The sequence below is a fragment of the Streptomyces sp. NPDC017676 genome, assembly GCF_044329325.1.
In the GTDB taxonomy this organism is placed as follows: domain Bacteria; phylum Actinomycetota; class Actinomycetes; order Streptomycetales; family Streptomycetaceae; genus Streptomyces.
Window position 1 is genome coordinate 183,388 of sequence record NZ_JBIRJA010000018.1, and the last position, 57,671, is coordinate 241,058.

The 57,671-nt window shown below is 70.4% G+C and carries 46 protein-coding genes and 2 pseudogenes (1 of these 48 running past the window's edge); 30 read left to right on the forward strand and 18 right to left on the reverse strand.

The window, feature by feature from the left end; all coding sequences use genetic code 11:
* Nucleotides 1–72 precede the first annotated feature (72 nt).
* A complete protein-coding gene (locus ACH4LD_RS33525; protein ID WP_398057795.1) occupies nt 73–1,845 on the reverse strand; it encodes an MOSC domain-containing protein in 1,773 nt (590 codons plus the stop codon).
* Nucleotides 1,846–2,783: 938 nt separating this feature from the next.
* On the opposite strand from ACH4LD_RS33525, the gene ACH4LD_RS33530 reads away from it, so the two are divergent.
* From ACH4LD_RS33530 to ACH4LD_RS33560, 7 genes are all read left to right on the forward strand, one after another.
* Nucleotides 2,784–3,329 (forward strand): hypothetical protein, encoded by a 546-nt coding sequence (locus ACH4LD_RS33530; RefSeq protein ID WP_398057794.1) that lies wholly within the window; start codon nt 2,784–2,786, stop codon nt 3,327–3,329.
* Between the two features lie 1,473 nt (nt 3,330–4,802).
* Entirely contained in the window at nt 4,803–5,111 is a 309-nt protein-coding gene (locus ACH4LD_RS33535; RefSeq protein ID WP_398057792.1) for a hypothetical protein, read from the forward strand.
* A 512-nt stretch (nt 5,112–5,623) separates the two neighbouring features.
* The gene (locus tag ACH4LD_RS33540; protein WP_398057791.1) at nt 5,624–6,904 is read left to right on the forward strand and encodes an MFS transporter; all 1,281 of its coding nucleotides are present in this window, start codon (nt 5,624–5,626) and stop codon (nt 6,902–6,904) included.
* A 716-nt stretch (nt 6,905–7,620) separates the two neighbouring features.
* Entirely contained in the window at nt 7,621–7,848 is a 228-nt protein-coding gene (locus tag ACH4LD_RS33545; protein WP_398057790.1) for a hypothetical protein, read from the forward strand.
* Between the two features lie 289 nt (nt 7,849–8,137).
* Nucleotides 8,138–9,877, forward strand: coding sequence for a hypothetical protein (locus ACH4LD_RS33550; protein WP_398057789.1), 1,740 nt, complete (start codon nt 8,138–8,140; stop codon nt 9,875–9,877).
* Between the two features lie 166 nt (nt 9,878–10,043).
* Nucleotides 10,044–10,280, forward strand: coding sequence for a GNAT family N-acetyltransferase (locus ACH4LD_RS33555; RefSeq protein ID WP_398106204.1), 237 nt, complete (start codon nt 10,044–10,046; stop codon nt 10,278–10,280).
* 461 nt (nt 10,281–10,741) lie between these two features.
* A complete protein-coding gene (locus tag ACH4LD_RS33560) occupies nt 10,742–11,608 on the forward strand; it encodes a phosphotransferase enzyme family protein (protein ID WP_398057787.1) in 867 nt (288 codons plus the stop codon).
* Between the two features lie 24 nt (nt 11,609–11,632).
* On the opposite strand, the gene ACH4LD_RS33565 is transcribed toward ACH4LD_RS33560, so the two are convergent.
* A complete protein-coding gene (locus ACH4LD_RS33565; protein ID WP_398057786.1) occupies nt 11,633–12,139 on the reverse strand; it encodes a hypothetical protein in 507 nt (168 codons plus the stop codon).
* 1,805 nt (nt 12,140–13,944) lie between these two features.
* Between ACH4LD_RS33565 and ACH4LD_RS33570 the strand changes: the two genes are divergently transcribed.
* Nucleotides 13,945–14,313: a DUF4440 domain-containing protein gene (locus ACH4LD_RS33570; RefSeq protein WP_398057785.1), complete on the forward strand. Its 369-nt coding sequence runs from the start codon at nt 13,945–13,947 to the stop codon at nt 14,311–14,313.
* A gap of 450 nt (nt 14,314–14,763) precedes the next feature.
* Here the strand turns inward: ACH4LD_RS33570 and ACH4LD_RS33575 are convergent, their stop codons facing one another.
* The gene (locus ACH4LD_RS33575; protein WP_398057784.1) at nt 14,764–14,943 is read right to left on the reverse strand and encodes a hypothetical protein; all 180 of its coding nucleotides are present in this window, start codon (nt 14,941–14,943) and stop codon (nt 14,764–14,766) included.
* A gap of 272 nt (nt 14,944–15,215) precedes the next feature.
* Between ACH4LD_RS33575 and ACH4LD_RS33580 the strand changes: the two genes are divergently transcribed.
* The 8 genes and pseudogenes from ACH4LD_RS33580 to ACH4LD_RS33615 all read left to right on the forward strand — a co-directional run bounded on the left by ACH4LD_RS33580 (nt 15,216) and on the right by ACH4LD_RS33615 (nt 24,210).
* On the forward strand, nt 15,216–15,443 hold the full coding sequence (locus ACH4LD_RS33580; RefSeq protein WP_398057783.1) for a hypothetical protein: 228 nt from the start codon (nt 15,216–15,218) through the stop codon (nt 15,441–15,443).
* Nucleotides 15,444–15,543: 100 nt separating this feature from the next.
* Nucleotides 15,544–15,846: pseudogene (locus tag ACH4LD_RS33585) on the forward strand (esterase); the annotation flags it as partial.
* Between the two features lie 79 nt (nt 15,847–15,925).
* Nucleotides 15,926–16,060, forward strand: a complete 135-nt coding sequence (locus ACH4LD_RS33590; protein ID WP_398057782.1) for a hypothetical protein — start codon at nt 15,926–15,928, stop codon at nt 16,058–16,060.
* Nucleotides 16,061–16,585: 525 nt separating this feature from the next.
* Complete coding sequence (locus tag ACH4LD_RS33595; RefSeq protein WP_398057781.1) at nt 16,586–17,563, forward strand: phosphotransferase family protein; 978 nt, start codon at nt 16,586–16,588, stop codon at nt 17,561–17,563.
* Nucleotides 17,564–18,427: 864 nt separating this feature from the next.
* The gene (locus tag ACH4LD_RS33600) at nt 18,428–19,411 is read left to right on the forward strand and encodes an ABC transporter permease (RefSeq protein ID WP_398057780.1); all 984 of its coding nucleotides are present in this window, start codon (nt 18,428–18,430) and stop codon (nt 19,409–19,411) included.
* A gap of 22 nt (nt 19,412–19,433) precedes the next feature.
* Nucleotides 19,434–20,345: an ABC transporter permease gene (locus tag ACH4LD_RS33605; protein ID WP_398057924.1), complete on the forward strand. Its 912-nt coding sequence runs from the start codon at nt 19,434–19,436 to the stop codon at nt 20,343–20,345.
* On the forward strand, nt 20,342–22,438 hold the full coding sequence (locus ACH4LD_RS33610; protein ID WP_398057779.1) for a dipeptide ABC transporter ATP-binding protein: 2,097 nt from the start codon (nt 20,342–20,344) through the stop codon (nt 22,436–22,438). Before ACH4LD_RS33605 ends, ACH4LD_RS33610 begins: the two co-directional genes overlap by 4 nt.
* 77 nt (nt 22,439–22,515) lie before the next feature.
* Entirely contained in the window at nt 22,516–24,210 is a 1,695-nt protein-coding gene (locus ACH4LD_RS33615) for an ABC transporter family substrate-binding protein (protein ID WP_398057778.1), read from the forward strand.
* A 307-nt stretch (nt 24,211–24,517) separates the two neighbouring features.
* Here ACH4LD_RS33615 and ACH4LD_RS33620 read toward each other — a convergent pair whose 3' ends face one another.
* On the reverse strand, nt 24,518–25,030 hold the full coding sequence (locus tag ACH4LD_RS33620) for a hypothetical protein (RefSeq protein ID WP_398057777.1): 513 nt from the start codon (nt 25,028–25,030) through the stop codon (nt 24,518–24,520).
* A 746-nt stretch (nt 25,031–25,776) separates the two neighbouring features.
* Here ACH4LD_RS33620 and ACH4LD_RS33625 point away from each other — a divergent pair.
* Nucleotides 25,777–26,055 carry a GlsB/YeaQ/YmgE family stress response membrane protein gene (locus ACH4LD_RS33625; protein ID WP_398057776.1) on the forward strand — a complete coding sequence of 93 codons (279 nt, stop codon included), beginning with the start codon at nt 25,777–25,779 and terminating at the stop codon, nt 26,053–26,055.
* 258 nt (nt 26,056–26,313) lie between these two features.
* Entirely contained in the window at nt 26,314–26,850 is a 537-nt protein-coding gene (locus ACH4LD_RS33630; protein ID WP_398057775.1) for a cysteine hydrolase family protein, read from the forward strand.
* Between the two features lie 305 nt (nt 26,851–27,155).
* On the opposite strand, the gene ACH4LD_RS33635 is transcribed toward ACH4LD_RS33630, so the two are convergent.
* The 4 genes and pseudogenes from ACH4LD_RS33635 to ACH4LD_RS33650 all read right to left on the reverse strand — a co-directional run.
* Nucleotides 27,156–27,614, reverse strand: coding sequence for an RrF2 family transcriptional regulator (locus ACH4LD_RS33635; RefSeq protein ID WP_398057774.1), 459 nt, complete (start codon nt 27,612–27,614; stop codon nt 27,156–27,158).
* A 53-nt stretch (nt 27,615–27,667) separates the two neighbouring features.
* Nucleotides 27,668–28,891 (reverse strand): acyl-CoA dehydrogenase family protein, encoded by a 1,224-nt coding sequence (locus ACH4LD_RS33640; RefSeq protein WP_398057773.1) that lies wholly within the window; start codon nt 28,889–28,891, stop codon nt 27,668–27,670.
* Between the two features lie 1,020 nt (nt 28,892–29,911).
* On the reverse strand, nt 29,912–30,154 hold the full coding sequence (locus ACH4LD_RS33645; protein WP_398057923.1) for a hypothetical protein: 243 nt from the start codon (nt 30,152–30,154) through the stop codon (nt 29,912–29,914).
* A 123-nt stretch (nt 30,155–30,277) separates the two neighbouring features.
* Nucleotides 30,278–30,552, reverse strand: a pseudogene (locus tag ACH4LD_RS33650) (alkanesulfonate monooxygenase); the annotation flags it as partial.
* 1 nt (nt 30,553) lies between these two features.
* Between ACH4LD_RS33650 and ACH4LD_RS33655 the strand changes: the two are divergent.
* The 4 genes from ACH4LD_RS33655 to ACH4LD_RS33670 all read left to right on the forward strand — a co-directional run bounded on the left by ACH4LD_RS33655 (nt 30,554) and on the right by ACH4LD_RS33670 (nt 33,776).
* Nucleotides 30,554–30,820: a hypothetical protein gene (locus ACH4LD_RS33655; RefSeq protein ID WP_398057930.1), complete on the forward strand. Its 267-nt coding sequence runs from the start codon at nt 30,554–30,556 to the stop codon at nt 30,818–30,820.
* Between the two features lie 780 nt (nt 30,821–31,600).
* Nucleotides 31,601–32,665 carry a Rieske 2Fe-2S domain-containing protein gene (locus tag ACH4LD_RS33660; protein WP_398057772.1) on the forward strand — a complete coding sequence of 355 codons (1,065 nt, stop codon included), beginning with the start codon at nt 31,601–31,603 and terminating at the stop codon, nt 32,663–32,665.
* A complete protein-coding gene (locus tag ACH4LD_RS33665) occupies nt 32,662–32,844 on the forward strand; it encodes a hypothetical protein (protein WP_030647339.1) in 183 nt (60 codons plus the stop codon). Before ACH4LD_RS33660 ends, ACH4LD_RS33665 begins: the two co-directional genes overlap by 4 nt.
* Entirely contained in the window at nt 32,841–33,776 is a 936-nt protein-coding gene (locus ACH4LD_RS33670) for a PDR/VanB family oxidoreductase (protein ID WP_398057771.1), read from the forward strand. Before ACH4LD_RS33665 ends, ACH4LD_RS33670 begins: the two co-directional genes overlap by 4 nt.
* A 589-nt stretch (nt 33,777–34,365) precedes the next feature.
* Here ACH4LD_RS33670 and ACH4LD_RS33675 read toward each other — a convergent pair.
* Genes ACH4LD_RS33675 through ACH4LD_RS33690 form a run of 4 tightly spaced genes read right to left on the reverse strand, consistent with a single transcriptional unit; the run spans nt 34,366 to nt 38,145 of the window.
* Entirely contained in the window at nt 34,366–34,821 is a 456-nt protein-coding gene (locus ACH4LD_RS33675) for a MaoC family dehydratase (RefSeq protein ID WP_398057770.1), read from the reverse strand.
* Between the two features lie 13 nt (nt 34,822–34,834).
* Complete coding sequence (gene menE / locus ACH4LD_RS33680; protein ID WP_398057769.1) at nt 34,835–36,340, reverse strand: o-succinylbenzoate--CoA ligase; 1,506 nt, start codon at nt 36,338–36,340, stop codon at nt 34,835–34,837.
* Nucleotides 36,341–36,352: 12 nt separating this feature from the next.
* Nucleotides 36,353–37,228: an amidohydrolase family protein gene (locus tag ACH4LD_RS33685; RefSeq protein WP_398057768.1), complete on the reverse strand. Its 876-nt coding sequence runs from the start codon at nt 37,226–37,228 to the stop codon at nt 36,353–36,355.
* Nucleotides 37,228–38,145 carry an SDR family oxidoreductase gene (locus tag ACH4LD_RS33690; RefSeq protein ID WP_398057767.1) on the reverse strand — a complete coding sequence of 306 codons (918 nt, stop codon included), beginning with the start codon at nt 38,143–38,145 and terminating at the stop codon, nt 37,228–37,230. The genes ACH4LD_RS33685 and ACH4LD_RS33690 overlap by 1 nt, the downstream gene beginning before the upstream one ends.
* A gap of 239 nt (nt 38,146–38,384) precedes the next feature.
* Between ACH4LD_RS33690 and ACH4LD_RS33695 the strand changes: the two genes are divergently transcribed.
* The 3 genes from ACH4LD_RS33695 (at nt 38,385) to ACH4LD_RS33705 (ending at nt 41,122) form a co-directional block, all read left to right on the forward strand.
* Nucleotides 38,385–38,846, forward strand: a complete 462-nt coding sequence (locus tag ACH4LD_RS33695; RefSeq protein WP_398057922.1) for a MarR family winged helix-turn-helix transcriptional regulator — start codon at nt 38,385–38,387, stop codon at nt 38,844–38,846.
* 10 nt (nt 38,847–38,856) lie between these two features.
* On the forward strand, nt 38,857–39,633 hold the full coding sequence (locus ACH4LD_RS33700) for an IclR family transcriptional regulator (RefSeq protein WP_398057766.1): 777 nt from the start codon (nt 38,857–38,859) through the stop codon (nt 39,631–39,633).
* An 820-nt stretch (nt 39,634–40,453) separates the two neighbouring features.
* Nucleotides 40,454–41,122, forward strand: a complete 669-nt coding sequence (locus ACH4LD_RS33705; protein ID WP_398057765.1) for a hypothetical protein — start codon at nt 40,454–40,456, stop codon at nt 41,120–41,122.
* Between the two features lie 690 nt (nt 41,123–41,812).
* Here the strand turns inward: ACH4LD_RS33705 and ACH4LD_RS33710 are convergent.
* Nucleotides 41,813–43,147 (reverse strand): hypothetical protein, encoded by a 1,335-nt coding sequence (locus tag ACH4LD_RS33710; RefSeq protein ID WP_398057764.1) that lies wholly within the window; start codon nt 43,145–43,147, stop codon nt 41,813–41,815.
* Between the two features lie 445 nt (nt 43,148–43,592).
* On the opposite strand from ACH4LD_RS33710, the gene ACH4LD_RS33715 reads away from it, so the two are divergent.
* Complete coding sequence (locus ACH4LD_RS33715) at nt 43,593–44,243, forward strand: flavin reductase family protein (RefSeq protein WP_398057763.1); 651 nt, start codon at nt 43,593–43,595, stop codon at nt 44,241–44,243.
* 312 nt (nt 44,244–44,555) lie between these two features.
* Here ACH4LD_RS33715 and ACH4LD_RS33720 read toward each other — a convergent pair whose 3' ends face one another.
* Together ACH4LD_RS33720 and ACH4LD_RS33725 are read right to left on the reverse strand one after the other, a co-directional pair.
* Entirely contained in the window at nt 44,556–45,830 is a 1,275-nt protein-coding gene (locus ACH4LD_RS33720; RefSeq protein WP_398057762.1) for a glycoside hydrolase family 6 protein, read from the reverse strand.
* A gap of 140 nt (nt 45,831–45,970) precedes the next feature.
* Nucleotides 45,971–46,936, reverse strand: coding sequence for a glycoside hydrolase family 6 protein (locus ACH4LD_RS33725; RefSeq protein ID WP_398057761.1), 966 nt, complete (start codon nt 46,934–46,936; stop codon nt 45,971–45,973).
* Between the two features lie 223 nt (nt 46,937–47,159).
* On the opposite strand from ACH4LD_RS33725, the gene ACH4LD_RS33730 reads away from it, so the two are divergent.
* On the forward strand, nt 47,160–48,173 hold the full coding sequence (locus tag ACH4LD_RS33730) for a LacI family DNA-binding transcriptional regulator (RefSeq protein WP_398057760.1): 1,014 nt from the start codon (nt 47,160–47,162) through the stop codon (nt 48,171–48,173).
* Nucleotides 48,174–48,250: 77 nt separating this feature from the next.
* On the opposite strand, the gene ACH4LD_RS33735 is transcribed toward ACH4LD_RS33730, so the two are convergent.
* Nucleotides 48,251–49,861, reverse strand: coding sequence for a glycoside hydrolase 43 family protein (locus ACH4LD_RS33735; RefSeq protein WP_398057758.1), 1,611 nt, complete (start codon nt 49,859–49,861; stop codon nt 48,251–48,253).
* 367 nt (nt 49,862–50,228) lie between these two features.
* Between ACH4LD_RS33735 and ACH4LD_RS33740 the strand changes: the two genes are divergently transcribed.
* Nucleotides 50,229–51,875, forward strand: coding sequence for a glycoside hydrolase family 27 protein (locus ACH4LD_RS33740; RefSeq protein ID WP_398057757.1), 1,647 nt, complete (start codon nt 50,229–50,231; stop codon nt 51,873–51,875).
* A gap of 70 nt (nt 51,876–51,945) precedes the next feature.
* Here the strand turns inward: ACH4LD_RS33740 and ACH4LD_RS33745 are convergent, their stop codons facing one another.
* The gene (locus tag ACH4LD_RS33745) at nt 51,946–52,713 is read right to left on the reverse strand and encodes an alpha/beta hydrolase (RefSeq protein ID WP_398057755.1); all 768 of its coding nucleotides are present in this window, start codon (nt 52,711–52,713) and stop codon (nt 51,946–51,948) included.
* 534 nt (nt 52,714–53,247) lie between these two features.
* Nucleotides 53,248–54,153, reverse strand: a complete 906-nt coding sequence (locus ACH4LD_RS33750) for a hypothetical protein (RefSeq protein WP_398057754.1) — start codon at nt 54,151–54,153, stop codon at nt 53,248–53,250.
* A gap of 289 nt (nt 54,154–54,442) precedes the next feature.
* Here ACH4LD_RS33750 and ACH4LD_RS33755 point away from each other — a divergent pair, with 289 nt between their 5' ends.
* Entirely contained in the window at nt 54,443–56,413 is a 1,971-nt protein-coding gene (locus tag ACH4LD_RS33755) for a lamin tail domain-containing protein (protein ID WP_398057753.1), read from the forward strand.
* Nucleotides 56,414–57,165: 752 nt separating this feature from the next.
* Nucleotides 57,166–57,671 carry the beginning of a protein kinase gene (locus ACH4LD_RS33760; RefSeq protein ID WP_398057752.1) on the forward strand. The gene runs 1,558 nt beyond the window's last position, so 506 of the gene's 2,064 nt are visible here — the first part of the coding sequence; its start codon is at nt 57,166–57,168; its stop codon lies off the right edge, out of view.

The window sequence follows — 57,671 nt, forward strand, 5'->3', positions numbered from 1 at the left end:
GGGGCGCACCGGACGGCGCGGGTTCCGCGTCGCGGAATCGGCCGGACACTCCGCTGGGAAAGCGGGAACAGGTCAAAGGTCCAGGACGACGTCCTGAGCGGGTTTGGAGCAGCAGATGAGGATGTTTCCGTCACCCGGCGGCTCGACGGGATCGGGTGAGTAGTCGACGCTCCCCGACATCAGGGCGAGTTCGCATGTGTGGCACACCCCGGTACGGCACGACCACTGGACCGGGACGTCGCAGGCCTCGGCGAGTTCGAGCAGGGAGTTACGGGTGTCGTCCCACGCGACGGTCAGCCCACTGCGTGTGAACGAGACGGAAGGGCCGGTGCCGGCAGGGCCCGCGGGCTGGTGCGGCGCCCTGGCCGGCGGCGCGCCTTTGATGCCCGGAGTGATCGAGGGGCCGGAGCTGAAGTTCTCGGTGTGCACGCGTGATGCTTCCAGGCCGGCCTTGACCAGGGCGTCGGTGACCTCGTCCATGAAGGTCACCGGGCCGCAGATGTAGGCGTCGGCATCGGTGGGCAGGCCCAGGCCGAGAAGCCGCTCGCTCGTCAGGCGTCCCGTCTGCGCGTAGTCCTCGCCCTGCCGATCTTCGGCGTTCGGCCTGCTGTAGTAAACGATCGACCGTGCGTGGTCCAGGCTCTCCAGCAGGCCGCGGGCCTCCTGGGCGAAGGGATGCTCCGTGCCGTTACGGGCGCCGTGCAGCCACCACACCTGCCGTCGGGAGCGGGCGCTCGCCAGCGAATGCAGCATGGCCAGCACGGGCGTCACCCCTACCCCGGCGGACACGAGAACCACCGGACGGTCGCCGTCGGACAGGCAGAACGTGCCGCGGGGCGCGGCGATGTCCAGGCTGCCACCGGCGCGGGCGTGTGCGCGTAGATAGTTGCTCGCCACACCATGTGGCTCCACCTTCACGCTGATCCGGTACGTCCCCGTGCCGGGCCGGCCGGACAGCGAGTAGCTGCGAATCAGCGGTGGCCCGTCCTCCTCCGGCCGTATTCTCACGGTCAGGAACTGCCCTGGCAGGGCAGCCGGCAGGGCGGAGCCTTCGCCCGCGGCCAGGGACAGGCTGATCACGCTCTCGCTCTCGGGCCGGACGTCCGTGATCGTAAGGGGGCGGAAGCCGGTCCACGCAGGGGGCGGGGCGCTGGATGCCGCCGTGAGGCCGGCGCTGCCCGACGCCGAGCCCGGCCCCCGTTCCGCCTGCTCCAGGAGCGCGTGCATCGACCCCTGCCAGCCCGGACTGAGGGCGGGGATCCGCAGAGCCCGCTCCACCTGCTCGCGAGTGTGTCCGGGGAGGTAAAGGACCGAGTCGATCTCCTCGACGGTCATCGCTTCGGGGCCGGTGGAGACCTTGACGATCTCCTGCCCGGCGCTCACCTCCCCCTCCTCTATGACACGCAGGTAGAAGCCGGGCCGGTGATGGGCGACCAGCAGCGCCGCCATCTGCGGCTCTCCCAAGCGCAGGCCGACCCGGTAACACGTCACCCTGGGCTGTGAGACCTCGAAGAGGGCACCGCCGATGCGGTACCGGTCACCGATGCACACCTCGTTGTCGGGGAGCCCGTCCACGGTGAAGTTCTCACCGAAGATTCCGGGCGTCAGGTCGTCGCGTCCGAGTTTCCGCGACCAGAAGCGGTAGGACTCAAGCTGGTAGACCAGCACTGCCCGCATTTCCCCGCCGTGTCCGCCCAGATCGCCCTGACCGTCTCCGTCGATGTTCAGCCGCCGCACCATCCGCGGCCCGGACACGGGGTGTTTGTACACGCCCGTGTAGACGGTCCTGCCCTGCCAGGGCACGTCTGCCGGCATCCCTACGTTGACCGCGACCAAGGTCGCCACCGCTCACCCTCCTTGTCCGGGGTCCCGCTCCTGGCGCGCTACAGCTGAGGACGTGGCCGAGGAATCCATGGATGTAGCCGCTGATGGCGTCGAGACACGTCTCCAGGGCGAAGTGACCAGCCTGACCAGCCGACAGCAGATGGACTTCGGCGTCCGGCAGGTCACGGGAGGAGGTCCGAGCGCCGTCCCGTCCGAAGATCTCGTCGCTTTCGCCCCGGACCGCGAGCAGCGGCACCCTGCTGGTACGGAAGAAGCGAGATGGCGGAACATATGGGAACTGCCAGGAAACCCGAGCAGCGGCAAAACCACCGGCACTTCGCTCGGGCCCGCCTCGCGGTGGAACACCTGTGGGCCGGCGACCGTCGTCCGGTGGTACGCAGGGAGCATGCCGACCTCGCTTCCCGGGGATCCCACGTCTACGGTCTGCAGGGCGCTACGGCACGTTGCCCACGCTAGACCCGGCCTCGGGCAGCGGCCACTCCGGACCCCAGACGATCTGGAACGATGGGTCGAGAACGGCTGGGGTGTGGGATGGGGCCGTCCACGGAGCGTCGACGACAACAGAGTGCTGGATGCGGTCGGTGAGCAGTTCTGGGGCCGTGGCCACGCGGGCCACGCCGCCACGGCGCTGGGCGGTATGGTCGCCGCCACCGGCCTCGGCAAGGGCGGCCTGCACCTGCACCAGCTGCCTCACAGCAGTGGGTCGAGGGAGCTGCTGGGTGCCAGGCGCGGCGGGATCGGCGGCGGGGGCGCGAGCGCCGGCGCCGCGGGCCCGTGCCGCCGGCGACTCAGCCGCTTCGGAGGCAGCCGCTTGATTCACCGGCTGCCTCCTGTTCTTCGGTCTGCTCGGGCGAGGCACTGGTCTGGGTGGTGGAACTCGCCGGGGACTCGTACGTGCCATGGGGGCGGGCGGGCCTTCGCTGGGTGAGGCTGGAAGCGTGAGCATCCGTAGCGACCGGCCGGTGAGTACCGAGCAGATCCACGCGGCGCTGGCCGCTCTGGCGGCTGAGCCCGAGCCGGATCCGAAGAAGCGCCCCGAGGGGCCGCGGGAGAAGGAGCGCCTGCAGCTACTGGGGAGTCTGCTGGCGAAGACGGAACTGGAGATCACCGCTGCGACCCGTCTGACCGAGGAAGAGGAGATCGAGGACGTCCTTGAGACGTTGCTCGGTTGGGGGGAGCAGCTGGGAGGGAACCCCGACCTCGCGGTCAACGTCCTGACGAACCGGCTGCAGCGCACCGCGGTGCAGGTCTCCGAACCCGAGGCGGAGGAACTGCCCCCCGGCCGCGAGGCCGCCTTCGCCGCAGTCATGACAGCGGTGTACGCGCTCGGCGCCCAGCTGCACGCGGACCGTGGCGACGAGGAGGGGACGCGACATGCTCTGAGCGGGGCGGAGGAAGCTCTGATCGACATCCTGCAAGGCATGCATGACCTGCGCGTGGCCATCGGTGACGCGGCCGGGCCGGCGAGCGAAGGCAACGGCTGACGCGCTGGGAGCCTGGCGGGCGCCATCGGCCTCGCCGTGGCGCTCACCTCGGGATTACGTGTTGGTGCGTGATAGCGGGTGAGGCAGAGCTGTCGTTCAGGAGACGTGGTTCAACCGTTTGCGGTGCGGTCGGAGACGGGCCGGCGATGGGCCGGTAGGTGGCGGGCAGCCGGTCGTGTCGGTGGGTCCAGCGGGTCACTTCCATGTTTGTGGTCGGCGAGGGCGCGTTCGACGGTGATGCGGTCGGATGAGGGTCAGTGGCGGTCGCGTTCCCAGGGGGTGCGTGCACGGGTGGCAGTGCTGCTCTCTTGTTCGGCTCCTCGGACGTGCGATGGCCTGGCCCGGGTGGTCACGTCTCAGCTCGGCACTTTCCAAGTCGAGCCGGGTTCGCAGAGCGAACAGGCGCTACAACGTCTGGTCCGCTCCAAGGCAGCGCCGCGTCCGCCGACCGCAGAGGATGAGGGCCGAGCCAACGGCCCAGAAGCGCTCGACGCCGGCTCCTCCTGACCTCCTGATATGCCGGCCCCTCGCCCGCCAAAGGGTCCGCTGGGCCCCCAGCCGGCCCTGACGGAGGTGCTGTTGGAGGAGCCGGTCGCCGGTCTCGTCCCGCCATCGTTCGCCGATCGCCTCCAGCCAGGGCGCGCTCGACGATCCCTCCGGGTGGTCTGGCATCCCGGGAGACGCCATCGCCATCGCCGACGGCCGCGCGGGCGGTGCCGGTACGACTGCCGACGTCTCGCGCTCCACCGGCGACGCCATGCCGCCGGGTGCGCGGTGCACCCGGACCGACGGGGCGGGGCAGTACGGGCATCAGCGGGGCTCCCTGAAGGAGATGTCGGTCGCGTCCGGGGGGCATGCCTGTAGTGCCCCAGAGGGCGGCGCGGCTACGCCAGGCGACCGTTCCGCTGTCGCCGACGAGTTCGGTCGAGGCGCCGACCAGGTCGGAGACCATGACGGAGAAACGGCAGTCGACCTCCTGGCCGGACAGTGGCTTGCGCGCGGAAGGATTCCAGGGTGCACCAGTCCAGCAACGAGGTGATGCCGGCCAGTGAGGACGAACTGCCCGTGGCCGACGGGTCATGGCCGCGGCGCTGCCGCGCAGGGCGCCTCGGGCGTACGGCGCTGGGCCTGCCGCAGGACGCGCGCCCGATCCTGGCCGGCACCGGGCCGGAGCCGCCGGCGCAGATCGCACTGAGAGCAGCTGTGGGGCTGGTTTGCTGGGGGAGCTTGTACGAGGCGGCTGCGCCGGACGGTGTCTGACACATCCGCACCGCCGGACCGGCGGTGGTCGGCGGTCGGGAGGTACACCCGTCGTCCCGGCAAGCGGACCCGGACGCTGCCGCATGCCCCGCCCGGTGATTCAGGGGCCGGTGTCGCCCGTCCGGACGACACCGGGATGCAGTACCCGCCCACTTCCGTACGGTCGTTTGCAGGGCTGGAACACCCTCCGACCTGCCCATGAGGAGGCGCGTCATGCGTCACATCAGCTCGACGCTCACCATATTCGCGGCCGCCGGAATGCTCGCGCTCACCCTTCCCGGATCGGCGTTCGCCACGAACGGATTCCTCCGCATCGACGGAGTCGTCCACAACCACCCGCTCGGCTGCTACGAGGTCGCTCGGCTGTCCACCGTACTCAACTTCACGGACGTTCCCGTCCGCGTCCACAACGTTCCGGGGTGCCAAGGCAACGTCGTCCAGATCATTCCCCCGGGGCTGGCGACGCAGGTGCCCGGGACGCACAGCATTCTCGTCGCGGACCCGTTCAGTCCCCCGAGATGACTCGCACGGCGGTGCCCGGACGCCGATGCAGCGAGAACGGTGGAGCACCGCCGCGCACGACGCCGGCGATCAAGGCTTCCGGAGCGTCCCCCGCCGACGACGACCGCGTCCAGGATGCCGGCAGTGGGGGGGGAGACGGCCCGGACGACGAGAGCGTCGCAGGGCTGAACGTGCCGGCGGTCTTCGACGACGACTTGGCCAGTGAGGTGGCCCTCGTCAGGAGTCCTCTGCGCGGACTGCTGACTTTGCTGCGCGCGGAAGCGGGGCTTGCCCACCTCTCTGACCGGTCACAGCCCTCGTGCGGAGGGACGGGACCGTGCATGGTGGCCGCGAGTGGATCAGCATGAGGTAACTGATGCCAATCGCGGTGCCGAGACGGCGCAGGCAGCCTGGGTCCGCGCGATGCCGTGTGCCGCGACGTGCTCGACTGCTGCCTCCACCAAGTGAGTCGGGATGGAGGGTGCTCCAATTCACTCACTACGCTGAGCGCCTTCGCACCTCGGGAGGTTCGGTTGGTACGGCGGAGCACGCTCGGGCAGGACTTCCGGCGGTTGTGGGCCGCCTACGCGGTCAGCGCAGCGGGCAGTGCCGTCGGCATGGGGGCGTTGCCGCTGATCGCCCTCCTGGTGCTGGGATCCTCGGCGTTCCAGGTCTCTGTGCTCGCCGCGCTGTCCGCGGTGGCCAGTGCGGTGATCGCTCTGCCATTAGGTGTGCGTGTCGAGCACCAGTACAAGCGCCCGGTCATGATCACCGCAGATGTGGCCCGCTGCGTGTTGCTGGCGAGCATTCCGGTCGCCATGGCTTTCGACAGGCTCACCTTCACCCAGTTGTGTGTCGTCGGCATTCTCCAGACGGCAGCATCCGTCGCGTTCGACGCGGCGAGCGGGGCGCACATGAAGGCGCTGGTCCCGCCCGAGCACCGTCTTCGTGCGAACAGCCTGTTCGAGACGACCAACTGGATCAGCGTCAGCGCCGGCCCGCCTGTCGGCGGGCTTCTGATCGGGGCCCTGGGCGCGGCCGCCACAGTGGGGGTCGACGCCATGTCCTTCCTCGGATCGGCCCTGAGCATCCGTCGCATCCGGCAGCCTGAACCCGCGCCACCGCAACGCGCGCCCACCTCACACCTGGGCCGTGACATCGCTGCCGGATGGCAGTACCTCCTGAGGCACCCAGGGCTGCGGCCGTTGTTCTTCAACGCGCTGCTCTTCGGCGGATCCGTCATGATGGCCTCACCGTTGACGGCCGTGCTCATGCTGGATGATCTGGGCCTGGCGCCGTGGCAGTACGGACTTGCCCTGGGGCTGCCGTGCCTGGGCGGCGTGCTGGGCTCACGTTTGGCTCCGCTGCTCAGCCGGCGATCCGGACAGCGTCGCATTCTGCTGCTGGCCGGTGTTGCGCGCACGCTCTGGACGATCCTGCTGCCGCTGACGCCCTCCGGTGCCCTCGGCGTGTGCGCCATCGTGGCCGCCGACTTCGGCCTGCTCTTCTCCGCCGGGGTCTTCAACCCCTCGTTCACCACGTATCGCATGGCGGCCACACCGGACGCGTTCATGTCTCGCGTCAGCACCTCATGGTCCGTCGGCTCGAAGGCGTGCCAGGCCGCCTTCATGATCGCCGGCGGCCTCATCGCCGCCGCAGCAGGTGCACGCGGCGCGCTGTTCATCGCCGGCCTGCTGTGCATGGCGAGCGCGCTGCTCCTGCCATGGCGAGAGGAACGGATCTCCACCGGGCATGTTCCAGCGCCCACGACGGAAGTGGTTCCGTCCCCGGCCACGGACAGTCCGTCCGCGTAGCGGTTTCTCCGGCCTGCGAGACGCGACTTCGTCGGGAGTGGGAGATTGGTGCTCGGGACCACAGTCCGCGGGCCGGTAAGGCCAAGGCGGTGGTCCTGTCCTTGAGAATGATCAGTCCTGCTGGGCTTCGAACGAACGGGACGGCTACCGCACGGATCGAGCGGGGCCGCCCGTATGAGGAACTGACGCCCCCACTGCGATCAAGCTCCAACTGATCCCTGAGGCCCCCCGCAGCGGGCGAGATGCCGCTCGGTCACACCGGACCGCCGCGCGAAGGCCTGATATCAAGGAGGGCATGGGGCACGTTTCTGGTACCCCTCCTCGCGTCTCGGCCCACGGCCTGGCCCTTACGTCCTGTGCAGTCTGCTGTCCCGGACCGAGTCGCGGATCTGCAGCTCCATCCCCCATTTCAGGTGGCGTGGTGGGCCTTTGGGTAATAGTGAAAAGGGAGGCTGTTCGGCGTCACCCCCGGACCTCAAGCCAGTGGCTGGCCAGCATCGGCCTGCAGGCACAGCACTGCCGGCTCCGGCCGAGTCGGCAGGGCCCGCAAGCCGCCGCACTCCATGGAACAGGTGCAACGCGAGCCGCAGGGCTCAGCGTGCTCGCGGTCCGTCTCCGAGTATGGACCTCGTGCCTGGACGGGTCCGCGTCACGCAGGATCTGGCCGACCGTGCGCCCGCCTTCTCGGTGCCCGACACACGCAGCGAGCAGTCGGCGTGGCCGCGTGGGACCGGCTGGTCCAGTTGGTGGCCGAGCACGGCACGACCCTCCCGGCCCTGGTCGAGGACCTCGCGCAGGGCACTCCGACCCGGGCCGAGTGCGCCGAGCTGGCCGAGCCGGCCTCCGCCCTGGGCGGCGCGCCGGGCCCTGAGGCGGAGGCGAAGGCCCAGGCGCTGCTGGAGCGCCTGGGGGCCGCTTCGCACGGGTCGCGGGCGGCCGCGTAGGACGACCGGGGTCGTGGGCCGGTTTCAGACGTAATTGCCCACAGTGGCTTTCCCTGGCCGACGGGACGTTGCCGTACCGGACGTACCGGGTGATCATGAGGGCTTTGGGCAGGCGCGGGCCGGGAGGGATGCCGTGGGCTTGGGCGCGGAGGGCCGCCGGGGTGCGGAGCGGGGTGGCTGGGACGATCTGGGGCCGGGAAAAGGGCTGCGGAGATCGGCGGACGTGCTCCACTGGGGCGGCTTGGTCGGCGTCGTCGTCGGGTGGCTCGGGCTCTGCGCGCGGGTGGCCATGCCCCGTGCATGGGACGGGCCGTGGTGGCAGGCCGCCGCCCTGATCGGTGCGGGGGGTGCGGCAGCCGCCGGAGCTGTGGCGATCGAACGGCGCATCCGGCGGGTCAAGCGCTTCCACGCCTACCGGGAGATGTTGGAGAACCCAGCCCCGCACCCGGCCGAGCCGGGTGCGGACCCCAGTGTCTTCCGGCTGCTGTCGCCGCTCCACAGCCCGGTACCCTTCCGCGACCGCGACGACGAGCTGGCCCGGCTGCGGCGCTGGTGCGAGGACGAGACCGATCCGCACCCGATCATGCTGCTCGCCGGTGACCGCGGCGTCGGCAGATCACGGCTGGCGCTGGAACTCGTGCGGGCGCTCGGCGATTCCTGGACCGCCGGGCGGTTGCTGCGCGGCGCCGGGCAGCTGTTCCCGGCGTTACGCGACCGGGCCAGGCCCGCGCTGGTCGTGGTGGACGATGCCGACCTGCGATCCGACGTCGACAGCCATCTGCACTCGCTGGTGCGCGCGGACGTCGTCCCGCTGCTACGGGCGTTCGGTGCGCGCCTGCACGACACGACGCCGGTGCGCCTGCTGTTCGTCGTCCGGCACGCCGAACGCTTCCGTGCCGTGGTCGGCGAGGAACTGGAGTACTCCCGAGGCGACTCCGACGTGCTCCGCCTCCTCGCCAACGCGCCCGTATTGAATCTCGCGCCACCGGTGCTCGACCGGGCCGTCCAGGCCGAGCGCCACGCGGAGGCACAGGTCGCCTTCACCGCGGCCCTCGCAGACACCGCGGGCACCGAGCGGGCGGACGGCACCGAGGCGGCTGGTGCCGGTACCTCCTTGGGCACTGCCGACGTCCGGCCCGAGCGGCCTCTCCTCCAGACCACCCTCGATCTGCACGCCCAGGCCCTCGTCACCGCGCTGACCGGTGAGCCGGTGCCCGCAGTCCCCCGGCGTTTCGAGGAAGTCGCCGGTGTCCTCTTCGAACGGGAGCGCCGGCGCTGGCGGCGCAGCGCCGCGTCGTTCACCGGACCGGGCGTCCCCGCACTGCACGGCCTGCCCGACCACCCCGGCCTGCCCGAACGCGTCATGCTGGCACTGCTTTTGACCGGTCATCGAGAGTACGTCATCGCCTCACACATCCTCGAACGGCTCCCCGAGTTCGCGGGGCTTGAGGAGGAGCGGATCCGGTCCGCGACGTACGCCTGGGTGACCTGGGCCCTCGCGCTGCACGGCGGGACGCACCAGGCCGCCCGCATGGCGGAACCCTGGATCGGACCGGAAGCCTTCACCCACTGGTTCCTGACAACACGGCTGCGCGTCGAGCCGGAGCTGTTCGACCGCCTGTCGACAGGACTGAACGTACACCGGTCCGAGCACCTGGCGGGCGTGCTCGGCCGGGCCTGCGAGGACTTCCCCGCGGCGGGCGAGATCCTGCAACGGTACGTCGCGAGCCACCCGTCGACACACGGATACCACGCCGTGCGCGGCGCCAGGGTGCTCGCCCGTCCGGAGCGGGTGGACCCCTGGATCGCCGAGGGTCTGCGCAAGCTGGAGCCCCGGTCCCGCCCCGCCCTCAGCGCCCCGGTTTCCCGCGACTTGTACAACCTGGCGCGGCAGGCCCTGCCCGAGGTGGTGCCACGGTCCCACGCCGTGCTGATCCGCGCGTACGAGCGCACCCGCCGGGCCGAGGAGAAGCAGGAGCGACAGCGCGGGAGGGAACTGCGGCGCCGGGGGCGCGGTTCGCGCACCTGACCGCGCCGCGGCCGTGCCGTCCGCCGGGCCCACAGCATCCAACCCCGCGCACACCGTGCTCTCACCAGCGTCGGCGGATGACGAAGGACGCAGCAGCGCTGACGAACTGTGCACGGAACTGACGGTATTGATGAGCAGGTCCTCCTCGATGATGCTGAGGGCAAGGGTGACGCGACGCATTCCGGCCACGCGCTGCGCCCCCACCGCGTTCATCGCCACCCAGACCGATGACACCCGTCCCATCGCGGCCCAGCTGTGCCTGCGACGCAAGGACCGCGTCCACTCCGTGATCACCGTCATGGAACCCGCACAGCGCGACCTGGCAACCGGGCACGCCCTGCTGCACAGGCTGCGTGAGGACCCGACCGGCGAGGGGTTCACCTTGCTCGACCTCGGCGGCTAGCGCCTCGACCCTCCCGTCTGCCTGTTCGGGTTGGCAGGAAGCATCTTCTCCAGCAGGGTGGGCGCGGCGGGGTGCCGAGCGGGGTACGGACGTCCGCTTCCATCTGCGCGGCGCGTTCGGTCGGGCAGGCGCCGAGCACGAGGTCGGCGAGGCGGGCGAGGCGGGGGAGTCTCCGGCGCGGGCTCGTCGGTCACCAGGCGCACGGCGAGCACGGGGGCCTGCTACGCGCGCGCCCACCTCACGGCCAGGCGAAGTGTCGTCCCCACCGCCGCACCCCCGTCCCGTAGACACCGTGGGGGAATCCGGTCCGCTGGGCCGAGGCACGATAGCGGGCACGTTCAGCGTGCTTGTTGTCGCCGAGAGCGCGAACAGGCGAGCATCGGGATATGCCGGGCCACGGTAGTTGGCGCCGGGCCACGCCGGTTGGCATCGTCCTCGCTCATCTGTGCCAGGATTCGAGGGTGGAGATAACCGATGTGACGCGTGCGATCGCGGCTGCGACTTCGGTTGCCGCGTCGCTCGGCCTGTCAGCCGATGATGCAATCGTTCTTCACAACTCGAACAAGCTGGCACTGCGGCTGACGCCATGCGACGTCTTCGCCCGGGTCGCCCCTGTGGGACAAGAGGTCGCACAGTTCGAAGTCGAGCTTGCTCAGAGGCTCGCCGAGGTCGGATGCCCGGTGTGTCCCCTGGAGCCTCGGGCGGAGCCGCGTGTGCACACGCGCGAGGGCTTCGCAGTGACGCTGTGGACCTACTACGAGCCCGTGACACCCCACACCTCACCAGCCGACTACGCCAAGGCGCTGGAGCGGCTGCACGCCGGCATGCGCAAGGTCGATGTGCCGAGCCCGAGGTTCACGGACCGGATCATGGAGGCGGAAGAAGTCGTCACCGCCCCGGACCGCTCGCCGGGGCTCGCCGACGCGGACCGCGTGTTCCTGAGCAGCAGGCTGGCAAGCCTGCGACGGGCGATCGACGACCGCGGCGCCGTGGAGCAGCTGCTCCACGGCGAGCCGCATCCAGGCAATGTGCTCAGCACGAAGAACGGCCCGTTGTTCATCGACCTTGAGACGTGCTGTCGTGGACCCGTCGAGTTCGATCTCGCCCACGCTCCCGAGGCGGTCTGCGAGCACTACCCAGGCGTTGACCAAGGGCTGCTGGACGAGTGCCGGCAACTGGTCATCGCGATGGTCGCCGCGTGGCGGTGGGAACTCGGCGACCAGTTCCCGAACGGGAGGCGATTCGGAGAGGAATGCCTGCGCCTGCTGCGCGAGGGTCCTCCTTGGCCGACACTCGACACAGTGACCAGGCGACTGAACGGTCTGTAGAAGCCGCCGAAGACCCCCACACGCTCAGTGGCCGCCGCGCGGCTCGAAACAGCCCGATTCCAGGAACCGGCCGTTGACCTGGACTTGGTAGTTGGTCGACTGCACGAACGCGGTCACACAGGCATCGTGACGGACGTTGAGGGCGATGCTGGTACCTGGGTTGCCGCCGGGGTCGTTGGCCTGAACGAAGAGCGTTCCGCGCCCCCGCTCGCTGTCCGGGCCCCCGTTTCGGTAGCCGAGCTTGAGCAGCGCCATGCGCACACTCCCGGCATCCCATGTCTTGGCAGTCCAGAGCCGCTTGAGGACGGGCTCGATGCGGGCAGCCTCCGTGCGGGCGGCCTCCTCACTGGCGGGGGACATCTCTTCGGGGATCTTGAAGCCGTTGTTCTCCTGGTAGTGCGGGGCTCCGTCGTGGGAGTCGGGCTCCACGTTGCCCCGTGCCGGGCCGACGGGGGAGCCGCTGTGTGAAGGGGAGCCGGGGCCGGCCGCCGTCGGTCCTGTGTGCTCCTGGCCGCAGCCGGTCAGGGTCATGGCAGTGCCCAGTAAAAGGCCCGCAGCAACGTATCTCGGTCTGGGTATCCGCATGAGGAGGACTCTGCCACAGTACCGATGTGGTCAACGCCCGCCCCGCGAAAGCCGAAGCCGAAGCCGGAGCTGTATGCGAGATCCGACCGCACCATGCAACCTCGCACGCGAGGTAAAGCTACAAAGTGTAAGACTCGCCCCGCAGAACAGATGCGCACGGACGGGCCGGTACTACGGCCCCTGCTGGACCTCGCCCGCGCGCCGCACACCGCCGTGGTCACAGCCTTCTACGGTGGGCTCAACCGGCCGTAGGGGCTGCGTCGTTGTGGCTCCGCCATGTCGATGAAGCGCGACTGTGCTGTTGCAGCCCACTGTTGTGCGAGGGCTTCGGCATGGCGGTCCGCGTCGCACAGTATCCAGGCCGGCTCCTGGATCTCTTCGCTCTGCCAGGACGGGGATCGCACCCTGCCCGCCTGGCGATCGGCCCCGGCGCGTCCGGGCCATTGCTGTCCATCGCCGCGGGCACCGGCATGTAGCCCGCTGCCCTGATCTCGCGGAACCGGGTGGTGCAGGTGTCGAGGCTGTCGCTGCCGTAGGGGCGGCGAGCAGCGACGAGATGCCCGTGGAGGCTGGCGTCCCGGGCCGCGGCACGCAGCGGCTCCACCAAGTCCCGGTCGCGCAGAACGTCCCCGCGGACCGCCGGCACCGCGTCCGGGTCGAATCCTGTCGGCCGGCTCGCGGCCTGCGCGGGAGGACAGGAAGGTGTGCTCGGCCAGACCGAGCTGAGTGGCCAGGCGGTTGCCTCCCTGAGGAATGCGGCATCGACGATCGTGAGGGTCTCGCCAATGGCGGCCGCGATTCCCACGGCCGACGCCACGAGCGTCTCCCGCCCCCCCGTGCCCTGCTCCTCGTAGACGACCAGTCCGCCCCGGCCGTCGATGACTGCGTCCGACGCAGTCGCGGGTCACGGGGTGCTTCAACAGGCCGGCGTCCGGCATCTGCCTCTCCCCCATTTTCGGCTGCGTTGTGCCGGTGGGCTGTGCACCCTGCCGGCATGGGAGGCCATCGGGCCGGCGGTTGCCGAGCCCGTGAGCTGCCCCTTGGGGGGGACTGCGATCGCCAGCCAGAGTCCGCGCTTCTGGAGTGCGGGGCAGAGCCTTCAACGCCCAACCCGCGCAACCGACCGCGGACATCACGCACACAAACTCAACTGGTCAGAGCGAGGTGCTCGCTCATCGCGGCGGCACAGAAGGCCAGTGCCGCGACGCGACAGCGGCTACGGTCTGCGTCGCCGCACTCACCCGGTATCCCCGTCCGGACAAGCCGATCGCCGAGAGGAGTACGCAGAGGCTTCCTTCCACCGACGGCCCGAGGGCCCGCATGCGGTGCAGGAAGCTGGCGGCCACGTCCGTGATGACGCCAACGTTGCACGATGCTCACGAACCGCACAACGCCCCACCCTTCGTGAACGACTACTCGCGATGCTTCGACGCCGCCCGCCGAGTGGCGAAAGAGCGCCGCTGACCATCCACTGGAGGACCGGTGGAGGCTCAAGATCGGCTCAACTCGCTGGAATTCGCCCCTGCCACGATGGATCCTCCTCGACAGGACCAGGCACACCAAGGGGGAACAGCGATGAAGACCTTGTTCAGGCGAGTCGTGATGCGCTCGCGCACGAACGCCGCTGTGTGATTCAGGCGGCGCGCGGCGTACGGTCCAGCTAGGGTCTGTCGCGAAGTGGATCTTGTTCGTCGGTGATCACGGTCGAGCGAAGAGTGTTGCCTGGGCTGCCGCGTTCGTAGGATTCCGGCATGGCGGATGATGAGCATGAGCAGGCCGTGCAGGCGGCCATCGACGGAGAGATGCGGCTTCTCGATCCTGCGGTGCGAGCTGTCCCAGCACGGGTTCTGGAGCTTCTGGACCCGGAGTTCACCGAGTTCGGTGCCTCTGGACGCCGATGGGATGTCGAGTCGATCCTCACGGTGACGAGCGGCGGCTCGGTGTCTGCGGAGTCTCCGGTCAAGGTCAGTGAGATGTCTGGCGTCGTCCTTGCTCCGGGTGTCGTTCATCTGACGTACTTCGCCGACGACCGGGGCCGTCGAGCATGGCGGAGCTCTTTGTGGCGCCTGACGGAGACGGGCTGGCGAATGTACTTCCACCAGGGCACTTCGACCGCTTGAGAGGATCACCGTGCGCGAGGGCGGCGGTCGTCCAACTGACCGGGGCGGCTCCAGGTGACCGCCGCAGGTGGTCTCCTTGCGCAATGTCTACCGCAATACCCTGGCGCGACAGCACCGTGCACCCCCTGCTCTCCTACCCAGGCGCTCCGGTGACCGGGCAGCGCGGTGAGGGGGCGCCGACGCGTAACACGACCTCTACGACTCCTGATCCCCGGGCTCGCCGGTCTCCGCAACTGACGCAGGAGCCCGCTCGGAACCGGCCGTTACGGGAGGAGCACCCGCTGGACGGGGACCCCGGCAGTGCTCGCCCGCAGCTCCAGCGGCAACACCTCGCCGGTCCGGGTGACGAAGGACGGGCACAGGTCGGGCGGCGGGACACCATCTGCTGGTCGCGGACCTCGGTGGCCTGGTCGTAGTGGCGTGCTGTGTCGGCAGCCATCGGGGCGCTCATCAGGCCTGCCCCGTCCGGCAGTTCCAGCGTGCGAAGCCCTTGTCGGCACGGAGCTTGACCGGGCTTCGGCGGCGCGGGCCGCGTCGGGAGCGGAGGGCCGGGATCCCGCGCACGAGCGGTTCCAGGCTGAGGTTGTCGTGCATGTCGGCGGCGGGGACGTCCAGGGACAGTGGGCCCACGCAGGTACCCGTACGTCGTCGGTGAGGCGCGATCCGGGACCGTTGTGTGGGCAGAAGGATGGAGAGACAGCCCGGGCCGGTGCGCTGGGCGACGACAACCGTGACACGGCATCGAGGAGGACGACAGCGGCCGCAACCGTCACCGCAGGGGCGATCGCCTGTGCGGCCCGCCGTGCGACGCACGCGCCGCTCGGCACCGCCCCGGACACCTACATGCCGCCGGGGCGCACCGCCCACATCCCCGGCCCCCGAGCGCAGACAGGAGACCGCCCGTGACCGCCATACCCCAGGGCCGTGACTGGACCCGTATGCAGCGCGCCGACTTCGACGACTGCGCCCCGCTCGAACTGGTCGACGCGTCCGTGTGCCGGCCGGTACCCGCCGTTCCCGACGAATGCGGGACGCAAGCACTGTTCGGGAAAGACCCCAAGCCCGAGCGTCCCCGCCGCACCCGCACACCGGCCCCGCCACCCGCCGAGAACACCGACACCCTGTTCTGAGCCGGTCTTCGAGTGCGGACCTTCCGGCTGGGTGCCCTGTTCACCGCCAGGGAGGAGTGGGCGAACCGTCCGGGTCCAGCCCGTACGGCCACCATCTCCGCGTGCTGTCGTGCACAGCCAGACGGCGTCCCTGTCGGGGGGCATCGACCCGTCGGTCCGGTCCATGGACCTGAGGCTGGCCGTCGTCGTCTCCGTCACCGACGCGCTCAGCGCGATCTGCGGCTCGTCGTCCGGAACATGCGACCCCGACAACTCCCCCTACAAGCCCGGCGTGGACAGCGACGCCCTGTTCGGCTCGCCCTACCCGGTGATCAACGCCGACTGGCGGTGGAACAAGGTCGGTCCTGCCGCGCACATGGACAAGCTCGCCGGGATCGGCGTCTCCACCTATGTGGGCGGTGGCCGCCGTTGCACTGGGTGCCCCAGGCGGAACCGTCGCCGTAGTCGACGTAGTGGTACGGCATGCCGAGCGCGTCCATGCTGTGCTTGACGTGCTGGGCCGCGCCTTCGAGCCAGAACTCCGGTTCGGTGGGGACGCCGCCGCCGTCAACGCCGGCTGCCGGGAACAGGATCTGCGGGACCTGATCCCCAGGCTGGAGCGGGCGCTCGCCTCCTGACCGTACGCACGCGCGCGACGAGGACCGGGCCGGCTGCCGCCTCCCGCGCGGCGGCCGGCCCGTCCGGCGTCCGCGCGCCGCGCCCGCCTCACCGCACCATGGCTGTGACCTGCACGCGACCACGTCTCAAGCCCATACCGCCCCGACCGCGGCATGGCCTGCGGCAGCCGCCCGGCCATAGAACCCTTGGAGGCCCGAGGGCATACAGCGGCTCGAACTCGGCCCCCGCCGTCCGGTGCCGCCGGGATCGGACGTGCGGCGATCCGGGAGGCGAGGACGGTGACCACTTCTGAGCTTGCCACGGGCTCGCGTCCCGCTACTCGGACGGTGCGGCTCCGGGCCGGGCAGCCGGCCCCGGCGGTCCGCTCGTGCCAAGCGTCGTGAATGTGACCGTCATGTCCGCCGCTGATGACGATGAACAGGCGCGTTCAGCGTGGAAGGCGCCCTGTTCCCGGCAGCTGGAAGCCCCTGTCGGCGACCTCGGTTCACGGAATGCGTTCACTGAGAGACGGATAGTCTGCCTCCATGGGTGAGGGGACCGACGAAATCGGCGTGGATCTCGACCGTCGGGGCTGGGGTGCCACGCGCTCCTGGGCGGAGAAGGAACTGGCCGCGACGGAGCGCATCGAAAAGGTCGAGCGGCTGCGCGGCGGCTGGACGTCGGAAATGCGCCGCCTGGATCTCTGCGGTCCGGATGGTCGACGCTCACTCGTCCTGCGGTCCTTCGTCAAGCCGTTCTTCGTTCGGCATGCAGAGGGCCTGTTGACCCGTGAGGCGACTGTCCTGCGCCTGCTCGGTGACACGGACGTGCCCTCGGCCACGCTCGTGGCGGTGGATGCGACGGCGCAGTACTGCGATCACCCCTCCCTGTTGATGTCCCTGTTGCCGGGGACCGTGCGCCTGGGCGATCAGGGTGCTGATGAGCGCGCTGAACTGCTGGCCCGGCAACTGGTGCGTATCCATGGGTTGCCAGTGACGGCGCGACAACGGCCTCGCGTCTATCAGGCCTGGACCTCTCCGGAGCAGGTGACTGTGCCGGCAGCCACCGAACGGCCTGAACTCTGGCAGCGCGCTGTCGACGTCATCCGCCGCGATCCCCCGCCCTGTCAGGGACGCTTCCTGCACCGGGACTTCCATCCCGGCAACGTCCTCTTCACAGGCACCGACGATGATCCTCAGATCAGTGGAGTCGTCGACTGGGTAGAGACCTCGTGGGGACCGGCCGACTTGGACGTGGCTCATTGCTCGACGGCTCTGGCCCTGCTGCACGGGGTCCCCGCGGGCATGCGCTTCGCCGATCGCTACGTCGCCGCGGGAGGAACCTTGGCCGAAGATGGCACCGCCCATCTCTACTGGCGACTGCTGGACGCGCTGGGTTTCGCCCCGGACGCGGAGAAGGTCGCCGTCCCCTGGCGTGAACTGGGCCGCGTCGACCTGACCGCCAGTGTCCTGGCTCAAAGGCTGGAGGGATACATCGAATCCCTCTTCAGCCGCTATGCCTGAACCGGCGTCCCTGGGGTGAACGCCTACGAGGACGCACAAGGATGAGACGTCCCACAAGTTCAGCAACTGGCTGATGTACAGGACCCCGGGGAGAGTCGCGTTCGCCCGGTTCGATCACGGATGCCGTGGAGGGTGAGGACGGCTTCGGCTCGGGTGTGGGCGCGTCCGCCCCTGCCGACGTTGGCCCAGCCGGGGCTCCGGCCTTCTGCACCTCCTCGGCCATGGCGAGGACCTGCGAGGTCGCGCAGAGCGCCGATGCCCGCCATGACGGGGGTCCCGTCGGCGGCCCCGACCGCGATCTTCACGGCGTGGCCGCGCTCCTCGGGTGAGGTAGGCGTAGCCGCCAGTGGAACCGAGAGCACCGACCGAGTCGACGCCGGCGGCCTCGCGGCTCCGGCGGTTCGGGGCCGCGGCGAGGACCGGCGCGGCCAGGGTGTACAGGGTGCGCCCCAGCGCGACGCCGCGCGGCACCGGCGGACAGGATCCTGGACCTGAGCAGGGACTCCATGACACCAGGGCCAGCTCCCGCCGGGATCGCTGCCTCGCGGTCTCCGCGAAACACGTCGGTGTCGCTGCATTCCGCTTGTCGCGCCTCCAGCGTTGTGACACCCGCATTGCGATCACGTGACAGGCTCCCGGGAGGGCTGGCGCGGAACATGATCACAGCCGAAGAATCAATGCTGGTCGGCGTGCTCGCCCGATGCACAGAGCCCGACTGCCGCTCGCACGTCCATCACCGCTTCACCAGGCGGCGTGTCCTCCGCCCTCAGAAAGTGTCAGGCTCATGCCACATCCCGGCACACTCTCGCCGGTCCCCCGCGCTGCCCCAAGCGTCGGGATCCGCTTGCCCAGGGGGGCGGGCTCGTGATCCGCCACCTGACGCGCAAGGCCGCAGGTTGGCTCGTCATGATCGTCGTCGCCACCAACGTGACCTATCTGCTGGCCGCGTGGTTCCTCGACCCGAGGTCCAACTACCGGGGGCTGCGGCCGGTCCGCACCGAGGAGCAGATCGATCACGCGCTGGCGCCCTACAACCTGGATCCGCGGGTTTCCCTGGCGGACCGGTGGGGGCACTGGTTCAGCAACGTGCTCCTGCACTTCGACTGGGGGAAGTCCCCTGTCGGGGCGTCGGTCAACTCGGAGGTCGGTTTCCGGGTCGTGGTCAGCGGCCAGCTGGTCACCGCCGCGACACTGCTGTCCGTGGTGGCGGGTGTGGCGCTGAGCGTGTTCACCGCCTCCCGGCAGTACGGGTGGTGGGACCGGACGACGCAGCTCGTCTCCGTGTTCCTCTTCAACGTCCCGGCGGCTGTCGCGGCGCTGGCGGTCGTCTTCGCCGGGATCTGGCTGAACCAGCACCTCGGCTGGCGCCTCCTGTACGTCGCCGGGGAGAAGTCCCCGGACGTCAGCGGACTGTGGCCGACGGTCGCCGACCGGTTCCGGCACCTCGTCCTGCCGACGCTGAGCCTGACCCTGCTCGGCTACGTCGGCTACCACCTGACCCAGCGCTCGCTCCTGTTGGACAACATCAACTCGGACTTCGTACGCACCGCCCGCGCCACCGGCCTGACACGTGCCCAGGCGATCCGTCGACACGCACTGCGCGCCTCACTGATCCCTACGGCGACATCCGTCGCGTTCAGCATTCCGGCGATCTTCACTGGCGCGGTGATCACCGAGACCGTCTTCGGCTGGAACGGCATGGGCCAGTACTTCGTCCAGACCATCGCCAAGAACGACGTGCACGGTGCCGTCGCCGTCGCAGCCTTCGGGGCCGGCATGACGGCGATCGGTGCGATCCTGGCCGACGTCGCGGTCGTCGTCCTCGACCCCCGAGTGCGGGTGAGGTGACGTGGCGACCACGGTGCCCCCCCTGCCCGAGCCGCTCGATCCCGGCACGACGAAACCAGCTCCGACGGCCCGTGCGGGCGGCGGACGACTGTATCTGCGACGGTTCGCCCGCAACCGGCCGGCGCTGCTGGGAACCGTGCTTCTCGTGCTGCTGGTCCTCTTCAGCGTGTGCGGCGGTTCGCTCACCCGCTTCTCCTACACCGACGTGGACTTCACCGCACTCACCCAGCGCCCCGGTGGCACGCACTACTTCGGCACCAACCAAGGGGGCAACGACGTCTACGCCGAGGCCGTCCACGGTCTCCAGCGCTCCCTTGTGATCGCCGTCAGCGTCTCGGTACTGACGATCGTGCTCGCCGCGGTGATCGGCGCGGGTGCCGCGTACTTCGGCGGCCGCGTCGAAAGGCTGACTCTGACCGTCATCCACTTCCTGCTCGTCGTGCCGTCGTTCCTGATCCTGGCCCTGGTCTCGCATCACCTCGCCGGGGACTGGCGGGTGCTCATCCTGGTGCTGACCGTCTTCGGCTGGATGTCGACGGCGCGGGTCATCTGGTCCGTGTCCACGTCGCTGCGCGAGAGGGACTACGTGCTGGCTGCCGAGTTCATGGGCGTGCGGCCGTGGCGGATCATCCTGCGGCACATCATTCCCAACCTCGGTTCCCTGCTCATCGTCAACCTCACCCTGGGAGTCGTCGCCACCGTGCTCAGTGAAACCGCCCTGTCGTTCCTGGGGTTCGGAGTGCAGACACCCGACGTGTCACTGGGCACGATGCTTGCCGACGGATCCGGCACGATCACCACCGCACCGTGGCTGTTCGGCTACCCGGCAGCGCTGGTGGTGCTGCTGACCCTGTCCATGACGCTCGTCGGGGACGGCCTGCGCGACGCGTTCGACCCCAGCTCGACCACCGGTGCACGCGGAGGCCGGCGATGACCGTGGCGACCCCGGGGACGCACCCGCCGACCGGATCCACCGCGACAGCACCGGTGCTGTCCGTTCGCGGCCTCAACGTGGCCTTCCCCTCGGAGGCCGGTCCGGTACAGGCCGTGCGCGAGGTGAGCTTCGACGTCCTGCCCGGACGGACGCTCGGCATCGTCGGTGAGTCGGGGTCGGGCAAGTCCGCGACGGCGATGGGCGTCATGGGCTTGCTTCCGGAGACCGCCCAGGTGTCGGGCGCAGTGCTGCTGGGCGGCCGTGACCTGGTCGGGCTCGACGACCGTGAACTGTCCGCGGTGCGCGGCAAGGACATCGGCATGGTTTTCCAGGATCCGCTGTCCGCCCTGACCCCGATCTTCTCCGTCGGCAGACAGCTGTCCGACGCGCTGCGCGTGCACCAGGACCTGACCCGGCAGGCCGCGTGGAAGCGCGCCGTCGAGCTGCTGGACCTGGTCGGCATCGCCGAGCCGCACCGCAACGCGCGTGCCTTTCCTCACGAGTTCTCCGGGGGCATGCGCCAGCGCGTGGTGATCGCTCTGGCGATGGCGAACTCCCCGTCGGTCATCGTCGCCGACGAGCCGACCACCGCCCTCGACGTGACGGTGCAGGCGCAGATCCTGGACGTGCTGCGGACCGCCCAGACCGAGACGGGCGCCGGCCTCGTACTGATCACCCACGACCTGGGAGTGGTCGCCGGGTACGCCGACGACGTCGCCGTGATGTACGCGGGCCGGATCGTGGAGCAGGCCGGCGCCGACGAGCTGTTCGCGCGGCCGACGATGCCTTACACGATCGGGCTCCTCGGCGCGGTGCCCCGGCCCGAGGCACGGGCGAGCGGGCGGCTGGTGCCGATCGGGGGTGAACCACCGTCGCTGGTGGGGCTCTCGGCAGGATGTTCCTTCGCTGACCGCTGTCCCGCCGCAGTGGACCGCTGCCGCAGCCAGGAGCCGCCGCTGAGCGCGCTACCCGGACACGGTCAGGTCGCCTGCTGGCGCGCCGATGACATAGCCGACGGGAACCCGGCGGCGAGTTCGCTGTTCTCGCCGCCCGGAGCGGCGGTCGAAGAGCACCGCCCCGATCGGCGTGCCCCCGGTGAGACCGTGCTGCGGGTCGCCGAACTGGCCAGGACGTTCCCGATCACCAAGGGGGCGTTCCTCAAACGCCGCGTCGGCACGCTGCACGCGGTCAGCGACGTCAGCTTCGAGCTGCGGGCCGGTGAAACCCTCGGGCTCGTGGGCGAGTCCGGCAGCGGCAAGACCACCACCCTGCTGGAGATCATGCGGCTGAGGCCGCCCGGGCACGGCCTGATCGAGATCGCGGGCACCGACGTCGCCGCAGCACGCTCCACCGAACGGACACAGCAACTGCGCCGCACGGTGCAGATCGTCATGCAGGACCCCATGGGATCGCTCGATCCGCGGCTGACCGTCTTCCGGCTGCTCGCGGAACCGCTCCAGGCCGTCGGCACGGACCGGGACGCCGTCCGGATCCGTGTGAAGGAACTCCTGTCCCTCGTCGGGCTGGACGCATCGCTGGCGGACCGTTTTCCGGCGGCTCTCTCGGGCGGCCAGCGCCAGCGCGTCGCGATCGCCCGAGCCCTGGCGACCGAACCGCGGATCGTGGTCCTGGACGAACCCGTGTCCGCCCTGGACGTGTCGGTCCAGGCCGACGTCATCAACCTGCTCACCAGGCTCCAGCACGAACTGGGCCTGGCGTACCTGATCGTCGCCCACGACCTCGCGGTGATGCGACAGGTCTCCGACCGCATCGCCGTCATGTACCTGGGACACATCGTCGAGAGCGGTGACACCGAGGACCTCTTCACACACGCCCGACACCCGTACACCGAAGCCCTTCTGTCGGCGATCCCGGTGCCCGATCCGCAGGTGGAACGCTCTCGCGAGCACATCGTGCTCAAGGGCGAGCAGCCCAGTGCGTCGCGTCTCCCGCGAGGCTGCGTCTTCGCCGACCGCTGTCCGCTGTACCCGCTGCTCGACGGCGGGACACAACAGCGCTGCCGCACCGAACGGCCCCTGCTGCGGCCGGCGGCATCCGGAACCGACCACCGCCACGCCTGCCACGCCCGCTGACCGGTTCCTACGCCTTCCGCAGCGGTGCCGCGACGCGCGGCACCGCCTCACCCCACAGAGAAACGGATCAACTCCCCATGCGATCGAGTATCGCCCCGGCCTCCGCGCTCACCGTCGCCCTCGCCCTCGCCCTCACGGCCACCGCCTGCAGTTCCTCCGGGGCCGACACTCCGAACGACGGGAAGGCGGGAAACGGCTCGACGCCCGCGGTCGCCTCGGCGAAGGTCGACTACAACCCCCAGCCGTACGACAACATCAAGGACGGAGGCACCTACACCACTCCCGGGACCTTCGACGACCAGGGCAACCCGTTCAACGCCAACGCCACTCTCACCGCGAGCCGTGTGTGGTTCTGGTACAACCCGGATGTCATCACCTACTCCCCCACGGGTGACGTGCAGTACAACCCGGACTACCTCAGTGACGTCAAGGTCACGGTGACCGGCGGCAACCAGCGGGTGATCCTCACACTCAACCCCAAAGCCACCTACAACGACGGCACTCCGATCGACTGGCGGGCCGTGAAGGCGACCTGGCAGGCCAACAACGGCTCGAACAAGGACTACAACGCGACCAACACCGAGGGCTACCGGAAGATCGTCTCGGTCACCCGCGGCACCGACGACCGGCAGGCCGTCATCGACTTCAAGGGAGTCGACCCGTGGTGGTCGAGCCTGTTCACGACGTTCCTGCACCCCAAGGCCGCCACGGTCGCCAACTTCAACGACGCCTACGTGAAGAAGGCGCATCCCGAATGGGGCGCGGGCCCCTACACCGTCGGCACCTTCGACACCAAGAGCGGCAACCTCACCTTCGTCCGCAACCCGAAGTGGTGGGGCAAGAGAGGCAAGCTCGACAAGCGCGTCTACGTCAACCTGGACTCCGAGGCCGCGATCAACGCCTTCAAGAACGGGCAGGTCGACTATGCCGCCACAGGCAGTGCCGAGGGCTTGAAGCAGATCAGCGGGGTCGACGGAACCGAGATCCGTCGTGGCGGCAGCCCCTTCGAGTACTCGCTCTACGTCAACTCGAAGTCCCCGGTGCTCAAGGACGTCGGGGTGCGCAAGGCGCTGCTGGAGAGCATCGACAGGACACAGATCGCCAAGATCCAGTTCCAGGGCCTGGACTACTCCGAGCCCCTTCCCGGCTCGGCGCTGCTCTACAGCTTCCAGAAGGGCTACTCGGACAACGTCTCATCGGTGATCAAGTACTCGCCCGACGACGCCGGGAAGACTCTCGACGCGGCCGGCTGGAAGGCCGACGGCAACGGCGTCCGGGAGAAGAACGGCACCAAGCTCAGGGTGGGCTACACCCTGCTCGGCGACGACCCGCTGGAGAAGGCGACGGCCAACGCGTTCGCCGCCATGCTCAAGCCGGTCGGCATCCAGGTCGACATCAAGAAGGCGGACGAAGCCGATTTCTCCAAGATCCTCAGCGATCGCGACTTCGACCTGTTCCTCTCCGGCAACCGCTCGACGGACCCCTTCGGCGCTCGCTACCTGTACCAGTTCTACGGCACCGACAGTGACTCCAACCTGACCGGCACGGGAACCCCCGAACTGGACAAGGAGATCCACGCGGCATCCCGGATATCCGACCCCGCGAAGCAGACGGCCCGGGCCAACGCGATCGAACGCAAGGAACTCGCGCAGTACGCCTTCCTGCCGCTGTACAGCGGTCCCTCCGTCTACGGAGTCAAGAAGGGACTGGCCAACGTCGGCGCCACGATCTTCGGCACCCCCCTGCCGGAGACGGTCGGCTGGCAGAAGTGACTCCTCGCCGCCGTGGGGACGTCTCCGCGCCGCCCTGATCCCGGTCCCAGGATCCTGTGGACGTCACCCACGGCCCGCACCATCAGACCGGCAAGGGTGTGAGCCGACCAAGACCCAGGTCGTCCCGATCACCGTGCGGGCTGTGGCGGTCCTGCTACCGCCGCTCCACGCTCTGGCTCACAACGGCACATTGCACCGCGTCACCACCGCGCCGCTGCCGGCCTCGGGCCAGGGCCGGCCCGCCTTGTTCGCGACCTGTGGTTCTGGCTCGCTTTCCGTGAACCGGTCAGGGGGCAGGCGACGCAGATCACGGGCTGGGGTCCTGGTGCCCTTCTGCGACGAGAAAGTCTCGCGCTGCGGAGGTGACCCGGTCGCGAACGTGCTGCTGGTCCGGAGGTTGATCATTCGGCAGACCGATCGCTCTTGCCAGGTCGACGATGGGCCGCAGCGCGTCGGGGTAGTCGAGTTCCGCTGCGGCTTCCTCATAGACCAGCTTCGCTCCGTGCACGGGATCGAGTCGGCGTGCCACGATCTGGCCGGCCCACCACTGGGCCGCGGTCCATCGCGCCTTGGCAAGATCTCGCGAGGTCAGCGGCAGCAGACCCAACTCTTCCAGCACAAGGTGGAACAGCTCGCGGGCCTGCGGGTACTCACCACGCGCGAGGCCGGCCAGCAGGGGAACCGAGGGAGCCTCGACGTCGGCCATCAAGGCGTCCAGGCCCAACTGGACCAGGTAGGCGTCACAGGGGCGCTGCCAGGGTTCCATGGCCAAGTCCGCAGCGGCCATGCGCATCAGGCTGATCGCTACCGCTGCGTCCACGCTGCCGCCTTCTCATCATCTGCCCGTGGAGGGAAGTCCTCTCACCGGGAGCCCGGTGGTTGATCAGGTGGCCACCAATACGCGCTTGCGCAGCAGGCTGCAACCGTCCCGGCCGAACATCTGGCGCTTGAGCATCTTGATCCTGTTGACGGTCCTTCGACGACGCCGGAGTCCCAGGGCAGGGTCAGGCCGGCGATGACGGCGGCCCGGTCTCTGCCGATGCCGCCCCGCGAGAGCGTGGAGGGGGGCATCAGGGCGTCGAGACCAGGGCAGCCGGCCAGGACGGCCCCAAGCCGGAGCCGTCGGACCTGGGTCAGCGTCTCGGTCGGCTGAGGATCCACAAGGCCCGGTGGAATCACGAGACCACGCTGGAACCGGTGGTGCGCGACTTCGGGCCCGCCGCCCGCGGGCGGGAGCCCTCGGTCGATGACCGGACCCCCACTGTCTGTACCGCATCGACCGTCCGGGGACCGGCGACGGAGGCACCGGTTCTGCGTGAACGCCGTCTCGCAGTACGGCAGCGGTTCGTGGATGCGCCGGCCGGCCCAGATCGGGCATGTGATCCGGACGCCGGGTGTCGCTCCTGGGGCCGCGCTCACCTGCTTGTCTCCGGGGAACCGGCCGGTGTCGTGACACCGCGTCTCTTCACTTCAGAAGCGGAGAACCGCGATCCCACGTTTGTATGAGCGCGGACGGTACAGACGAGGAGCTGACACAGTCTTTATACAGCGAGACGGAGACACATCATGAGCATCCTCGCGTGGATCATCATCGGCCTCCTCGCCGGCGCCATCGCCAAGGCCATCATGCCGGGCAAGGACCCCGGCGGCATCATCGTCACCATGCTCATCGGCATCGCCGGTGGTCTGCTCGGCGGCTGGCTCGGCAAGGTGATCTTCGGCGTCGACTCCGTCGACGGGTTCTTCGAACTCTCCACGTGGATCGCCGCGATCGTCGGCTCCCTCATCCTGCTCGCCCTGTACCGCCTCATCGCCGGCAACCGCCACACGCACCGACACGCGTGATCCACTGACGCCGCAGGCGGTCCAGCTTCTCTGGATGGCTCCCCCGATCCCCAGGGGGAGCCATCGCCATGCACAGTGCGGCCGGCCCACGCGCGCCGGCAGGGCTGCCGCTGCCCGCACCCGGGCGCCCTTCGCGCGGCCGGGACTCGCGACGGTTGCGACGGCCGCGCTGGTCCACGGACCCCGGACGGTGAGCCGTCCGCGTCGTGCCCGGCGCTCCGGAGTCGGTTCGCTGCCCGTCGGTGGCACGCTGGTCGTATGAGCAAGACTGCGCTGATCGTCATCGACATGATCAACACCTACGACCACAAGGACGCCGACCAGCTGATCCGCTCGGCAGAACCGGTCGTGCCGGTCCTGACCGATCTGCTGCGGCGCGCGCGTGGTCGCGGGGTACCGGTCATCTACGTCAATGACAACTTCGGCGAGTGGCGTTCACACCACGGCGAGTTGCTCGATCGGGCTCTGGCCACCCCTCACGCCCGTCTCGTGGAGCCCGTGAAGCCCGATGCGGACTCGCTCTTCGTACTCAAGGCCCGCCACTCCATCTTCTTCGAGACACCGCTTCATTACCTGTTGCAGCAGCAGGGTGTCGGCCGGCTGGTGCTCGCCGGGCAGGTGACCGAACAGTGCGTGCTGTACTCGGCCCTGGACGCGCACATCCGGCACTTCGACGTCATCGTTCCGCACGACGCCGTCGCGCACATCCACGAGGACCTCGCTCAGGCGGCACTGCGGATGATGGAGCGCAACATGGGCGCGCGCGTGTGCGCAAGCCAGGAACTCTGGGTGTGACCCCGGGAGCGCCGGGACTGCGTGCGTGCCTGGTCCCCACCGAGGGCATGGCCTCGGCCCCGCACCCCCGCCTCGTCGGCCGGGCCTCGTGTGGACACCGGAGAAGACCCGAGCGTCGACGTCCTCCTCCGAGAGCCGCTTCCACCTGGCGCAGGTCCGGGTCACGCGCGGCGCAGTGGGGCTGGTCAGGGCGAACGGGGCGGTGCACGGACCTGCGAGCGCCGACGGGACGGTCTGCGCTGCGCCCGCGTCTCGATGAGCTTGTCCCCCTCGGAGTTCTGCTCGCTGCGTTCACCGGACGTCGGTCAGGGATTCGTCCAGGCATCGGGGTCCTCCGCGAGGCTCACAACCTCCCCGGGCAGCTTGGCCGCGGCCACGTGGGCCAGGGTGACCTCGTCGAGGATCTTGCGGACGTTGGCGCGTACGGCGATCCACAGCGGCAGCAGCGACTCCGCGGGACCGCAGTAGGAGAGCTCGGGTGGGCGCACTCCCCGCACCGAGACCAGGGGGCCGTCCGCGACGCGGATGACGTCGGCGATGGCGATCGACTCCGGCGGGCGGGCGAGCCGGTAGCCGCCATTGCCGCCCCGCTGGCTGACCACGAGACCGCCCCGGCGCAGGTCGCCGAGGATGCCCTCCAGGAATTTGTGCGGGATGCCCTGTGCCGCGGCGATCGCCTCGGCCTTGAGCGAGGCCCCGCCCCCTGCTGCGGCCAGCTCCAGTGCCGCCCGCACCGCATAGTCCGCCCGCGCCGAGATCCGCATACCGCGATTGTCCATTACTGTCGTGTCGGCCCCCGCACCGGTCGCCCTCCCGGTCAGGCCGGAAGGGCGAAGGGTGGGTGAGCGCCGTTGAGGAAGTAGTCGCCCACCTCGCGCAGTCTGTGGGCGACCGGCTCGCGCAGGGTGTGTGTCCGGGCGTCGCGCCAGAAGCGGTCGAAGCCGTGCCGCGCGGAGGCGGCGTCGGCGCCGATGACGTCCAGGGCGCGGGTGGTGATCTCCTGGGCGGCCCGGGAGGCGGCGGACTCGGCCACGGTCGCGAGGACGGCGATCTCCGCGCACTCCTCGTCGTCGAGGTCCTCGCCCCGTACGAGGCCGCGCACCAGGGCATCCACCGCCTGCTCGGCGAGGGCGGACGCGGCACGTGCGACGACGGTGAGCTCGCCGTACACGGTCAGCGCGTACGGATCGTGCGGCGGGCTGTCCGGCCAGGGCTGAGGCGAGAAGGGCTGCCAGGGGGACCTCGTGCCCCTTCCGTGCTCGCGGACCTCGGCCAGCAGGCCGTCTGTCACGCCAAGGCAGAAGTGGACGGAGACCAGACGCGCGGTCGGCGCGGCCAGAGCGGCGAAGGGTGACAGGACGCCCTCGTCCGGCGAGAGGGAGCCGAGCACATCGTCGGCCGCGACCGGCACGGAGTCGAACTCCACGCCGCCACCGGCCGCGAGCCGCTGGCCGAAGGCGTCCCCGCCGGCGCCGCTCACGACGCCCGGGCGGGCGGGGTCGACCAGGACGGCCAACGGCTCACCGGTGCCGTACTCGGCGGCTCGAACCACCAGCCGGTCGGCGATCCCGACTCCGGTGGCGTACCTCTGGTAGCCGTTGAGCAGACAGCCGCCCGACGTGGGGGTCAGGATGAGTGGTGGTTCGTGGGAGGCGATACCTCCTCCCCAGCACCACTGCCCCGCCGTCGACTCCCGCTCGATGCGGGCGGCACGGGTGCGGTCGGCGAAGAACCGGGCGCTGCGGGACAGGAAGTAGTGGTTGCCCAGCAGGTGGCCGATGGCCCCGTCGGCCGCGGCGACGGTCCGGATGACCGCATACGCCGTGCGCCAGTCCGCACCGCCTCCCCCGAGTCCGGCCGGTGCCGTCAGTGTCAGCAGTCCCGACTCGCGCAACCGCGCCACCTCGTCGAGCGGTGCTTTGCCGGCCTGTTCGCGCTCGACCGCGTCCGTGGCCAGGTCGTCCGCCATCTCCCGGGCTATGTGCAGCCAGTCGGCCTGCTCGGCTCCCGCGTCGGTCACCTCGTCCGCCGTCACCGTCATGTCCTCACCCGCTCCGTGCGACCGCGGCCGTCGCTACAGCTCGGTGCTGTGGTCATGGCGTCTTCCTCCAGGGGACCGAGGACGACGCGGTGCCCGGCGGGGCGGCGTGGGAGTGCAACGGTGCGCACTGACGCGTCGGCTTCATCATCCTCACTCTCCTCTTCGGCCACCGTCAACACTTTCCTAGTAATTCGATAGGAAAACTAGGAAAGCCGGTGCGCTCCGGCCGATTCACGCTCCCGGATGGCGAGTTCGCGATGGCGGGCGGCCGGGTGGTCGTCCCTGACCCGGGGGCTGCCGGTCGTGCCGTGGAGGCGTTCGCGGAGCGTGGCGCCGGCGGACGAGGCCGGGATCCTGCCACGGTTGCGCAGTAGCCCACACCACGGGGCCGATACCGCCGATGCCCAGGTAGCGGGTCGCGCCGGACGAGCCCCTGGAGTACACCGACACCGACGAGTTCGGACAGGTCGAGGCCGCTCCAGCCGCCGTAGAGGGCGAGGGCGCCCTCGCAGGACGCGTGGGAGACGAGGTCGTCGTACTTGGCGCGGGCCTCCTCGTCGGTCGGCGCGGTGATGGCTGTGAGCAGGATGAAGATCTTGACGCTGTACGGGTCGCGGCCCTCGGCGGCGGCCCTGGCCCCGTTCGCTCGCCCGGTCGACGCCTGACTCCCCCCACGGCCGCGCGATGGTACGGATCGGCTCGCCGCCCTCCTCCGGCGCCGCGCGGGCGATGCCGGTGTCGACGGCCGCGTGGATGAACTGGCCAAAGGTGCCGGGGACTTCGGGTCGCTCGAAGGTGAGGTGGTGGGGCACGGCCTGGCCGGCGGGCCCGTGCACGTCCTCGAACCGCACGGGGCCGCTGGCGGTGCCGCGCTGCCCGATGCCGTCCCAGTCGTCGACGACGGTGACGCAGGGGCGTCGTGCGGGACGAAGGCGGCAGTGAGGGTGTCGTCCGGGTCGAGCGCGCAGACCGGGAGCCAGTGGGCGAACAGGGCACCGCCGGAGTAGTTCTCGGTGCCGGTCAGGGTGTACGCGCCGTGCCCTTCTCCGCGAGGGCGTTCCCGAACCTCCGCCCCGCCGGCAGCTCGGCGTAGAAGAAGTCACGCTGCTCGGCCGTGCCGTTCTCCTTCAGCACCTCCACGAAGAAGGAGTGGTTCTGTGGGATCCGGCAGATGCTGGAGCCGGCCGCCGACAGCGGCCGGTCGACCTCGCCGAGGGCGCGGGCACTCACCTCGGCGCCACCGTGGGAGCGGGACCCGGTGATGCCAAGGAGCCCGGAGCCCGACGGTGCGTCGAGTTCTGCGCGGCGGAACGCGTTCGGCGCCGCGCGGGGCGGTCTCGCGGGCGAACTTGGCGGCCGGCTCGGCGGCGACGGCGATCACATGGGTCATCGCGCGCTCCCGGCACCGGCGAAGGGGACCTGGGCGGCGGGGGCCACCTGCTGCCCGTACGGGTGCCGCCACAGACCCTGCGCCTGAAGCTTCGGCAGCACGCCCTCGCCGAACCAGTACGCCTCCTCCAGATGCGGATACCCGGAGAAGACGAACTCCTCGATCCCAGCGCGGCGTACTCCTTGATCCGCTCGGCAACCTCGGTGTGACAGCCGACCAGGGCGGTCCCGGCCCCACCCCGGACCAGCCCGATGCCCGCCCACAGGTTGAGTGTGACGCGTGACGCCTGGCGGGACACGGCCGTCGGGGCGGGCGTGCGCGTCGTCGAGGTGGAGGTGGTGTGCTCGGAACCGGCGGAGCACCGGCGCCGCGTGACCTCGCGGTCGGCCGACGTTCCAGGTCTGCCGCTGCCCAACTGGCAGCAGGTCGTCGACCGGGAGTACGAGCCGTGGGACCGCGAGCGTGTCGTCGTCGACACCGCGGGACAGAGCCCGCAACAGTCACTGGATGTGCTCCTCCGCGGCCTGGCATCGGGCTGACCGGTACCGGGCTGCTGTGCAAGCGCTCGGCTCGGCCCAGCCGTCCCACATGTCCAGCGGTTGAAGCACCTCGACGTCGGGGCCGAGGTCGAGGAGCGACCTCGGGCCGCAGGCGGAGAGCCGCGGCACGAACACGAGGTCGTCTCAGCATGGTTGCCTTCACGCGGCCGTCTTCAGGTTCCGTTGTCGAACGTCAGCTCGACTTCGAGGAGTGGCCCCGTCGGCGCCGCCCGCCTGGTCCTGGCGGAAGGCGTCGTCCTCGAAGGAGTCCCACAGCCCTGTCACGACGTCGTGGAACTCCTCGGCGCGGTCCTAGCGGGTGGTGTGGTCGAGGTGGGCGCCGAGGCCGAAGTTCCGGGCCTGGTCGGGGGAGGCGAAGGTGCGGGCCACGTGGCAGGGCCCGTAGACCGGCGAGGAACACCGCGTCGAAGGCGGCCCGTTCGGCGGTCCGCGCGAAGGAGAGGACCTCCCGGATGCTGACGCCCGCGTCCGCCGCCGTGCCCGGGTGCCGCCAGGCGGCCAGGTGCTCCCCCGGCGGCTTGAGGCAGGCGTTGAGGTGCAGTTGTCCGGTGCGGCGGCTCATCGTCGAAGGAGACGTTACCGCCCGGTCCTCCACTCCAGTGGCTAACGGCTGACAGGACAAGGCTCTGACCAGCCTCTTCACAGAAGTTCTTCCGTCTGGCAGAAGCCGCCTTGCCGAGCCGGCGCAAGCCTCAGGACCCTGATTCCAACCACGGCACGCGGGGCGACGGAGCCCCGCCGACAGGGACGGGAACTGCCATGCCGCACATGACTGCTTTCGCCAGGAACCAGTGGTACGTCGCCGCCTACAGCCACGAGGTCGGGCGCGAGTTGCTCGGCCGGACGATCCTCGGTGAGCCGCTCGTCCTCTACCGCGCCGAGGAGGACGGCACCGCGGTCGCGCTGGCCGACCGCTGTGTCCACCGCCGCTTCCCCCTCTCGGAGAGCCGGCTCGACGGGGACCGCGTCGTGTGCGGGTACCACGGGTTCACCTACGACACGACGGGCGCCTGCGTGTACGTGCCGGGGCAGAAGCGCGTCCCGCGCACGGCCCGGGTCGCCTCGTACCCGGTCGTCGAGCAGGACTCCCTGGTGTGGGTGTGGATCGGCGACCCGGCGCTCGCCGACGCGGGAACCATTCCGCGGGCCCGGCACCTGGACTCCCCGGACTGGGTGACGGTGCGCGGCATGGAACCGATCGACGCCGACTACGGCCTGCTGGTGGACAACCTCCTCGACCTCTCCCACGAGACGTATCTGCACGGCGGCTACATCGGCACCCCGGAGGTCGCCGAGACGCCGATCACCACCGAGGTCGACGAGGGCGCCGGCATCGTGCGGGTCAGCCGGCACATGGACGACGCCGCCTGCCCGCCCTTCTACGCCCGCTCCACCGGCATCGAGGGCCGTATCACCCGCTGGCAGGACATCGAGTACCACGCACCCTGCCTCTACCTGCTGCACAGCCGGATCGCGCCGGTCGGCGTGCTGCCCGAGCCGGACGGCAGCGACCCGAACGGCTTCCACACCGAGATCACCTATGCGATCACCCCGTCCGCCGACGGCAAGGTGTACGACTTCTGGGCCGTCTCCCGGGACTTCGCGAAGGACGACGAGGAAGTCACCGCGTTCCTGCACGACTTCAACCACACGGTCGTCATGCAGGATGTCGACGCGCTCAACCTGCTGCAGAAGACACTCGGCACCGAGCGGGCCGGCTACCAGGAGCTGAGCATCAACATCGACACCGGTGGTCTCGCCGCCCGCCGTATCCTCGCCCGTCTGGTCGAGGAGGGCGACAAGCCGGTGGAGAAGATCCGGTGAGCACGCCGTCCGCCGCTGTGAACCGCGAGGTCTACCGCATCGACTGGCTCCCGGGCACCGACGTCCTGCACGGCACCTGCCACTGCGGCGCCGAGAACACCGCCGAGGACCCGGTGCGGATGTGGGAGTGGATGCTCGCTCACCCCGAAGGACACCAGCCCGGAGGAACCACCTCATGACCGTGTACGAAGCCCGACTCGTCGTCGACCGCCGCGAGCCGGCGGCCGAGGGTGTGCTCGCCCTCACCCTGCGCCATCCGCTGGGCGAGGAGCTGCCGGCCTGGGAGCCGGGCGCCCATGTCGACGTCCTGCTCGGTCCGGGCCTGGAGCGGCAGTACTCGCTGTGCGGCGATCCCGCGGACCGGCACCTGTGGCGGATCGCCGTGCTCCGCGAGGCCGACGGGCGGGGTGGCTCGGCGCACGTCCACGAGCGGGTGCGCGAGGGCGACAAGGTACGGGTGCGGGGGCCGCGCAACCACTTCCCCCTGCGGCCCTCCCCCCGCTACCGGTTCATCGCGGGCGGCATCGGCATCACGCCCGTCCTGCCGATGCTCGCCGCGGCCGAGGCGGCGGGCGCCGAGTGGACGCTGCTGTACGGCGGGCGCACCCGCCGCTCCATGGCGTTCACCGCGGAGCTGGAGCGGTACGGGCACCGGGTGACGATCGCCCCGCAGGACGAGACCGGGCTGCTGGACCTGGCCCCGGTGCTGGACGACCTGCCCGACGACACGCTCGTCTACTGCTGTGGCCCGGACCCGCTGCTGGACGCCGTGGAGGAGCGCTGCCCGGCCGGGGCGCTGCGCGTCGAGCGGTTCCGGCCCAAGGAGCAACCCGGCGGAGAGGACGGCGCGTTCGAGGTCGTCCTGGAGCGGAGCGGTCGTACGCTCATCGTCCCGCCGCGGGTGTCGGTCCTCGACACCGTGCGTGCCGCGGGCGTCGAGGTGCTCTACTCCTGCACCGAGGGCACCTGCGGTACCTGCGAGACCGACGTCCTGGAGGGCACACCGGAGCACCGGGACTCGGTTCTGACGGACGAGGAGCGGGAATCCGGCGAGACCATGATGATCTGCGTGTCCCGGTGCCGGGGCGCGCGGTTGGTGCTCGATCTGTGACGGAGCCCTCGGGTCACGCATGGCGCGCCTCCACCTCCGCGCCGCGGACAGCCGGCGTCGCCGGTCACGCTCCGCCTCAGGTGACGCGGGGCGGTGCGCTCGGCAGGGTGACCGTGCCGTACAGCCAGTCGCCTGGTCGAAGCGGCGGCCCTTCGCAGCGACCACGGTCGGGGAAGCGGACCTGTCCGTGCCGCCGAGCACGGACAGGTCCGGGTGCGCGCCTGCCGGAGGGACAGCGGTGGGGCTTCGGCACCCAGGCGGCGGACGGTCTGCGACGATCCGAGGTCCACGGTCCAGGACCGCGGGACGGCGTTGCCTGGGCGTTCCCGGTAGCTGTTCGCGTCTTGGCAGCCGCCGGTCCAGCGTGAGTGGCTGGTCCTCGCGCCCGACTGTCGGCTGTCGGCTGTCGGCTGTCGGCTGTCGGCTGTCGGCTGTCGGCCGAAGGGTCCGCCCGGGTGACGGACACGCTCTCTGTCGCAGGCGAGAGCGCGACGCCCGCCGCCGGGGCAACCCCGCCCGGGGCGGTGCCGTGCGACCCGCGCACCGCATCGGGCAGGGGCACCTCATGCCCCGGGCGGGATCTTCCCGGTCAGACGTAGAACCGCGACAGGCTCTGCAGGACGGCCGCGGGCTTTCCGCCGCCGTCGATCTCCATCGTGCCGTCCACGGCGATCTGCACCCCGCCCGGCACGTCCTCCACCGAGGCGAGCCTCGCGACCAGCCGGATACGGGAGCCGACCGTCACCGGTGCGGGGAAACGCACCTTGTTCAGACCGTAGTTGACCTTCATCGACACGCCCTCGACCTCCAGCAGCTCGGTGAAGAGGGGGATGAAGAGGGAGAGGGTCAGATAGCCGTGTGCGACGGGCGCGCCGAACGGGCCGTCCTGCGCCCTTTCCGGGTCGACGTGGATCCACTGGTGGTCGCCCGTGGCGTCGGCGAAGGTGTTGATCCGCTCCTGCGTGACCTCGATCCACTCGCTGGTGCCGAGGTCGCCGCCGGCGAGCTTCTTGAGTTCGTCGAGGCCGTTGACGGTGATGCTCATCTGTGGTCCTTGTCTAGGAGGTGGTGCCGTACCGGGAGCGGACACGCGATTTCAGGAGCTTTCCGGAGGCGGTGCGCGGGAGGGCGTCCGCGATCACCACCGACTTGGGGATCTTGTACTTGGCCAGCCGGCCGGAGAGTGAGGTGATCACCTCGTCCGGGTCGAGCGTCGCGCCCTCGCGGGGGACGACGACCGCGCGCGGCACCTCGCCCCACTTGTCGTCGGGCACGCCGATGACGGCGCACTCGACGATGTCGGGGTGCGCGAGGAGCTGGTCCTCGATCTCGGCGGGGTAGATGTTCTCGCCGCCCGAGATGATCATGTCCTTGATGCGGTCGACGATGTGGATGTACCCGTCGTGGTCGACGCGGGCCGCGTCCCCGCTGCGGAACCAGCCGTCGGCGAAGACGGCCGCGGTCTCCTCGGGCAGTCCCCAGTAGCCGGACATGACGTGCGGGCCGCGCACCACGACCTCTCCCGTCTCGCCGACGTCGACCGGTGCGAGGTCGGGCCGCACCACCCGTACGTCGCTGAAGAAGTGCGGTACGCCGGCCGATCCCGCCTTGGTCACCGCGTGTTCGGCGTCCAGGAAGAGGGTGCCGGGCGCGGCCTCCGTCATGCCGTAGCCCTGGAGGAAGGTGAGCCCGCGCTCCTGGTACCTGGCGATCAGCGGGGTCGGGACCGGGGAGCCGCCGCAGGTCAGGATCCGCAGGGAGGACAGGTCCGCGTCCGCCCAGCGCGGATGCCGGGCCACCTGGTCGAACATGGTCGGCACGCCGAACATGAAGGTGATCCGGTGGCGTTCGATCAGGTCGAAGGTGGCGTCCGGGTCGAAGGACTCGACCAGGACGCACGTGCCCCCCTTGAGCAGGACGGGCAGGGTGAGCATGTTCAGTCCGGCCGTGTGGAACAAGGGGGCGCAGACCAGGGCGCGTTCGTCGGCGATCAGGTCGTGGTCGACGAGGACGTTGAACGCGTTCCAGACCAGGTTGCCGTGCGTGAGCATGGCGCCCTTGGGCCGGCCCGTGGTCCCCGAGGTGTACATGATGATGCAGGTGTCGTCGAGGGGCACGGGCCGGTCGATCGGCTCGTCGCCGGCTGCGGCCAGCAACTCCTCGTATGCGGCGCCCACTTCGACGACCGTCCGTACATCGGTGCCGGCCGGCAGTCCGGCCACCAGCGGGGCGGACGAGGGCGCGTGGAGGAGCGCCTTGGCGCCTGAGTCGGCTAGCTGGTAGGCGATCTCGGGTGCGGCGAGGCGGATGTTGAGCGGGACGAAGACCGCGCCGAGGGTGCCCGCGGCGAACAGCGTCTCCAGGTAGGCGGGGTGGTTGGGGCCGAGGTAGGCGATCCGGTCGCCGCGGCGGATTCCCCGGGCGTGCAGGGCGTGCGCGAGGCGGGTGGTGCGTTCGTGCAGCTCGGCGTAGGTGACGCTCCGGTCGCCGTGGATCAGGGCGGTGCGGTGCGGGGTCTTGCGGGCCCGGCGTTGGGGCCACGACCCCAGTCCCTCGTTGCGCATCTCACGGCCCCTTCACGCTTGCGTCAGTCCGAGCAGCCGGGCGGCGTTCTCCTTGAGGATCTTCGGGCGCACTTCGTCCTTGATCGGCAGCTTCGCGAAGTCGGCGAGCCAGCGGTCGGGGGTGAGGACGGGGAAGTCCGAGCCGAAGAGCACCTTGTCCTTGAGCAAGGTGTTGGCGTACTGCACGAGTTGGGGCGGGAAGTACTTCGGCGACCACCCGGACAGGTCGATGTGCACGCCGGGTTTGTGCGTGGCGACCGCGAGGGCCTCGTCCTGCCAGGGGAACGACGGATGCGCCAGGATGATCTTCAGATGGGGGAAGTCGGCGGCGACGTCGTCCACGTGCAGCGGGTTGGAGTACTTCAGCCGGATGCCGCCCCCGCCGGGAACGCCGGCTCCGATGCCGGTCTGGCCCGTGTGGAACAGAGCGATGGTGCCGGTCTCCTCGATGACCTCGTACAGACCGTAGGCCACGGAGCGGTCGTCGGGGAAGAAACCCTGGATGCTGGGGTGGAACTTGAAACCCTTCACCCCGTACTCCTCGACCAGGCGCCGGGCCTGCTTCACGCCGGCCCTGCCGCGGAAGGGATCGATGGAGGCGAACGGGATCAGCACGTCCGGGTTGGCGGCGGCGGCCTCGGCGACCTCCTCGTTGGGTACCGGTTCGGTGCCGGTGGCGGACTCGGCGTCGACGGTGAAGATGACGGCGGCCATCTTCCGTTCGCGGTAGTACGCGGCTGTCTCCTCCAGGGTCGGCTTCCGGTTGCCCTCCACCTTGAAGTAGGCGGAGGAGGCGTCGTGCAGGTCGGCGTCCAGCGAGGCGTGTCCCTTGGAGGAGACCTCGGCGTGGGTGTGGACGTCGATCGCGACGAGTCCGTCCAGGTCCATCAGGCCTCCGGGAACTTCGGCGCGGGGATGCCGACGGTCTGCGGTGCGGCGCCTACCGAGGTGGCCCACACGTCGGCGAGGGCGTCCGGGGACCAGCCGCCGTCCGCGTACGCCGCGGTGATCTCCTGCGGATGCGACCAGAGCGCGACCTTGTCACCGCCGATGCCGATGGCCTGGCCGGTCACGCCGCGCGCCGCTTCGGAGGCGAGGAAGGGTACGAGAGCGGCGCAGTCCTCGGGGGTGCCGAAGCCCTCGGTCTTGCGGAGGAAGTCGGGCAGCGGCTCGCCGTTCTTCATCGCCTCGACGTACGGGGCGAAGGCCGGGACGGTCTCCGTCATGGCGGTGGCTGCGACCGGAACGATCGCGTTGACGGTGATGTGCGCGCGCGCCAGCTCCATCGACCAGGTGCGGGCCATGGCGGCGATGCCGGCCTTGGCGGCGGCGTAGTTCGTCTGTCCGAAGTTGCCGCGCTGTCCGGCCGGGGAGCCGACCAGGATCATCGTGCCGCCCTCGCCCTGCTCACGCATCCGGACGGCGGCGGCTCGGGCGCAGGTGAAGGTACCGCGCAGATGGGTGGTGATCACCGCGTCGAAGTCGTCGTCGGTCATCTTCCACAGCACCTTGTCGCGCAGGATGCCGGCGTTGGTGACCAGGATGTCCAGGCGGCCGAACTCCGCCACGGCGCGGGCCGCCAGCCGGTCGGCGGCCTCGCTGGTACCGACCGCGACGGCCTCGGCCACGGCCTTGCCGCCCGCCTCGGTGATGGACTTGGCGGCTTGCCCGGCCACCACCTCGTCGATGTCGTTCACGACCACGGCGGCGCCGTGGGCGGCGAGGGCGTGGGCGTAGGCCAGGCCGAGGCCACGGCCGCTTCCGGTGACGACGGCCACCTTGCCGGTGAGATCGATGCTGGGCACGAGCGGGTCCCTTCCAGAGGGGTCGGCCGCCGGGCGGCCGGCGGCAGGTGCGCCTGCGGCCCGGGGCGGCGTGCGGTCCGGGATCGAAGCTAAGGACAATCATTGTTGTCGTCAATAGTTGTTGCCGGCCTGTCCGTGCGGCATGCTGTGGGCAGTACATCCGTATGTCCCGCCTCCGGACGGAGGCCCGGCCCAGGGAGCCCGCCATCACCGGCCAGCAGCACGCCCCAGAACACGCCGTGGGCTCCGCCCCGATCGACGCCCGGGAGCCGTGGATGCGCGGACTGCACGCGGACACCGGCTATCTGCTGTACCGGCTCGGACTGCGCTCGGGCCAGTTGTTCAACGCGTTCCTCCAGGAGTCCGGCCTGCGGCTGCGCCACTACGCGCTGCTGCGTTTCCTCGCCACCTCCGAGGGCGCCCTGCAACGGGAGTTGAGCACCTCCCTCGGCTACGACCCGAGCGCGATCGTCGGCCTGGTCGACGACCTGGAGAGGCTGGGGTTCGCCGAGCGCCGTCCTTCCCCGGACGACCGGCGCAGCCGGATCGTCGTGCTGACCGAGGCCGGCCGCGGTTTCCTGCGCGACACCGACGAGGCGGGTTCGCGGGTCACGGGCGAACTGCTCCGGCCGCTCGGCGCCGAGGAGCGGGACGTCCTGCACACGCTGCTGCTGAGGGTCGCCGAGAGCGGGCTCGGGTGACGCCGTCCCGATGACCGCCGACGCGCTGCCCCCGCGGACGGTGCGCTCCGCGCCGGACCGGCTGCTCGCCGTGCTCGCGGCCTTCGACCACGCGCATCCGGCGCTCTGTCTCACCGACATCAGCCGCCGGGCCGGGCTCACCCTCACCACCACGCACCGGCTGGTGGGGGCACTGACCGAGTGGGGCGCCCTGGAGCGGGACGCGGAGGGTCTCTACCACGTGGGCCTGAGGCTGTGGGAGGTCGCGGCGCTCGCCCCGCGCGGGCTCGCGCTGCGGCAGGTGGCGCTGCCGTACCTGGAGGACCTGTACGAGGCGACGCACGAGAACGTGCAGTTGGCGGTGCGCGACGGCGGGGACGTCGTGTACATCGAGTGGCTCTCCGGGCGCTCCGCGGTCGGCGTCCACATCCGGGTCGGCGCCCGCTGGCCGCTGCACGCCACCGGGGTCGGGCTCGCGCTGCTGGCCCACAGCGGGCAGCCGTTCCAGGAGGCGTACTGCGCGGGACCGCTGACCGCGTTCACCCCGTACACCGTCACGGACTCCGCGCGACTGCGCCGCGAACTGGCCGAAGTGCGGCGGACGGGCGTAGCGGTGAGCAACCGTCAGATAACCGAGGACGCCCTGTCGGTGGCGGCCCCGGTACACGGCCGCGACGGTGGGGTGACGGCGGCGGTGTCGGTCGTGGTCCCGCACACGACGGCCCGGGTACCCGTGCTGATCCCGGCGGTACGGCTCGCGGCGCGGGGCATCTCACGGGCGCTGGGGTGGCAGCCGGAGACGCGCTGAGCCGAGGTTCACACGGTTCGGGCACCGGGGTGTTGCCCTCCGGGGAGCCGTGTGCGCGATGACGAGGGCATGAGCGAGAGCAGCGAGAAGACCTACCGTCCCGGCGAGACCGTCCCCCGGTCCGGGACCTGCCAGTGCGACTGCGGGCAAGGTCACGCGTAGGCCCAGCACGCTGAGAGCGTGGAGGGGCCCTCGAAGAACGCCTCCTGCCCGGCGGGAGGCCACGATGCGGTGCACCGTCTTGCCGGAGTACGACAGGTGCATCGAGAACAGGCAGACCTCGACCTGCTCTCCGGCCAGACCGTCACGTCGCCGAAGTCGACCTCGGCCTCCGCCCCCGGCATGTGGGGGATGAACGCGTCCAGCGGCCCGCGTCCCGCCACGATCCGCATCTGCGGCCGGCGAACGGCGGCACAGGCCGGCACCATCGGACAGGTCACGTCCACCGCACCGTGCTCGTCCAGGAGCCGGTCGAAGACGGCGCAGTCCTCGAAGATCGCCGACTCGAAGAAGCTGGCGCCCTCGCAGGTGGCCGATTCGAACGTGGCATGGCCGGGGCGGGGGTGCCCGGTTTCAGGGTCGCGGAGGGCGTTCCTGCGTCGGAAGTCCGCAGACGGGTCGGACGGCACCGCGGACGGCCGGCACGAACCTGGGCCGGAGGGCGGGATCCGGCACGATCAGTGCCACGGAACTACCGACGGGTGTCCAGTGCGTCCGGTGCGGGACACCACTCCCACGACACGGCAGTCGGCATGGCGTCGTGCGACACGGATCGCGGTCCCGGGCCGGGCTGTCAGACCCCGCCGCCACACTTCCGGTCATGAGCGATGAGGGATTCGAGTGGATACAGCAAGACCTCACCTCCTGGGGCTTCTACCTGGAGATGGTCAAAGGCGTGAGCGTCGAGGAGCTGGCGGCTATGCGGGGAGCGGATCCCGGCCTCGGCATCATGTCTCCTGACGTGTTCAACACGGTGTTGGACCGCTCCAGCAACATCCCGGACTGGGCCAGGCTGGGCGAGCACGCGGGGTGGGCCTTCGCCCTGTGCGGGGGCGACGACGGCTTCTACATGCAGCGCCCCGACCACGTGAAGCACGTGTGGGAGGGCCGCACCTGGCTGACCATCATGGACACCACCATGGACCCGCCCGTCATCGATGTGATCGTGGACGGAGAGCTGGACTGGAGTTACTTCGACGGCGAGGTTCACGAGGCGGTCAGGGCGGACCATCCCCTCACCCGGCGGATGACCGCCGAGATCGGGCTCGGCAGCCTCGCCCCGAACCCTGACTCGCCCGACGAGCCGGACAGGTGGAGGCTGCGCGTCCCGGACATCCGGGACGTGTACCGGCTGATGGGCGAGCACTACGGACTGAGCCTTCCCCGGAGGACGATCGTCGGCGAGGAGCTGGTCGGGGTGTTCACCTCCCCGCGCGTGTACGCCAACGGGGAGCCGAACACCAGGTACGACAACATCCGCCTGCCTTGACCTTGAGCTGTGTCCCGCGACAGGAGACCGACGCCCATGTCGCGGAGCACGACCCCACGTGAACCAGGCGACGCCCCCTCACCTGTCACCCGAGCGCCGAACACGCCCCAAGCGCCCGACCATCCCGCTCGGACCCCGCCCGAGGCGGCGCGGTCTGCCGGCTCCGGCGCGGCATGGTCCGGGACCGGACGGCAGGCGTGGTGGGTGCGCATCACTGCGGCCGGCGCGCCGGTGGGGAGTCTTGCGGCCGTACGCGGCCTGTACGGGAAGTCCGACAATCTGCGCGAGCGGATGGCCGACGAGCAGTCCCTCCCGGCCCTGGTGGCCGCCCGGGGCTCCTGTGCCAAGAAGGCCGGTTCACCTACGAGTTCGAAGAGTTCGTCGAGTGGGCCGCCAGTGTCCTCGTCGTCGACCGGCCGCACTGGGAGGAACCCTTCGCCGATCCGCTGATCGCCGCGGTGGTGGTGGCCGCCGCCACCGATCGGCCGGCGGACGACTACTTCGCCGTGGTCTGCCCGGCAAGAACGCCTGCACGGACGCTGGTTCGGCATTGCCGGGCGCTCCCGAAGAGGCCGCGTAGCGCGTGCGTAACCGGCTGCGTCCCCTCTTCCGCCACGGCGAGCCAACGTCGTGGGACGAAGAAGACGAGCCCGTTACCGGGAGGCGCCGACGGCAGGACGGGAGATCTGCCTACGCCCCCACGTGCTCGGCGCACACCGACCGGATTCCCTCCAGCAGCTCCGGGTAGTGCTCGCCGTACGTGTTCACCGCGTGCCACACCGCGTCCAGTGCCGCCCTCAGCGGGACGGGTTCGACGGCGGCGAGCACGGCGGGAAGAGCGAAGTGCGGCTGTGAGATCCGCTCGGGGCCGCGCGGATCGCCGGAGGCGTGCACCACCACGGCGGCGCCGCGCCCCATGCCTCCGGCCGGTGCCGGCCCCTTGCCCCCGGGCATCGTCGGTACGAGCGTGCCCAGTGCCCGGCCGAGGCCCCGCCGCCTTCGCCCGTCGTCCCCCGACTCCACGGCCGGGACCCACGTCCACCCGGCCTCCGCCGGGGCCGTCGCTGGGCGGTACGGCTCTCGCTCGGGAGGTATCGCCTCCAGTACCGACCGCCTCGGGACCCGCGGGTCCGAGCGCAGGATTTCCCACAGTCGGGCCGCGTCTTCGAACGGCGGCGGCAGCGGACGTCTCTCCGCCAACGCGGTGAGCGCCCGGGCGGCCCATGGCACGTCGGTCAGGCCCGCCGCCTCACACGCCCGCCGAGCGGCCAGCAACGCCACCGCACGCTGGACCACGGGACCCGCGGCATCGAGCGCGTGCACCAGCTCGCTGTCGAAGCGGAGCAGTCCGCGGACATTGCCGCCGACACCGCGCAGCGCCTCGCTCGGCAGCCGTCCGCCCCACTCCCACCGCTCGCGGTGCACTCGCCGTTCCTGCACGGCCCGTTCCTCCGCCAGGCGGGCCAGGCGCTCGGTCTCGGCGCGCTGCTCGGGTGTGGGGGGAGGCGGGAGTTCGCGCGCGTGGCGGTGCCAGTACGCGGCGATCCGTGAGGTCTGGCGGACCAAGCGGTCCGGGCTCGGCGGCGCGGGCCAGAACTGCAGGAGGTAGCTGTCCGCCTGTGGCTCCCCGGCCACTCTGGTGTCGAGCTCACGTCCCTCGTCCATCCCCCGGGCGCAGTACCGCACCCGGTAGTCGGTCCGGGCGAGACCCAGGTCCCAGGCGGCCTCGCCCGCCCACTGCACCAGACTGGTGCGTTCCGACACCGGACGGAAGGACACCTCCACCACGTCCTCCCAGACCGGGTCCAGCACAGGGGCCTCGTCGTGGACCTCAACGGTGAAGCCGACGTTGCCCGTGTGCAGTCCGGTGATCAACCAGAGCACACCCGGGACCGCCGCCCCGCACAACCCCCCGCTCTGACCTGCGAACGCCTCGGAGAGGTCCGGGTTCACGCCGTCCGGATCGCTCTCGACGTAGATCTGACCGTAGTGAACGTGCACCTCGCCCGTAACCGGCCTGCGCACGGCACCCCTCCCTTCGTCGCCGCCGGCCTCGGTGACCCTCTGCCGGACGGGCCGTCACATTCCCCGCATCATTCCGCAGGCCACTGACAATGGGTCCGACGACAACGACGCCCGACGCCCCCGCGTGCGTCCGGGGCCGGGACGGTGGCGGGCGGGTCAGGCTCCTGGGCTCTACGGGGCGGCCAAGGCGTGCAGGGCCGGCAGGCGGGCCAGGATCGTCTTCTCCCGGTCGCCCGGGAAGGGCGGTGTCGGTGCGCCACAGCAGGTCGAACAGCGGCAGAGCAGCGCCGTCGCCGCCCTCGGCCCGTGCACTCGGGCCCCTGCGCTCGGGCCCGTGCGGTGATCTCGCCGCCTTGGGGAGGCCGTGCATCGCACACCGGTGGCCGAACCGACGGCGCGGCGTTTCGGCGGGGTGGGATCACGCCTGCCACGGATACTCACGGTCATGCGCGTTGAATTCGATCCGGAGGTCATGGGCAGCGACGCCTTCTACGGGTTCATGACCTCCGTCGTCGTCCCACGCCCCATCGCCTGGGTATCCACGATCACACCCGACGGCACCACCGAGAACCTGGCCCCGCACTCCTTCTTCAGCATCGCCAGCACCGACCCGCCGATCGTCCAGTTCACCTCCATCGGCCGCAAGGACTCGCTGCGCAACGTGGAAGACACAGGCGAGTTCGTCGTCAACTTCTCCTCGGAGCCGTTGCTGCGGATGATCAACGCAACCGCCACCGACTTCCCCCGAACCGTCAGCGAGTTCGACGTCGCGGGCATCGAACGCGAGCCCAGTCTGCGGGTCCGCCCGGCCAGGGTGGCCGCCTCACCCGTCGTGCTGGAGTGCCGTTCACACACGACCTTGCGCATGGGCAACTCCACCCTCGTCTTCGGCCGGGTGCTGCATGCCGCTGTGAAGGAGGAGTACATCGTCGGCGGCCGGCCCGGCTCCGAGCGGCTTCGCCCCCTGGCCAAGCTCGGGGGCGACGAGTGGGGCACGCTGGGGAGCGTCATTCACCTGAACCGCATTCCCTACGAGGAACCCGAAGGAAACGGCTCTCCTCCTCACCCCCCACAGGACCCACCGCCGTCCTCCTGAGCAACGGCCCCGCCCGATCACAGCGGTGCGTCCGTCCGGCAGGTTTCTCCCGCCTCACCCCTTGGTGGAGGTGCCTACCGGTCTCCGGACGCGTGCGCGGAAGCCACCTGCGCCGATCGACGAGGCGGACATCGGCGGCTTCGGCGCTCGACTCCCCTGTCGTGGGCTGGTCCCGGTACGACGGGACCGGGTGGTGGCGGCTTCTCCCTGCCTCCACCTGCTGCCACCCGAGTCGGGGCACGAGTACGGCGTCTCCTTCCTCAGGTACGGGTTCTTCTTCGAGAAGCCGGAGGAGCTCGCAGTCTCGGCCGCTCAGTGGTTGAAGGTCAGGCGCGGTGCCGCGTTGCGGGCCAGGGTGTGGGCCTGGTCGGGCCACCAGGTACCGGCGGGCGGGTCGACGATGCCGTACTCGGGGTCGATGGCGCCGCCGGTGCTGCGGGTGCAGCTGCCGTCGGACTCACCGGGAATCTTGATCCACAGGTAGGCGTCGACGAGGGGTACGCCGGTGTCGGCGGTGGGGCGCGGGCCGAGACCGCGGCCGGGTGCGTTGCACCAGGCCTCCGGGTCCCCGGTGTACTTGCCCGGCTCGGGGGTCCAGGCGCCCAGTCCGTTGCGGCTGGTGTCGATCACGAAGTGCTGCAACCGGTCGGCCGGCGGGGTGCCCACGTTCTGGTCGTACCAGGCGTCGGTCCACCGCCAGGTGGTGGGGTCGGTGGCGGAGACCGCGTTGCCGGGGGTGCCGTCGTTGGGGGCGGTCGCCGAGTAGTACTGGTCGGCGCACCGCTCGGCGTGGCCACGCGCCTCCTCGGGTCCCTCGGTGGCGAACCACATGCACTGGGCGATCCAGGTGCCGTATCTGGCGTTGTGGTCGGTGGGGTGGGTGTTGGACACGTTCAGGGCGAAGCCGTCACTGTGGCGGACCCCGGCGTCCAGCAGCCGCTGGGCCATCTCACCGACGGGCCGCCATTGGACGTTCCCCGCGTCCAGGTAGACGGCGGTGCGCGGTCCGGCCTTCAGGGTCTTCACGGCGTAGGCGAGGTCGGCGATGCGGGCGGCGGTGAGTTCGCCCGTCGGGTCCGTGGTGGGTCCGCAGTCCTTGGGGAGGAGGGCCGTGCCGTCGGGTTCGACGACGACCAGCGCCTTGCTGGTGCCGATGCCGGCGGCGAAGGCGTCGATCCACTGCCGGTAGGCGGCGGAGGATGCGGCTCCGCCACTGGAGTACTGCGTGCAGTCCCGTCCCGGGACGTTGTAGGCGACCAGGACCGGGGTCCGGCCCACGGCCCGGGCCCGGTGGACGAGCTTGCCGACCTTGCCGCGCACCTCGTCGGGCGTGCCCTCGGTGAACCACTCGGCCTGCGGCCAGCTCGCGAGCTCGGCCATGTTGACGGCGTTCTCGGTGTCTCCGTTCCCGAGGTCCGCGAGGGCCTGCTGCGCGGCCTTGCTGTGCGGGTCCACGTAGAACTTCGTGGCCGGGGTGAGCACGTCCTGCGTGGGTGTGGCCTGCGCCTGCGTCGCGGTCAGAGCGGCGCCCGCGGTGAGGGCCGCGACGACGACGGCCGCGCGGCGCCGAAGGCTGCGTGGATTCATGGTTGCTTCCTGGTCGATGTCGATGAGGTGGTGGAGGCAGGTGCCCGCCGCCCGTCGGAAGGCAGGTGCCCGGCGGAAGGCAGGTGCTCGCCGCCCGGCGGACTGCCGACTCCGCCTGTGCGGGCGGCGGGGGTCGCGGATCAGTAGCCGTAGATCATCTTGTAGGCGACCTCGGGGAGGAACTGTCCGGCCGTGGAGCCGGCTCCGACGCCGCAGTTGCCGTCGGACTCGCCCGGGGTCTTGATCCACAGCAGCATCTCGGCGCCTCCGCCCGTCCGGGTGGGGGTGCCGATGCGACGGCCGGCGGGGTTGCACCACTGGCCGTTGGAGCCGTTGCCGTTGCGGCTGGTGTCCACGACGAACGGCTTGGTGTAGCCGTAGCGGGCACTGAGCTCGCTGTTGACGGCGTTGCCGAAGGCGGTGTTCTCGGCGGTCGTGAAGTAGTTGGAGACGTTGAGCGAGAAGCCGTGGGCCTGACGGAGGCCGGCTTCGTTCAGGCGCTGGGCCATGGTCGCCGGGCTGACCCAACCCGGGTTGCCGGCGTCCATGTAGACCCAGGTGTTGGGGGCCTGGCGGCTGAACTGGGTGAGGGCGTTGGTGAGCATGGCCTCCCGTTCGTCGATCTGGGCCTGGGTCATGCAGCCGTAGTCCCCGAGGGAGTCCGGTTCGAGGATGACGACCGCCGGACGGCCCGCGATCCCGCCGGCGAACTGGGCGATCCAGTTCGCGTAGGCGGACGGCGAGGCGGCTCCGCCCGCGGAGTGCCCGCCGCAGTAGTCACGGTTGTAGATGTTGTAGGCGACGAGGACGGGCAGCTTGTCGGCGGAGTCCGCCGCTCCCGCGTACGCCCCCGTGGCCGTGCCGATGGTGCCGCTCCAGGAGCCGAACCAACGGGCCGTCGGCGTGTTGGCGAGGGAGGCGCTGATCGCGGGGGCCCGGCCGTCACCGGGGTTGGCGGCCACCCACCGCTTGGCGCTGGAGTCGGGGTCCACATAGAACCCGCTGGTCATGGTGGTCGGGTCGGCCGCGTGGGCGGACGGTGCGAGGGCGAGCGCGGACGGCAGGGCGCAGAGGGCCGCCACCAGTATCCGGAGTCTGCGGCGCATGGCTGTACCTCGATTTCCTGGGCGGGATTCGAGTGTGTTGGGAGCGCTCCCACTGGAAGCGGTCCCAATCGTGGGGTGGGCTGATTGAGCTGTCAATAGTCGGCACACCAATCCGCCCCAAGGGTTGACGTTCACCGCAATACGAGGCCAGGAGAGGGGAAACTGGAAGCGCTCCCAGGATGGCCACCCCTGGCGTCCCTGACCTGTGGAAGACTCACGGCTCATGGCAGAAGATGCGCCGCGTCGGCAGCCGACGCTCGACGAGGTGGCCGAACGCGCCGGTGTCTCCCGCTCCGTGGCCTCCCGCGCCCTCAACAACGCTCCGCACGTCAGCCGCGCCAAACGTGAGGCCGTCGAGCGGGCCGTGCGGCAACTCGGTTACGTCCCCAACCCGACCGCCCGCGCCCTGGCCACCCGGCAGACGGGAGCGGCCGCCCTGGTCGTCTCGGGAGAAGATCCGTCGATCTTCGCCGATCCCTTCTTCGCCCAGGTCATCGTGGGGGCGTCGGCCGCTCTTGAGGAGGCGGACCTGCATCTGATGCTGTGCCTGGCCGCTTCCGACCGCGGCCGCAAGCGAGTTGCGGAACTCCTTCGCTCCAGGGGCGCCGACGGCGCCATGCTGATGGCGCTGCGCGAGGACGATCCGCTGACCCGGGTGGCCGAGGAGGCGCAGATGCCCGTCGTGTTCGGCGGACGCCCGGTCGGTACGACTCCCCGGTGGTACGTCGACGTCGACAACGTCGGCGGGGCGCGCAAGGCGACCGAGCATCTGCTCTCGCGCGGTCTGACTCGGGTGGCCGCGATCTGCGGGCGGCTGGACACCGAGGCCGGGCGCGCCCGGTACCGCGGCTACAGGGACGCCATGCTCGCCGCCGGCCTCGATCCGTTGCCGCCGCAGGAGGGGGACTTCACCGAGCACAGCGGAGCCGCCGCCATGGCCGCGCTGCTGGCGAACCGCCCTGAGGTGGAGGGCGTGTTCGCAGCCGGCGACAACATGGCGGTGGGAGCGCTGCGCACGCTGCGGAAGGCCGGCCGGCAGGTCCCCGCCGACGTCGCCGTGGTCGGATTCGACGACCTGAGCGTCTCCCGGATCGCCGATCCGCCGCTCACCACCGTCCATCAGCCCGTAGAGGCTCTGGGTCGGGAGATGGCGCGCATGCTGGTCGCGCTCGTCAACGGGCAGCACCCCACCGCGCTGATCCTGCCGACCCACCTGGTCGTCCGCTCCAGTGCCTGACGGCTGTGGCGGGCCCCGGTCGAAGCCGGGGCCCCGGCTGTCAGCAGGTGGTTGGGTGGTGCGATCGGTGGACCGGTTCAGGGCGTGGACAGTTCGAACCGCGTGACGCGGACCGCGCCGCCGAGTGCCTGCGTGGCGTGGTTGAAGAGGGCGAATCGGTAGCCCATGAAGAACCGCCAGTCGTTGCCCATGGAGAAGGCGGGTCCGAGGCGGGTGAAGGTGGTGCCGTCGGTGCTGTAGGAGAAGGTGCCGGGGCGTGGTGCGCCGGGGCGGATGTCCGCGGTCGCGCGCAGCCAGACGGGGCCGCCGGGGACGGGCGCGCTCGCGACCTCGTAGCCGGTGCCGGTGGTGTTCCAGTTGGTGTCCATGGTCAGCCCGGTGACCATCACCACCCGTGTCACGCCGCCGTCGCGTGTGACACCGATCCACGCGGAGGAGTCCCGCAGCAGTGCGAGTCCGGCCCGGTCGCCGTCCCGCATGGCGGAGTGGTCGAGCTGGACGGTGGCCGTGGAGGTGGGGCCCTGGATGCGGCGCGTGAGGGTGTTGCGGGCCCAGTACAGGTCGTTGGTGACGGTGGCCGTCCGCAGGGTCAGCCCGTTGCCGACCGACCACTTGGCGTTGTCCGGGTTGTGGTTCCACTCCCAGTTGGGCTTGAGGGTCGTACCGTCGAAGGTGTCGACGCCGGTCATGGGGGTGACCTGACGGGGCGGAGAGGGCACGGCGGGGCTGGGATACGAGGTGCCCCACGCGCCGTCGACGAGTTGCACGACCGGCCAGCCGTCCGAGGTCCAGGTGACCGGGGCCAGCGCGGGCACCCGGCCGCCGGGATAGGCGTCCACGAAGGCCAGGTAGTACCAGGCGCCGCTCTGCGTCTGCACCAGCCCGCCCTGGTGCGGGACGCCGCCGCCGGGGATCGGCCCGCGCAGGTCGAGCAGGACCTGGCGCATCGTGTAGGGGCCGAAGGGGCCGCTGGACGACTTCAGGACGTACTGACCGTTCGCGGGGCGGGTCAGGAAGATGTAGTACTGCCCGTTGATCTTGTAGAAGCGTGAGCCTTCGAGGGTGCCGACGCTCGACGGCGTCGTGAACACCTGCTGCGTGCGGACCTGGTTGCGGCCGTCGGGCGAGAGCTGGGCCACGCTGATGGTGGTGTTCCCGTACGCCACGTACAGGGAGTCGTCCGTGTCGACGAGCAGCCCCGCGTCGTAGTAGGGCGTGCCGATCGTCGTCAGCCGGTTCCACGGCCCCTCGACGGCGGTCGCGGTGTAGACGTACGTCCGGGTGAAGTCGATCTGGCCGAGCCAGTAGAAGGTCCTGTTGCTCGGCCGGTAGGCCAGTGACGACGCCCAGATCCCTCTGACGTAGCCGCGGGAGCCGTTCAGGTCGTACTTGGCACCGAAGTCGAGCACGGGCACCGAGTGGCCTGCGATCTCCCAGTGCACCAGGTCGTACGAGCGCAGGACGGGCGCGCCCGGCGAGTAGTGCATCGTCGAGGCGGAGGCGTAGTACGTGTCGCCGACACGGATGACGTCGATGTCCGCGAAGTCCTGCCAGATCACCGGGTTCGTGTACGTGGAGGCGGCCGCGTGGGCGGCCCCGTGGGGCAGCAGGGCGCCGGCGACCATGCCGGTGGCGGCCGTCAGCGCGCGCCGACGGGAAAGGTGTTGTTGCGTCCATGACATGTGCATGTACGGCGTTCTCCTCGGCTTCATGGGGCGGAGCGGCTGCCGTGCGTTCGATATACCGGATAAGGGTCGATTTATCGAGCATCCTGGATGATAGGAGAGCGAGCGCGCTCGTCAACACCTCCCGCAGGATTCGGCAAGGCTGCCGAAACGTTCGACACCGGATCCCCGCCAACTGCCGCCGGTCACTTCACCATTGACCCTGGCAAGTCCCCCTTCCGGGTCCGTCGCCCGCGAACCCGGTTGGCTCGTTCGTGCAGTGTTGACATGTTCAGGCTCCTCTCTAATATCCGTGGAACCTCAAGTTTCCGAATGGCACCCGATATTTCGAACCCTCCTGTCCCTTCCTCGCCGTGCCGAAGGAGCCCCCGTGCTCAGACGATCAGGCGGACGACTGCTCCGCCTCCTGGCGGCCGCCGCGCTGACCATCGCCGCGACCGTGACGGCCTCCGCCCAGTCCACCGCCTCGGCCGCGCCGGGCAGCCCCGCGCTCACGCCACCGCTGGGGTGGAACAGCTGGAACAGCTTCGGATGCGGAATCACCGAGGCACAGGTGCGCCAGGCCGCCGACGCGATGGTGTCCTCGGGCATGCGGGACGCCGGCTACCAGTACGTCGTGGTCGACGACTGCTGGTTCGACCCGCAGCGTGACGCGGCAGGCAACCTGCGGGCCGATCCGGTGAAGTTCCCGAGCGGGATGAAGGCACTCGGCGACTACATCCACGGCAAGGGCCTGAAGTTCGGGATCTACCAGGTGCCGGGCGAACGCACCTGCGCGCAGACCAGCGGCGCCTATCCTGGCTCGACCGGCAGCAGGGGGCACGAGGCCCAGGACGCCGCCGCGTTCGCCTCCTGGGGCGTCGACTACCTCAAGTACGACTGGTGTTCCTCCAGCGGCACCCGCGACGAGCAGGTCGCGCGGTTCACGCTGATGCGTGACGCCCTGCGCGCCACCGGCCGGCCGATCGTCTACTCCATCAACCCCAACAGCTTCCACGCCATCACCGGCTCGACCTACAACTGGGGCGAGGTCGCCGACCTGTGGCGGACGACCGAGGACCTGCTCGACATCTGGCAGAACGGCAACACCAACAGCTACCCGATGGGTGTCGGGAACGTCCTGGACGTCACCGCGCCGCTGGCGGCGCAGTCGGGTCCTGGACACTGGAACGACCCGGACATGCTGGTCGTCGGCCGTCCGGGCCTGACACTGGCCGAGTCCCGCTCCCACTTCGCCCTCTGGGCACTGCTGAGCGCCCCCCTCATGGCCGGAAACGACATCCGCACCATGTCCGCCGACGTGAGCGCGATCCTGCGCAACCCGCGTCTGCTGGCGGTGAACCAGGATCCGCTGGGCGCGGGCGGGCGCAGGATACGCGACGACGGCGCCACCGAGGTGTTCGCCAAACCCCTGTCGGACGGCTCGGTCGCCGTGGGCCTGTTCAACCGGGGAGGCGGCACCGCGACGGTCACCGCGACCGCCGCGCAAGTCGGCCTCTCCGGCGGCCCGTTCACCCTCACCGACCTGTGGACCGGCGGCACGTCGAGCACGTCCGGGCAGATTTCGGCGAGCGTCCCCGCCCACGGCGTGGCCGTGTTCCGGGTGACCGGCGGCAGCCCCCTTGCCGCCACCACCTCACGTCTGCGGGGCAGCGCGTCCGACCGCTGCGCGGACGTGGACAACGCATCCACCACCGCCGGTGCGACGGTACTGCTCTGGGACTGCCACACGGCCGCCAACCAGCTGTGGACCGCGTGGACCGGCGGGGAGATCCGCGTCTACGGCGACAAGTGCCTGGACGCCTACGACCAGGGCACCGCCAACGGTACCCGCGTCATCACCTGGCCCTGCAACGGCCAGAACAACCAGAAGTGGACCTTCGGTCAGGACGGGTCGATCCGCAACGTCCACGCGGGCCTGTGCCTCGACGCCGACGGGGCCGACACCGCCGACGGAACGCCGCTGGTCCTGTGGACCTGCAACGGCCAGGCCGGCCAGAAGTGGACCCGCGCCTGAACAAGGGGCCCCATGGCCGAGCGGTAGCGGCGCCCGGCCGGCGGTAGGCCGGGCGCCGTGACCGCGCCCGTCAGGCCGGCGAGGTGACCGCTCGGCCGAAGTGCCGGGCGAAGAACCGGACCGCGCTGTCGGCCTCGAACCTGGGGAGCTCCTTGTGCCTGCCCGAGTTCACATGCAACGACTTCTCCTTCGAGGCGAAGGCGTCGAACAGGGCGAGACCCTCTTCGCGGGAGATGTGCTCGTCGTCCCACTGGAGGTCGAACTCGATCGGAACGGTGATCTGCTTCGCCTTCTCGGCCAGGACGTCGGGCCAGTGCTGGCCGAAGACCGCGGCGGTGATCCTGGGTTCGACCGCCACGAACGGTATGCCGATCGCGGTGCCCATGTTCAGGCCCCAGAAGCCGACCGGCCCGCCGGTGCCGATCTCGGGAAGTTCCTGGAGAGCGTCCAGGGTTGCCCGGTACTCGGGTACGGCGAGCTCGGCCAGGTGGTCGTTGTAGCGCACGACGATCGGGCCTTCCGGCTCGCCCGCCGCCCGCGCCCGGAACAGCTCGGCGATTTCCGCCTCGTCGTGCGCCGTGCGCGGCCGGTCGCCGTGACCGGGCGCGTCGATGACGGCGACGTGGAAGCCGCAACCGGTCACGAGGAGCCGGGCGCGGCCCGACATCGCCGGGTGCTTCTTGTGGTTGCCGCCACCGTGGGCCAGCAGGACCAGGGGCGCGCGATCGGCCGTGCCGGAAGCCGGCGACCAGAGAACGCCAGGGACGCCGCCCACGGTGAAGTCGCGTTCGACCACGCCGTTCGACGACGACTCGGCGGTGAACCGAAGAGAGTGCATGGATTGTTGCCTTTCGGGAGTGCCTTGGTGTCGAGGCGCTCCCGGCGACACCTACGTCAATCGCCGGCCGTGATCGGATGGGGGAGCACCCACGTCGATACAGCGTTCACGGGTCTCACCTCCTCGGGCGGTGTCACGGTCGACTGAACGCTACCAGCCCGATGATCAGCCATCGACTCCTTTTCCCGTTCTCCCGCCACGTCGTCACGACTCCGGACAGGGCCTACGTGAGGCGAGATCCCGCCTCGAAGTCGATCTGCCTGATGGTCCACTGCGAGAGCCCCGAACTGAACACCCACAGGACAGGGGATCCGGACGGGTCCCGCCACCCCCGTGACGCCGCCGCCACCGGTGCCGCCGACGGGCTCGTCAGCGCCCGGCCGGCCGGGCGTCTTCCACAGCCGGCACCGCGCAGGTGGCGGCGACACGAGCGGTACGGCCCCGTGCGGGCGCGGTCAGGCGGCATCGGGTGCCCGCGCCGCACCCGGCCGCGCCTGACAGCGCCCCGGGACAGGGGCCGAGGGGCGTCTCCGCTCACGTGACGATGGTGGCCAGTCCGACGATGCCGATGAGATAGATCACCACCGCGGCGATGCTGTCGACGCCCATGCGCGCGTACTGGCGGCGCGGACGGAAGATCCGCCCCGCCATGTGGACCACGGTCAGGATGATTCCGAGCGCGGTGAGGTAGATGTCGGTGTCGTGCGCGGCCGGCAGTACCGGCTCGCCGGAGATCACGGTGGCGAGCAGGAACAGCACGGGCAGGAAGGCGTTGCCGCCGAAGATGTCGCTGACGGGGAGCTGGTAGTCACCCGGCTTCGTGGAGGTCAGGCCGGTGCTCACCTCCGGCAGGGAGGTGGCCGCCGTCGGCACGGTCGCGCCGAACAGCGCACCACTCAGTCCCTGACGGGCGAAGAAATCCTCACCTCTGCGCTCGATCACGACACCGGCCACGAGAGTGGCCGGCGCGGACACGCCGAGGACCAGCCCGGCGCGAGCGGTGCTCACGCCCTTGTCGCTGGCGGCCTTCTCCTTCTTGCCCCTGGAATGGCCGCGTGGTTCGGGCCGGCTGTCCGGGGCGTCTTCGCCCTCCCGCCACGGCAGACCCCGGCCGGCCCGGTCGAGCAGGATCAGACCGATCACCCACAGGACGGCGATCGCCACCGAAGCGGGGGCCGGACGGGCGGCGTGCAGATGGGGAGAGAGCTGGGTGCCCATCACCACCACGGCCAGGACGACGACCACCATGGCCCCCTCCGGGACCAGCTGAAGACTGGCCGCGACGCGGGTCAGCGGGGCGCGCGGGCGGACCCCGGCCGCGTCCAGCACCGCCACGACGACGGTCTGGATGGCGATGCCGCCCAGACGGCCCGCCCCGGCCCCCGAGCCGCCGCCGGCTGCGACAGCCGCCGTGACCTCCGCACAGCTCGCCCGGGGCACAGCAACGCGTCAAGGACGTCACCCCCGTGGACGCGGACACGGACGAGGGGCCCGACCCGTACCCGGCTTCGGGTCACTCACTCTGCCTGTGCTCAGGTCGCCGCGTCCTCGCTCGTGACGATGCGCGCCCGGCAATGCGCGGCTGGCGTGTGCGCTTGGTGATGCGCGCTTGGTGATGCGCGCTTGGTGTGCGCACCCGGCGATGTGCCCCTGTCGTTCTGGTGGTCAGCAGGCGGCATTCAGTCGAAGTACACGCCGTTTCAACGTCGTTTCACCAGAGTTCCGCCTCGTGCCTACTTCACACTCACGCGTCGGCGTCGCCTCGGTGTGCGCCGCGGCCTTGACGTTCACAGGACTGGTCGCCACCGGGCTGGTCGCCGCTCAGCCCGCGGCTGCCGCTGACCCGGCCGGTTACCAGAACGTTCGCATCAACGAGGTCACCTCCTCGAACAATGACACCGTGGAGCTGTACAACTCCGGCTCCACCGCGGTGAGCCTCAGCGGCTGGAAGGTGTCCGACGACAGCTTCTCGCCGCAGTCGTTCAGCCCGTCCGCCACCACGATCCCTGCCGGCGGGTTCGTCACCTTCAACTCGCCCAAGGGGCTGGGTGACTCGGACAAGTTGGTGATCTACACGGCCGGCGGCGCCGCGGTCGACCGCGTCGAGTGGGCCACCGACAAGGCGAAACCGGCCATGGCACGCTGCGGGGGCGACGGCACCGGCGCATGGGTGACCGCGACTACCGCGACCACGTTCGGCGCCGCGAACGCCTCGGGCTGCCCGTCGTCCATCCCGTCGGTGAGCCAGGTGCGGATCAATGAGGTCACCTCCGACGGCTCGGACACCGTGGAGCTGTACAACGGCGGAACGAGCGCGGTCAGCATCGGGTCGTGGAAGTACGTCGACAACGACACCAGTCACTCCCCGGTCTCGATCTCGTCCTCCTCTCCGAGCGCGACGAGCATCCCCGCGCGCGGCTACATCACGTTCAACTCCACCCTCGGTCTGGGCGACAACGACTCGCTCTTCCTCCTCGACAGCAACGGGACCACCGTCGACTCGGTGACCTGGGCCACCGACGGCGCCAAGCCGTCCGACGAGCGCTGCACGAACGGCACCGGCTGGTTCCAGACCTCCACGACCGCGACGTTCGGCAGCGCCAACTCCTGTACCGGCGGTGGCAGTGGCGGCGGCCAGACCGGCCATCTGCTGGGCGGCGGGGGCTCGCTGACCAGCGGCTGCACCCCTGAGGCGCCCTCCGGCACGGGCTCGACTCCGCCGGGCACGCCGGCGTGGCCGGGCGGCCTGGACGTCACGATCACCGACAACGTCTGCGCGTTCACCACGTCCACCGGCCCGGAGGGCCGGGATGTGAGCGGGCTGGCGTTCGACCCGGCGAACCCGTCGGTGCTGTGGGCCGCGAAGAACAAGAACTGGCTGTACAAGCTGGTCAAGAGCAACGGCAAGTGGGTCCCGGACCCGTCGTGGAGCGCGACCGGCAAGCAGATCCGGTTCGCGGGTGGCTCGGGCCAGCCGGACTCCGAGGGAGTCACGGTCGGCGGCAATGGCCACATCTACGTGACGTCCGAGCGTGACAACGCCGACAACACGGTTCCCAAGGACACCATCATGGAGTTCGACCCGGCCGCGGCCGGATCGACGCTGACGCCGGTCCACCAGTGGGACATGACGTCGCAGTTCCCCCAGCTCGACACGGGCAGCAAGGACGACGCCAACCTGGGCTTCGAGGGCGTCGGCTACGTGCCCGACAGCTGGCTCACCGCGAACGGCTGGGTCGACCCGCTCACCGGGGCCGCGTACAACCCGGCGAACTACCCGCTGCACGGGTCGGGCCTGTACTTCGCCGGTCTGGAGTGGGACGGCACGTTGCACGTCTACGGTCTGAACTCCGACGGCACGTTCACCACGTTCGGCACCGTCTCGACCGGCAAGGCGTCCGTGATGGACGTGATGTTCGACGCCGGGACCCAGCGCATCGTCGCGACCTGCGACAACACCTGCGGCGAGACGCACACTTTCATGAAGGTCAACGCAGCCGGCACGATCGTGCCGGACGTGACCTACACGAATCCGGCCGTCATGCCGACCGACAATCTGGAGGGCTTCGCTCTCGCGCCTGCGTCGACCTGCGCCAACGGGTTCCGCGAGGCGGTCTGGAGCGATGACGGCGTCTACGGCTTCGGCGCCGGAAGCTCCTCCTACGGACACGCCCTCTACAGCGGCACTTTCCCCTGCTGATCCCCTGACCGCAGGAGACGGCTCACGCACGGGGCCGCCTCCAGGCGATGCCGGGCCAGGACCGGAAACGCTCCCAGCTCGTAGGTGAAGATGAAGCTCCCGGAAGACGGTGTCATGACCGCCCACTGACTACCGGGAGCTTCGTCGTACTCGTCCTCCTCCCGCTCCACCCTCCCGCTCCTCGACCAGCTCCCTCGGGTGCGTTCCCGCCGGTCGGTGAACGATCGCTCGCCAGCGGGGCGGGCGGTGCCGCCCGAGCTCGCGGAAGGGTGCCATCGGCGTCCTCGGCGAGGATGCGGTAGACGGTGGCGCCCCCGGACGACCGTGACGCTTCGCCCGGGCGGGATGCGGGTCAGAGGCTGTAGAAGGACTCGTTGGACCGGTACAGCCGCCCCGGCGTCGCCCAGGCCCTCCCCGGCCCGGCGCGCGCGGGCAATTGAAGCACCACCCGACCCCGCCCCGAGCTTCCGGCCGACTGGCAGGACGCGCCTGCGCCGCTCGCGAGTGAACACCTCTTCGCCCAGGGCCCGTCGGCACTCCAGGCTCTCGGCGCTGTGTGCGGCCACGCACCGGAGGCCGCGGCAGCCGAGCCGGTACGGGGTCGCCGCAAAGGGCTTGCCGCGGTGCGACACGGCGGGCGAGCACCATATCCACGGCCGGGTGCGACCCGGGACCCGTTTCACCTGGTTATGTGATCATGATATACACCTTCACATCTTCTTCACTGTACGTTTCCTAGGCTGGGACTCCTCGTGAGCGCTGCTGGTTCCGGCGGGCGGGTGCAACCCGCCCGCCCCGGTGATCCCTCCCGTGTCGGCCCGTACCGGATCATCGGCCGCCTCGGCTCCGGCGGCATGGGGACCGTCCATGCCGGTCTCACCGCCGACGGGCTCAGGGTCGCCGTCAAGGTGATCCACCCTGCACAGGCCGAAGACCCGGAGTTCCGGGCCCGGTTCCGCCGCGAGGTACAGCTGTCCGCGCGCGTGCAGGGGCCGTGCCTCGTGCCGCTGCTCGCCGCCGACCCCGAAGCCGACGCGCCCTGGCTGGCGACCGCATACGCCCCGGGCCCCACCCTCAACCAGTACCTGGCCGACCACGGCCCCCTGACCGGCGGCACCTTGTACGCCTTCGCGACGGGTACGGCCCAAGCCCTGGCGGCCGTCCACGAGGCCGGCGTCGTCCACCGGGACGTGAAGCCGCAGAACGTCATCCTCACTCCGGCCGGCCCTCGCGTCCTCGACTTCGGCATCGCCCGCGC

Bases quoted from the DNA above. Each gene is read 5' to 3' on its own strand.
- ACH4LD_RS33615 (WP_398057778.1), top strand. From the start codon at position 22,516: ATGCGATCGAGTATCGCCCCGGCCTCCGCGCTCACCGTCGCCCTCGCC.
- ACH4LD_RS33735 (WP_398057758.1), bottom strand. From the start codon at position 49,861: ATGCACATGTCATGGACGCAACAACACCTTTCCCGTCGGCGCGCGCTG.
- ACH4LD_RS33715 (WP_398057763.1), top strand. From the start codon at position 43,593: ATGCGCGTTGAATTCGATCCGGAGGTCATGGGCAGCGACGCCTTCTAC.
- ACH4LD_RS33635 (WP_398057774.1), bottom strand. From the start codon at position 27,614: ATGCGGATCTCGGCGCGGGCGGACTATGCGGTGCGGGCGGCACTGGAG.
- ACH4LD_RS33725 (WP_398057761.1), bottom strand. From the start codon at position 46,936: ATGCGCCGCAGACTCCGGATACTGGTGGCGGCCCTCTGCGCCCTGCCG.
- ACH4LD_RS33535 (WP_398057792.1), top strand. From the start codon at position 4,803: ATGCGTCACATCAGCTCGACGCTCACCATATTCGCGGCCGCCGGAATG.
- ACH4LD_RS33670 (WP_398057771.1), top strand. From the start codon at position 32,841: ATGACCGTGTACGAAGCCCGACTCGTCGTCGACCGCCGCGAGCCGGCG.
- ACH4LD_RS33570 (WP_398057785.1), top strand. From the start codon at position 13,945: ATGGCGGATGATGAGCATGAGCAGGCCGTGCAGGCGGCCATCGACGGA.
- ACH4LD_RS33720 (WP_398057762.1), bottom strand. From the start codon at position 45,830: ATGAATCCACGCAGCCTTCGGCGCCGCGCGGCCGTCGTCGTCGCGGCC.
- ACH4LD_RS33685 (WP_398057768.1), bottom strand. From the start codon at position 37,228: ATGGACCTGGACGGACTCGTCGCGATCGACGTCCACACCCACGCCGAG.
- ACH4LD_RS33610 (WP_398057779.1), top strand. From the start codon at position 20,342: ATGACCGTGGCGACCCCGGGGACGCACCCGCCGACCGGATCCACCGCG.
- ACH4LD_RS33730 (WP_398057760.1), top strand. From the start codon at position 47,160: ATGGCAGAAGATGCGCCGCGTCGGCAGCCGACGCTCGACGAGGTGGCC.
- ACH4LD_RS33630 (WP_398057775.1), top strand. From the start codon at position 26,314: ATGAGCAAGACTGCGCTGATCGTCATCGACATGATCAACACCTACGAC.
- ACH4LD_RS33550 (WP_398057789.1), top strand. From the start codon at position 8,138: ATGCCCCGTGCATGGGACGGGCCGTGGTGGCAGGCCGCCGCCCTGATC.
- ACH4LD_RS33705 (WP_398057765.1), top strand. From the start codon at position 40,454: ATGAGCGATGAGGGATTCGAGTGGATACAGCAAGACCTCACCTCCTGG.
- ACH4LD_RS33625 (WP_398057776.1), top strand. From the start codon at position 25,777: ATGAGCATCCTCGCGTGGATCATCATCGGCCTCCTCGCCGGCGCCATC.
- ACH4LD_RS33745 (WP_398057755.1), bottom strand. From the start codon at position 52,713: ATGCACTCTCTTCGGTTCACCGCCGAGTCGTCGTCGAACGGCGTGGTC.
- menE (WP_398057769.1), bottom strand. From the start codon at position 36,340: ATGCGCAACGAGGGACTGGGGTCGTGGCCCCAACGCCGGGCCCGCAAG.
- ACH4LD_RS33595 (WP_398057781.1), top strand. From the start codon at position 16,586: ATGGGTGAGGGGACCGACGAAATCGGCGTGGATCTCGACCGTCGGGGC.
- ACH4LD_RS33640 (WP_398057773.1), bottom strand. From the start codon at position 28,891: ATGACGGTGACGGCGGACGAGGTGACCGACGCGGGAGCCGAGCAGGCC.
- ACH4LD_RS33700 (WP_398057766.1), top strand. From the start codon at position 38,857: ATGACCGCCGACGCGCTGCCCCCGCGGACGGTGCGCTCCGCGCCGGAC.
- ACH4LD_RS33675 (WP_398057770.1), bottom strand. From the start codon at position 34,821: ATGAGCATCACCGTCAACGGCCTCGACGAACTCAAGAAGCTCGCCGGC.
- ACH4LD_RS33660 (WP_398057772.1), top strand. From the start codon at position 31,601: ATGCCGCACATGACTGCTTTCGCCAGGAACCAGTGGTACGTCGCCGCC.
- ACH4LD_RS33565 (WP_398057786.1), bottom strand. From the start codon at position 12,139: ATGACCCTGACCGGCTGCGGCCAGGAGCACACAGGACCGACGGCGGCC.